Origin of the sequence: Dactylosporangium sp. NPDC000555, from assembly GCF_040300025.1 — a bacterium.
Taxonomy (GTDB): Bacteria; Actinomycetota; Actinomycetes; order Mycobacteriales; family Micromonosporaceae; genus Dactylosporangium.
Window position 1 is genome coordinate 106,537 of record NZ_JBEPDB010000006.1, and the last position, 51,613, is coordinate 158,149.

A 51,613-nucleotide genomic window follows, 5' to 3' on the forward strand; every position below is an offset into this window, starting at 1 on the left:
GTCGACGTCGCCGGGCCGCAGGCGCGGATCGTCGAGCGACATGGGAGTACACCCGGATATCTGCGTGGCGTGAACCTCGCCGCGGGGTCGTTCGGCAGCTCGGACGCCAACGGCGGCTTCGGCACCGGCAATCCGGGGCGCTACGGCCAGGACTACACGTACGAGACCCCGTCGAGCTACGCGTTCGTCGCCGGGCGCGGCGTGCGGCTCGTGCGCCTGGCGGTGAACTGGGAGCGGCTGCAGCCGCGGCCGTTCGGGCCGCTCGACGCGGCGGAGCTGGGCCGGGTGCGCCAGGCGCTCGAGCACGCGCGGCAGGCGGACCTGTCGGTGATCATCGATCTGCACAACTACGGCGACTACGCGCTCGGGGGCGGCGACGAGGGGCCGCCGCGCATGCTGCGACTGGGCGACGCCGAGCTGCCCACGACGGCGCTCGCGGACTTCTGGCGGCGGATGAGCCGCGCCACCGACGACCCGTCCGTCATCGGGCTCGGGCTGCTCAACGAGCCGACCCGGCTGGCCGCCGACGGGCGCGCGGGCGCGCTGATCTGGGAGCGGGCCGCGCAGGAGGCCGTCGACGCGATCCGGGCGAACGGGGACCGGCGGGCGATCCTGGTCAGCGGGTACATACCGATGGGACCGCCCTCGTGGGGGCAGATGCACCCGCACGCGTGGATCGACGACCCGGCGGGCCGGGTGGCGTACGAGTCGCACGCCTACTTCGACCACGACGGCAGCGGCCACTACTGGATGTCCTACGACGACGAGCTGCGCAGCGTGACCTGGCCGCCGCCGGCGCACTGCCAGCGGTTGACGCCGGTGGCCCGCCAGGTGCTGACGACGGGCTGACACAGTGTCGGCATGACGCTGGTGGTACGCCGGGCCGCCCAGGCCGACCTGGAGGCGGCGCTCGACGTGTGGCGGGCGGCGAACGAGGCCCGCGGCCGGGTACCCTCGCCGCGCTCCACGAGGGCTGGGCGCGGACCACGCTGTGGACGCGCACGGACAACGCGCGGGCGCGGCGGCTGTACGAGAAGGCGGGCTACCGGCCGACGGGGCGGACATCGACGCTGGCCGAGGGCGACGGGATCATGCAGCTGGCTTGGGTCCGCTAGCCTCTAGGCGACATGTTGAGGCGTTGGTCAATGCTCACGATCGGGCTCGGCGTCGGGCTGTTCGCCGGCTCGCAGCTCGCCTCTTCCAGGGCGCAGGAGACGGCGCTGTGGGCCGGCGTGGCCGCGACCGTCGTCGGCATGGTGATGTTCGCCGCCAGCCGGCCTGAGCCCGACGGCGACGCCGACCTCGAGCCCGACGAGCGCTCGCGGTCCACGCCGTCCGGGCTCGGCACGCGCGTCGAGGAGATCCTGCGCACGGCCGAGCAGCAGGCCGCCGACCATCTGCGGCAGGCCGGGAAGGACGCCCGCAAGGTCCGCGCACGGGCCGAGGCCGGGCTGTGGGTGGTGCTGCGGCAGGGCGACGACGGCGAGCGGTACGAGGTCGCGCGGCTCGAGTCCCGCTCCGACGCGGACTCGGTCGTGGCCGCGCTCGAGGCCCGAGGGCACCTGCAGCGCTACTCGGTGGCCCCGGCGGCCGAGGCGTAGTCCGCACCGCCGCACATGTGAGGAAGCCGGCGCACCGCGGGCGAACTCGTAGAGTGACGGTCAGGTCATGACCAGCGACTGCGTCACGGATCGGAGGGGCTCGGTGCCGGAGGGCGACACCGTCTGGAACACCGCCCGCGCGCTCGGCGAGGCGATCGCGGGCCGGGTCGTCGAGCGCAGCGACTTCCGCGTCCCGCGGCTGGCCACGGCCGACCTGTCCGGCTGGACCGCCGCCGAGTCCGCCTGCCGCGGCAAGCACCTGCTGCTGCGCCTGACCCGGGAGGGCCGCGAGCCGCTCACCCTGCACTCGCACCTGCGCATGGACGGCGTGTGGCGCACGTACGCGCCCGGAGAGCGCTGGTCGGGCCGCCCGGCGCACCTGATCCGCGTCGCGCTGCACACCGCGGACGCGGTCGCCGTCGGCTACCACCTGCACGAGCTCGAGATCGTGCCGACCCGCGACGAGGAGCGGCTGGTCGGGCACCTCGGGCCGGACCTCATGGGCCCGGACTGGGACGCCGCCGAGGCGGTCCGGCGGCTGCTCGCCCGGCCCGGGCGGTGGATCGCCGACGCCCTGATCGACCAGCGCAACCTGGCCGGCATCGGCAACTTGTACAAGGCCGAGACGCTGTTCCTGCGCGGCGTGTCACCCTGGACGCCCGTCGGGCAGGTCGCGGACCTGACCGCACTCGTGGAGAAGGCGCACGCGCTGCTCAACTCCAACCGCGGCCGGTGGACCCAGGCGACGACGGGCTCGCTGCGCCGCAGCGAGACCACCTGGGTCTTCGAGCGCGCCGGCCAGCCATGCCGCAGGTGCCGCACGACGCTGCGGCGATGGACGGGCGGCGACCATGAGCGCATCACGTACTGGTGCCCGCACTGCCAGCCCGGCGCGCTCCCGCCGCCGGGCTGACCGCAAATTTCAGGTCGTGTTATCCCGCCCGACCACGCGAGGACGGCTGGCGGGAACGCGATACTGTGCTGGGCGTAATGGGGCATGGTTGGCCACGTCTCATGGGGAGGGGCGATGCGCAGCACAGGGTCCGCGGCCGCGCGTGGGGTGGCGAGCCGGTGGACCTCCGGCTGACCCGTCGCGGCCTGCTCGCCGCCGTCCTGGCGACGGCCACGTTGTCGGCGTGCGACAGCCCGCCCGGTGCCACGTCGACGCCCACCCCGTCGTTCAACCCGCCTGGTGACGCCCCGGTCGCCGTCTGGGAGCTGACCGGCGGCCTGAGCGCGGCCGGCATCGCGGCCCTGCGCCCGCCCCGCCTGGCCATCTACGGCGACGGTGACGCGATCGCGGACGCGACATACCGGTCCCGCCTCGACCCCGACCAGCTGCGCGCCCTCACCGTCGCGCTGGCCGACGACCTGCGTTCGACCGGCGCGCAGAAGAAGCCGGCGGTCACGCCGACGATCGTCGACGCGCCGGTGACGAAGGTGTCGGTGTGGTCACCCTCCGGGCCGCTGACGTTCACCGCCGAGGGGCTCGACGAGGTCAAGGCCGATCACCTGTACGCCGACGTCCTCTACGTCGCCCGCGACCGCCTCGCCGCCGTGCACAAGACGGTGTCGGCGACCGCGCAGCCCTACCTGGCCACGCGCGTGCGGGTCGTCGCGGTGCCGGTGCTGGACGGCACGGCCGGCTCGCCGGGCATCGGCCCCATCGCCGCCGACCCGAGCGCCTCCGCCTTGATGACGGCGTGGCCGGCGGACGTGTCGCTGCCCACCACCGACCGCGAGGGCCTGCGCAAGGCCGACCTGGACGGCGACGCGGCGCGCGTGGCGGTCCGGATGCTGACCCGGGACCTCGACCAGCGGGGCGCCTGGCCGGCGTATCGCATGCCCGACGGCGCCGTCGTCCGCGCCAGTTGGCGCTACCTGCTCCCGAGCGAGTAAAACCGCATCGCCCCACCATCGAGCAGGGCAACGTTCCGGCTGGCGTCACCCACACCTCGACACGCGAACCGCCCGGAGCCGCGGTCCAGGCCGGGCCCCCGGCCGTCACCACCCGCTCCTGGACGCGCGAACCGCCCGGAGCCGCGCTCGAGAGCCGGGCCACGCCCCGCCGGCACCACCCGCCCCCGGACGCACAAATCGCCCGGAGCCGCGCTCGAGAGCCGGGCCACGCCCCGCCGGCACCACCCGCTCCTGGACGCGCGAACCGCCCGGAGCCGCGCTCGAGCGCTGGGCCACGTCCGGCCGGCACCACTCGCTCCCGGACACGCGAACCGCCCGGCTTCACCCTCGAACGGGCCAACTTCCGGACTTTTCCGATTTATGCCCGATTTCGGTTCAGTGCCAGATTGGGCCGAAACCGCGACGGTGACGGCGCGCTCACCACGGGGCACGCCGCCGGTTGGTCAGGCGGTCTGCGGCCGCGGTGTCGCCTGCGGGGTGCGCAGGTCGGCCAGACCCTCGGCGACGCCGCGCAGGAACGCGGTCGCGTCCGTGAGGCTGCCCACCGCGGTGCTGTCCTCGGCCACGCAGCCGGCCGCCGCGGTCACGAACTGCTCGTATGCGGTCACGCCCTGCTCCAGCTGCTCGCTGATCGCCCGGTGGGCCGGGCGCAGACCCTCGCCGGCCGGGCCGAGGCGCATCGCACGCTCGACGGACGCGCAGCGCTGGACGAGGTCGCGCAACTGGCGCTCGGCGACGGCGGCGTCGAGGACCGCGGACTCCGCGGCCGGGCCGAGCCGGCCGACCAGGCCGCTGAGCATCCCCGAGGCGCGGTCCAGGCGCCGCCACGGCTCGGCGACGGTCAGGCCGCGCAGCTTGAACGCCTCGCGCTGCCGGTCGAACTCGGCGACCGCGGTGCGTCCCGCGGGCAGCCGCTGCACCAGGCCAACGAGCTTGTCGCGGGCCATCGCGCCGGCCAGGGCGGGGTCGGGCTCGGGCGGCACCGGCAAAGCCCGGAAGGCCCGGTAGTCGATCCACCGCCAGACGGCGATGGCGATGGAACCGCCGGCCGCGGCCGCCCAGAACGCGTCGGCCAGGCCGAGGCCGCTGTACGGCACAAGGACGGCGGTGGCGCCGGTGAGCAGCCCGGCCCGCACCGACCAGCCCCGCGCGGAGCGGTGCAGCCTCCGCAGTCGCTTCAGGTGCTTGGTCCGATCGCTGGCCATGACCGCCCCCCGGGTCGTACCTCGTGTCGGCTCAGCCGGCGCTGGCCGAGTCCCCCGCCTGCTTGTCCTTCAAGCTCGCCCGGATCTCGTCCAGGCGCGCCACGCTGGCGTCCTTGGGCCCGGTCGAGGCCACGGCGGGCGTCTCGGGCGCCGCGGCGAGCTTGTCGCCGGCCATGCTCGCGCGGATCTGGTCGAGGCGGGAGCTGCCGGCCATGTCGAGGGTCGAGCGCTGCACCTCGAGCATCCGCCCCTCGACGGAGTTGGAGGCGAGCTCGGCGCGGCCCATGGCGTTGGCATACCGCCGCTCGATCTTCTCCCGGACCTCGTCCAGCGACGGGGTGTTGCCCGGGGCGGCGAGGCCGCTCATCGACTCCAGCGACTTGGCGACGGTCTCCTGCATCTTCGCCTGCTCCAGCTGGCTGAGCAGCTTGGTGCGCTCGGCGAGCTTCTGCTGGAGCATCATGGCGTTGTTCTCGACCGCCTTGCGCGCCTGGGCGGCCGCGTTGAGCGACTGGTCGTGGAGGGTCTTGAGGTCCTCCATGCCCTGCTCGGCGGCGACCAGCTGCGTGGCGAACACCTGCGCGGTCTGCTCGTACTGCGTGGCCTTGGCCTCATCGCCCTCGGCGCGGGCCTTGTCGGCGAGCACGAGCGCCTGCCGAGCCGACCCCTGCAGCTTCTCGACCTCGGACATCTGCCTGGACAGCCGCATCTCAAGCTGGCGCTGGTTGCCGATCACGGCCGCGGCCTGCTGCACCAGCGCCTGGTGTTGACGCTGCGCGTCCTCGATCGCCTGCTGGATCTGCACCTTCGGATCGGCGTACTCGTCGATCTTGGCACCAAACAGCGCCATGAGGTACTTCCAGCCCTTAGCGAACGGATTCGCCATCTCGCGGTCCTCTCTCGGCCAGCACACGGACGTGCAGGCTTCCATGGTGTCAGGCTCGCGCTACAGCGTCACGCCCGCCCCGAAGGCAGCGGCCGGGAAATTAGCGCTAAACCCGGTTAATACGGACACAACTCAGGGAGAAGTCAGGGCTGCGTGCCCGGCACTTCCCCGCCCGACAGCGCGGACCGCGACAGCCGCTCGGCCTCGGCCAGGCCGGCACGCAGTCCCTCAAGATCGTTGGTGAGCTCCGCCACCTTCGACGCCGTCAACGGCGTGCCGCCGACCGTGGTCGCGTGCAGGGCGACCAGCTCCGCCATCCGCGCCACCAATCCTTCCATGCCCAGTACGGCGGACTGCATGCGAGCAAGGAGCAATCCTCGGGCCTCCTGGAGCCGCTTGCCGACGTCGAGTTGGTCGGTCACCGCGCGCAGCGCCCGCTCGCGCTCGTCGCGCAGCGGCCCGGCCGGCAGGTCGGACAGGCCGCGCCGGATCTGGTTGTGGTCCTGGCGCAGCCGCTGCGTGTTGATGCCCGACGCGGTCTGTTCGATGAGCGTCACCTGCCCGGCGAAGCGGGCCAGGTCGGCCAGCGCGCCGGCGGCCTGGTCGTCGACCTCGCCGATCTGGCCGCGCAGCACCGGATCGGCGGTGCCCTCGGACTGCCGGCGCAGCGTGCGTACCGCCGCTTCGGCCCGGCGCAGCCAGCGCTCCGCGTCGCTGCCGCGGGGCGGGGCGGGCAGGCTCGGCGAGGGCGCCGCGGTCACCCCTCGGGGTGAGGAGCCGCGATCGGCGAGGGCGCCGAGGCCGACCCTGACGCCGTACACCGTCCCGGCGACCGCCAGCCCGACCGGCACGCCGACCACCAGGCCCGCCGGGGCGAGGGCGGCCGCGACCGCCCCGCCCATACCCCCCAGGACCCCGGCCGCGACGAGACCCCACGGCTCGGTCAGCTGCTCCTTGACGCCCACGCCCGTAAGTGTGCCTTCTCCGCTGCGGTATCAGAAGTTGCTCAGGACGTTGACGAGGACCTTGTCGATGGTCGTCGGGTCGCTCGCGTCGTAGGCCGCGGCCCGCGACGCCGCGGAAATCCGCTGCAGTACCCCGAGGTCGGCCTGCCCGCCGTACGCGATCGTGAACACGCGCACCGGGATCTCCTTGTCCGACGTGTCGATGTCGCGCACGAGGCTGTCGAGGTCGCTGTCCTTCGGGTACTCGTTCTTGCCGTCGGTGAGCACCACGACGGCGTTGATCCGGCTCGGGTCGGCGAGGTCGGCCATCTTGCGCTGCGCAGCCCGCGTGGTGGCGTACAGCGCCGTGCCGCCCTCCGCGCTCAGCGAGTTGATCATCTGCTCCAGCCGCGCCCGGTTGCTGCTCAGCGGTCCGACCGGGACCTGTTCGGTGTACGGCGCGCTGGCCCCCCCGATCTCGGTCGAGAACGTCCACAGCCCGACCTCGTCGTCCGCCGCGAACAGCGCCAGCGACTGCAACGCGGCCTTCTTCGCCAGCGCGATGCGCGACTGCCCGTTGCCGGCGTCGGTGTTCATCGACCCGGACACGTCGAGCACCAGCAGCACCTTGGCCCGCTTGCGCTGCTCGTCCCACGATGTCAGGGCCTTCTCCAGCACCTGCGGCGACGGCGGGTCGATCACCGTGTACTTCGCGTCCGGCAAGAGCCCGTTCTCCCGGGTCAGCCCGGCGCCCGCCTTGCCGTCGTACGTGCGGAACGCCACGTCGGTGAAGCGCTTCTGCTGCGGCGCGTCGCGCACGTAGGCGAGGAAGTCGGCGGCGGCCGCCTTCTGCTCGTCGCTGGCGTTGCTGAGCACCACGTACGGGTGGTCGCTCAGCAGGGTGCCCTCCTTGGGGTACACCGCGACCAGCGGTACACGCGGCTTGGGCCCCTTGCCCGCGAGCGCCGGGTCGCCGGTCGGGTTGCCGGTGTTGTAGTCGTACACCGACTTCTCTTCGATCGCGACCGCGCTGATGTAGTTGAGCCCCCGTCCGGCCTGGTCGGCGGCGGCCAGGTTGGACAGGAACGTCAGCGAGATGTCGCCGTAGTGCACGACGCTCGACTCGACGGACTTGACGTACTGCAGCACCTTGGGGTCGGCGAGATCCTTGTCCGTCAGGTCGGTCGAGCGCCCGGTGGCGGCGAAGTACGCGCCGACCGTCGCGTTGAGCCCCGACGTGGAGAAGTGCGGGTTGGTCTTGCCGAGCCGGAACCTCCCCCACTCCGGGTGACCCTTCGAGCCCCATCCGTTCGGGTCGGTCGTCAGCCCGAGCACGTCGCTCCAGCCGATCGGCTTGTCGGGCCAGCCCAGCGCCTCGGCCATCGGCTTGGGCATCGCGAGCACCAGCGGCGACTGCGCGATTATCGGCAGCTTGCCGTCGGGGACCAGCGCGCCCTTGTCGCCGCTGGCCAGCCGCTGCTTGAGCAGCGACACCCAGGACGCGGACGCCGGCGTCCACACTGCCGGCTGCGGCCCCTCGCGCCCGACGTCCCACCCGGCGGCCAGTGCGTCGAGCGCCGCGCCGGAGGCCTTGGTCTGCACGATCGGGTCGGCGCACTTGCCGTCGAAGCGACGGTCCGACTGGACGTAGCTCTTGGCGAGCTCCGTCATCAGCGCGGCCTTCTCGCTCGACGCCGAGACGTTCAGCGCGATGCACCCCTCGCGGCGCGGCGTTGCGGCCTTCTTGCCGCCGCCGTTGTCGTCGCCACGGTTGGCCAGGACGACATACACCCCGCAGATCGCGAGCACGCCGATGACCGCCGCGATGATGATCGGAAGGGGATTGCGCCGCCGGTTGGGTGCCGGGTAGCTCACGGGTCGCTCGCCTCCGCGCTGCTGCTTTCACTGGCGCCTCCGACGGGCGCGGCACCAGTGTCGCAGGTCGCGTCGAATCGACGATCAAGGCACGCCCGCCGCCGGCTCGCAGGGCTCGGCCGCGCTGCGTGCGTTCGGCTCGATGACCGGCTCTACACGGTCGGCTTTACGGCGTTTTGCGGCCTTTCACACCCTCTTCAGGCCAGCTCGCCGCACAGCACCGGATCGCAGCCGAATCGTTGCACGGCCTGGTCCAACTCGGCCGGCTACCGTGCGGCCGGCCGGCGCGGGACGTCAGGCGGCGTAGACGACGTCGCGCTCGCGGTCGACCGGGCCGCGGGTGGCGCGCAGGGTGGTCCGGAGCGGCCCGTCGTGGTGGACCGCCACCGACAGCTTCGCGTCGGCGGAGACCTTCGACTTCGCGGCGCCCCGCACCAGGCGGGCCTGCGGCGCCTCCGCCGATCCGCTCGCCGCCGCCGCTGGCACGGGCTCGCCCGACGTCGCGGGCGCCGCGGCCGGCACGGGCACGGCGGGCGCCGGCACTCCGGCCGTCTTCGCGCCGTTGCGGGCGTTGTCCGGCGCCCCGCCGGGGCCGCCGACCGGCACGAGCACCGGCGACAGATCCTCGGACAGGGCGAGCGAGTCGCTCACGTCACGCAGCACCTCGGACAGCGCGGCGCCGAGGGCCTCGCAGATCGCGGCCAGCAGCTCGCTGGACGCCTCCTTCTGACCGCGCTCGATCTCCGACAGGTATCCGAGGCTCACATTGGCCGCGGTGGAGACCTCACGCAGCGTCCGATGCTGGGCCTGCCGTCGCGCTCGCAGCGCATCACCGATCACCCGACGAAGCAGCACGGCGGCACCCCCTCTGACGCAGCTGGCAAGACCGCGAAAACTGGTACTCGTCACGGTACCTGGTGTGGCGCGGATCGACACCCTGCCCCGCCGTCATGAGACATCGAGTGTCTCCGCGAGCAGTCCGACGGCTGCCGCCACAGTCCCCGCCCGGATGTCCGTGCGATCGCCCGGAAGTGTGAATTCACGCACCTCGACGCGTTCCGGTTCGCCGTGGGCCGGCGCCGGCCCGACGACCGCGACGTACACCCGCCCGACCGGTTGACCTGCCTGTGGGTCCGGTCCGGCGACCCCGGTCGTGGCCGCGGCCCAGTCGGCGCCACACCGCTCGCGGGCCCCCGCGGCGAGCGCCGCGGCGACGGCCGCGTCGACGGGCCCGTGCGAGGCGAGCAACGGAGGGGGCACGCCGAGGAGCTTCGCCTTCAACTCTGTTGCGTACGCCACGATCCCGCCCCGGAACACCCGGCTCGCCCCCGGCACCTCTACGAAGGCCGCCGCGAGCAGCCCGCCCGTCAACGACTCGGCGACGGCCAGCGTCTCCCCGCGCCGCTGCAGGGCATCGAGGATCGCGCCCGCCCTTTCCTCACCCACCGAATCCCTCCTTCGCTACTCCCATAATCGGACATAACCGAAGTTTCCGATTCACCTGCCAGGGGCAGCGGAAAACCGGAGAAGGCGAGGTCGCCCCACCGAGTGCCAGGCGTCTACGTCCGGGACAGCCTGCCACCTCTCCCCGCACCGCACAGGCCGCGAGGCCGCCCAAACCCACACCGCCCACCCCACCCGCACCGCGGCCTCACACCCCGTGGACACGCCGCGTGACCGAGCCCGCCACGCCACTCCCCTCACACCCACCGGCCGTCACCGCGCGCCCAAAGCCCTCCACACCGCCCGCACCGCAGACCTCACCCGCACACACAGCACCTACACGCCCAGCCCCCCACACCCGCAGGCCTCACCCGCACACGCGGTACCCCGCCACACCTATCCCCTCACGCCCACGCTCCCCGCACCGCACGCGCCCCACATGCCCGCACCGCGGACCGCCACTCCCTCACCTTCAGCGCGCCAACGAGACCTTGCCCGCCTCACACACACGCCCGCGGGTTGCCCCCACGCGCACTGGCCGGGCGACCGCATCGAGGCCGGGCGCTCAAGCGACCGGCTCATCCGCCTGCGGGACCGCGGCCGAGGCCTCGGGGGACGCCGATCGCGAGGCGCCGCGAGGCCCCTCAGGCGTAGCACCGGGAGGCGCCGAGAGCGAGACGCCAGGAGGCACAAGAGGCATCGGAGACGAGGCGCCGGCCGCCGTCAGCGGTGCGCGGCGGAGGCGCACCGCGCGGGCGACGTAGTCCAGACCGGTGACGACCGTCACAACGACGGCAGCGAACATGATCCAGGGGCCGACTGCGGCGAGGCCGGGGGGCAGTGGCGTGAGATACCAGCCGATCGCGACGATCTGCAGGGCGGTCTTGACCTTGCCGCCGCGGCTGGCCGGGATGACGCCGTGGCGGATCACCCAGAAGCGCAGCGCGGTCACGCCCCACTCGCGGACCAGAATGAGTGCGGTCACCCACCAGGGCAGGCGGTCGTAGAACGACAGCAGCACGAGGGCGGCGCCGGTGAGGGCCTTATCCGCGATCGGGTCGGCGACCTTGCCGAACGACGTGACGAGGTTGTGCGCGCGGGCGATCCAGCCGTCGACGTAGTCGGTGGCGGAGGCCACGATGAAGGTCAGGCCGGCCGCCAGCTGCCAGGCGTCGTGGGTCATCCGGCTGGCGACCACGCACACCACGAAGACCGGCACGAGCACCATCCGCGCGACCGTGAGGATGTTGGCCGCGTTGAGCAGGGGAACGGGCTTCACCGCGCTCATGTCGACGCCGGACTGAGCATCTCGATCGGTGTCGCGACCAGGTCGACGCCGACGCTGTCGGTGACCTTGGCGCGCACGAGGTCGCCCGGGCGCAGCGTGGCCGGGTCGATCGCGCCGCCGGGCACGAGGGTGGTGGAGCCGTCGACCTCGGGGGCCTGGTGGGCACCCCGGCCCTCGACGTCGACGCCGTCGGCGTGGTGCTCGACGGTGTCGACTAGCACGTCGAGCATCGAGCCGACCCGGTCGCCGGCCCGCTGCGCGCAGAGCTCCTCGGCGAGGGCGCCCATCCAGTCATACCGCTTCTTGATCGTGCCGGCGTCGACCTTGCCCGGCAGGCTCGCGGCCTCGGTGCCGTCCTCGTCGCTGTAGTCGAAGACGCCGATCGCGTCGAGGCGAGCCTCGGTCAGGAACCTCGCGAGCTCGTCGACGTCCTCGGGGGTCTCGCCGGGGAAGCCGACGATGACGTTGCTGCGCACGCCGGCCTCGGGGTCGAGCTTGCGGACCGAGGCGAGCAGCTCCAGGAAGCGCTCGGTGGAGCCGAAGCGGCGCATCCGGCGCAGCACGGGCTCGCTGGAGTGCTGGAAGGACAGGTCGAAATACGGCGCGACGCCCGGCGTGGTGGCGATCGCCTCGACGAGGCCGGGGCGGGTCTCGGCGGGCTGCAGATAGGAGACCCGCACGCGCACGATGCCCGGCGTGGCGGCCAGCTGGGGCAGGAGCTTCTCCAGCAGGCGAGGGTCGCCGAGGTCCTTGCCGTAGGAGGTCGAGTTCTCACTGACGAGGACGAGCTCTCGCACACCGTTGGCGCCGAGCCACTCGGCCTCGGCGAGCACCTCGTCCGGGGTGCGGGAGACGAACGCGCCGCGGAAGGACGGGATCGCGCAGAAGGTGCATCGCCGGTCGCAGCCGCTGGCGAGCTTCAGGGGCGCGACCGGGCCGTTGTCCAGCCGCCGCCGCAGCACGCGTTGCAGGTGGGCGGGGAGGTGCCCGGGGGTGACCACCTCGACGGCGCGGCGCTCGACCGGGGTGATCGGCAGCAGGGTGCGCCGGTCGCGGGGCGCGTGCGACGGGATCGTCTCGCCGGCGAGGATCGCGTCGAGGCGGGCGGCCATGTCGGGGTAGTGATCGAAGCCGAGCACCGCGTGCGCCTCGGGCAGCTCGCCGGCCAGCTGTTCGCCGTAGCGCTCAGCGAGGCAGCCGGTGGCGACCACCTTCGCGCCGGTGTCGGCCGCGGCCAGCAGGGTGTCGATCGAGTCCTGCTTGGCCTTGGTCACGAAGCCGCAGGTGTTGACCAGCACGACGTCGGCGTCGGTGCCGTCCGTCGTCACCGACCAGCCGCCGTCGGCCAGGCGGGCGGCGAGCTCCTCGGAGTCCACCTCGTTACGGGCACAGCCCAGGGTGAGCAGGGCTACGCGGCGGTCAGTATTGGCGGACATGCTGTCGAGGGTACCGACCGGGGCCGACAATTTGCGGGGCGGATCCTGCCTCAGGAAGCCGGGAACGGATCCCGGAATGTGAAGGCCCGCGGCGTCGGACCCTCACGACGCAGCAGGTCAAGCCGCTCCTCCGCCTCCACCAGCGTCGGCACGTGCCCCTCCGGCACCCACCAGACGACCATGGAAGCGTCGCCGAACGGACGGAACCACTCCCGCCGCCGTCGCAGGATGTCGAGGTGCCCGCTGCGGAACGTGAACTCGCGCAATGCCTCCAGGCTCTGCCACACCGACATGTTCACCATGATGTCGCCGCCGAACGGCTGCAGCGAGGTCGCGTCCGCCCCGTCGTCGTCGACGAGCCGCCACACGAAGCCGGGCCAGCCGTCCGCGATCGCGTTGATCCGGTCGAGCTCGGCGTAGAACCCGGCCATCCTGGGGTCTTCCCTCGGGCCCACGGGCGCGGCGATGTTGAGCTGCGCGAGATGTGCGGTCATGCCGGCAGCCTAAAACAAATCTCCATTGATTTTTGTAACCCGCGTGCCTCGATCCACCACCACGCAGCACCCGCCAGGTCCCGGATCGATCCGCACCCCGCCGCCGAGGGCCCCCTCCAGCAACGCGAGGTTGGCGCCGCACACGGCCCCGGGATGCGTCCGAGCCACCCCGTCGAACGGGCAGTTGCGCAGCCGCCACACGTCCCCGTCCGCGTACGGCTCGTACCCGAGCCGCCGCAGCGTCTCCTCCGCGGGCCCGCCGGCGAGCCGCGCCCCGTGCCGCCGGGCGGCGGCGTACAAGGCCGGCTCCACGCCGGCTTCCTCGACCGCGTCGGCGAAGACCTCGGCCAGGGCCCGGTACCCGCGCGGCGGCAGGCTGACCGCGTGCTCGGCGGCGGAGCGCCGGTAGAGCTTGGAGGGCCGCCCGGCGCCCGGCCCGGCCCGGCCACTCAGCCGCGCGAACGACACGTCCAGCAGCCCGGCCTCGGCGAGGCGGTCGAGGTGGTGCGCGGCGAGGTTGCGCCCGATGCCGAGGGCCTCGGCCACCTGGTCGCGGCTCAGCGCGCCGGCGGCCGCGGCCACGTGCTCGTACACCGCCCGGCGCCGCGTGTCCGCCAGGGCCGCGAGTGCGTCGATCTCCTGGTCATCGGGAAGGTCCGGCACGCGTTCAACTATCGCAGCAGCGCGGCGGCGAGCGTCAGGGTCACCATCGACACCACGGTGATCGAGAGGCGCTCCGCGCGGCGCGCGACCAGGGCGACGGCCGCTGCTGCCGCCGACCCGGATCGAACCGGGCCGCCGCTCAGTCGTCTTCGGAGGACTTCAGCGCGTCGAGCACCTCGGGCAGCGCGTCGGGCTTGATCAGCACGTCGCGGGCCTTGGAGCCCTCGGACGGGCCGACGATGCCGCGGGTCTCCATGAGGTCCATGAGCCGCCCGGCCTTGGCGAAGCCGACCCGCAGCTTGCGCTGCAGCATGCTGGTGGAGCCGAACTGGCTGGTCACGACCAGCTCGATGGCCTGCAGCAGCAGTTCGAGGTCGTCGCCGATCTCCTCGTCGACCTTCTTCTTGCCCTCGTCGCGCTTGGCCGTCACCTCCGGCCGGAACTCGGGCTCGCGCTGGTCCTTGCAGAACTGGACGATCTCGTTGATCTCGGTCTCGCTGACCCAGGCGCCCTGGATGCGGATCGGCTTGGAGGCGCCCATCGGCAGGAACAACCCGTCGCCGCGGCCGATCAGCTTCTCCGCGCCGGGCTGGTCGAGGATGACCCGCGAGTCGGCGAGGCTGGAGGTGGCGAAGGCGAGCCGGGACGGCACGTTGGCCTTGATCAGGCCGGTGACGACGTCGACGCTGGGCCGCTGGGTGGCCAGCACCAGGTGGATGCCGGCGGCCCGGGCCAGCTGGGTGATGCGGACCACCGAGTCCTCGACGTCGCGCGGCGCGACCATCATCAGGTCGGCGAGCTCGTCGACGACGACCAGCAGATACGGATACGGCCGGATCACCCGCTCGCTGCCCGGCGGCGCGGTGATCTGCCCGGCCCGGACCTTGCGGTTGTAGTCGTCGATGTGCCGCACGCCGGCCGCGGCCAGGTCGTCGTAGCGCATGTCCATCTCGCTGACGACCCAGTCGAGGGCGTCCGCCGCCTTCTTGGGGTTGGTCACGATGGGCGTGACCAGGTGCGGGATGCCCTCGTAGCCGGTGAGCTCGACCCGCTTGGGGTCGACCAGCAGCAGCCGCACCTCGTCCGGCGTGGACCGGGTCAGCAGCGACACCAGCAGGCTGTTGAGGCAGGACGACTTGCCCGCACCGGTGGCGCCCGCGATCAGGATGTGCGGCATCTTCGCGAGGTTGGCCACCACGTAGCCGCCCTCGATGTCCTTGCCGAGCGCGACGAGCAGCGGGTGGTGGTCGCCGGTGGCCGCGCGCGAGCGCAACACGTCGCCGAGCGCCACGTTTTCCCGATCGGAGTTGGGGATCTCCACGCCGACCGCGCTCTTGCCCGGGATCGGGCTCTGGATGCGCACGTCGGCCGACTTCACCGCGTAGGCGATGTTCTTGGACAGCGCGGTGATCCGCTCGACCTTGACGCCGTGACCGATCTCCACCTCGTAGCGGGTGACCGTCGGCCCGCGGGTGAAGCCGGTGACCATCGCGTCGACGCCGAACTGCTCGAACACGCCCTGCAGCGCGCCCATCACCTCGTCGTTGGCGCGGGTGCGTCCGCGCGGGGCGTCGCCGGTGCCGAGCAGGGTGGGCGGGGGCAGCCTGTAGTCGGTGTCGGTGAGCGCGAGCTGCTCGGCCCGGGTGGGCAGCGGCGAGTGCTCCGGCGGATCCTTCTCCCCGGCCTGGGCGGGCTCCTTCTTCCGCTTGCGCCCGGCGGCCGGCATCCGCTGCAGGACCACGGTGTCGTGGACGAGATCCGGGTCGAGGTCGGGCGCGGCGGCGTCGAACTGGCCGGCATCAGAACCCGGCGGAACGTCCAGCGGGTGCGGCATCGGGTCGGGCCCGCCCGCGCGGGAGCCCTGCCGGCGCCGGGCCGGCGCGCGCCGCGCGGGCGCGGCCTCCGTCTCGTCGTAGAACTCGTCGAACTCCTCGTCGTCGGCGAGGGTGGGGTCCTCGACCCGGCCGAGGGCGAGGTCGCGCAGCTGACGCCAGCGGTGCGGGATGCGGCTGATCGGGGTGGAGGTGACGACGAGGAGGCCGAAGGCGGACAGGAGCAGCAGCAGCGGTGTCGCCACCCAGGCCGTGACCGCCGTCTCCAGCAGTCCGCCGCCGCCCCGGCCGAGCAGGCCGCCGGCCTGGTCCATCCGGGCCGGGAGGGTCGGGCCTCCCGCGGCCAGGTGCATGAGGCCGGTGCCGCCGATGAACAGCGCACCCCAGCCGACGATGGCGCGACCACGGCGGTCCTCGGCGTCCGGCCGGGCCCGCATGATCCGGATGCCGGCGACGAGCAGCAGCACGGGCAGCACCGCGGCGGCGGCGCCGATGAACGTGTGGCAGATGTCGGCCAGCCAGCGCCCGACCGGCCCGGCCGCCTGGAACCACAGCGCGGCGGTGAGCAGCACCGCGAGGCCAATCACGGCGAGGCCGGCGCCGTCTCGGCGGTGCTCCGGGTCGAGGCCGCGGGTCGTGGCGGCCTGCCGGCCGATGGCCCGGGCGCCCCAGCCGACGCTGTGCGCGAGCCCCATCCAGACGGCGATCATGCCGCGGCCGAACAGGCCCAGCGGCGTGGCGACCATCGCCCCGCGACGCCGGCGTGCCGGCGTCGCGGCGCGGCTCCCGGCCCGGCCGCGGCCCCGCGCGGCGGGCGATGCCTTCGCCGAGGTCGCCTTCGCCGAGGTCGCCTTCGCCGGGGTGGCCGAGGCGGCCCTGGCACGCGGCGTGGCCCGCTTCTGCGGGGTAGCACGCGTGTTCGAACCGCCGCGGGCGTTGGACGTGCCTCCGCCGCGGCCGGCCTGGGAGGTGCGACCCGCCATGGTCACACCGTAGCCGGGGGCTCCGACATTTTTCGCCCGGCACGCCGGTGCCGGTACCTCGCGAACGCCACCGCGTAGGAGCCGACGACGATCACACCCACCAGGACCTGCAGCAAGTGGGTGTAGCGCGCGGGGTAGAGGACATTCTGGATGTACGTATCGATGAAGCCCCGGTCGCTGACGCTCTGCCCGGCCTGCCGCCGGGCCCAGTGCTCGGCGGCGGTGAGCGGGCAGTTCAGGTGGAGCGTGACCACGGCGAGTCCCCACGCGGCGGCGGCCAGGTGCGGCCAGAAGGCCTTCGGCCACCGCCAGACGAGGAACCCGCCGAGCACGACGTACGCGAGGAAGCCGAAGTGCAGCAGCAGCACCGTCGTCGCCAGCGCCGCGTACACCTCAGACCTCCACCACCGTCGGCACGATCATCGGACGGCGCCGGTAGGCCTCGTTGACCCAGCGCCCCACGGTGCGCCGCACGATCTGCTGCAGCTGGTGCGGGTCGGTGATCCCCTCCGTGGCGGCCTTGTTGAGCGCCTCGGTGACCAGCGGCAGCACCGCGTTGAAGACCGCCGGGTCGTCGGAGAAGCCCTTCGCCGACACGGTCGGGCCGGCGACGACCTTGCCGGTGACCGAGTCGATGACGACGGTCGCGGCGATGAACCCGCCGTCGCCGAGGATGCGCCGCTCGGTCAGCAGCGACTCGCCGACGTCGCCGATGGCCAGGCCGTCGACGTAGACGTATCGCGAGCGGATGTGCCCGACCAGCCGGGCCTCGCCGCCGACGAGGTCGACGACGTCGCCGTCCTCGCACAGCACCACGCGCTCGTCCGGCACGCCGGCCTCCCGGGCCAGCTGGGCGTGGGCGCGCAGGTGCCGCCACTCGCCGTGCACCGGCATGAAGTTGCCCGGCTTGACGACGTTGAGCAGGTACAGCAGCTCGCCGGCGGGTGCGTGGCCGGACACGTGAACCTTCGCCACGTCCTTGTGCACGACGGTCGCGCCGGCCCGGGACAGCTGGTTGATCACCCGGTACACCGCGGTCTCGTTGCCGGGGACCAGCGACGAGGCGAGCACGACGGTGTCACCCTCGCCGATGACGATGTGCCGGTGATCGCCGTTGGCCATGCGGCCCAGCGCGCTCATCGGTTCGCCCTGCGAGCCGGTCGACATGAGCACGATCCGCTCCGGCGGGAGGCTCATCGCCTCGTCGATCGCGACGACCAGGCCGTGCGGGATCCGCAGCAGGCCCAGGTCGCGGGCGATGCCCATGTTGCGCACCATGGACCGGCCGATGAGTGCCACCTTGCGCCCGTGCGCGTGCGCGGCGTCGAAGACCTGCTGCACGCGGTGCACATGGGAGGCGAACGACGCGACGATGATCCGCCCGGTGGCCCGGCCGAAGATGCCCTCCAGCACGGGGCCGATCTCCCGCTCCGGGGTGACGAACCCGGGGATCTCGGCGTTGGTCGAGTCGGACAGCAGCAGGTCGACGCCCTCGCCGCCGAGCCGCGCGAACCCGGCCAGGTCGGTGATGCGCCCGTCGAGCGGCAGCTGGTCCATCTTGAAGTCGCCGGTGTGCAGCAGCGTGCCGGCCGCGGTACGCACGGCGACCGCGAGCGCGTCCGGGATCGAGTGGTTCACGGCGAAGAACTCGCACTCGAACGGGCCGAGGCGCTCCACCTGACCCTCGCGGACGGTGAGCGAGTAGGGCTCGATGCGCCGCTCGGCGAGCTTCGCCTCCACCAGCGCGAGCGTGAACTTCGACCCGACGAGCGGGATGTCCGGCTTGTGGGCGAGCAGATACGGCACCGCGCCGATGTGGTCCTCGTGGCCGTGGGTCAGCACGATCGCCTGAACCCGCTCCAGCCGGTCGAGGATCGAGGAGAAATCGGGCAAGATGAGATCGACGCCGGGCTGCTCCACGTCGGGGAACAGCACGCCGCAGTCGATGACGAGCAGCTTGCCGTCGAACTCCAGCAGCGTCATGTTGCGGCCGATCGCGCCGAGCCCGCCCAGCGGGGTGACCCGCAGGGTGTTGGGCCCCGGAGGGGGCGGCGGATCGAGCTCGACGTGCGCCACCGTCATAGGGCCACTCCGATTTGGTTGTGATGAGCCATCAGGTCGGCGGATCCGATCGTGCGGCCCGCCTCCGCACAATCCTCCCGCAGCCGGCCCAGTTCCGCCGCATTCGCCGAGACCAGCGGCGGGCGAACCGGACCGGCGGGCAGGCCGAGCAGGGTGAGGGCGGCCTTGGTCAGGATGACGCCCTGGGTGCGGAAGAACCCGCAGAACGCCGGCAGCAGCCGCAGATGCAGCTCACGGGCGAGCGCGACGTCGCCCGACTCGTGGGCGAGGATCATTCGCTTGGTCTGGGGACCGAACACGTGCGTGGGCACGCCGACGACGCCGACCGCCCCCACCGACAGCAGCGGCAGCGTCAGCTTGTCCTCGCCGGAGTAGTACGCCAGGTCGGTGCGCCTGATCACCCAGGCGCTCTCGCCCAGGTCGCCCTTGGCGTCCTTCACGGCGACGATGCGCTCGTGCTCGGCGAGCCGGCACATCGTCTCGGTCTCGATCGCCACGCCGGCGCGCCCGGGGATGTCGTAGAGCATCACGGGCAGCCCGGAGGAGTCGGCGACGGTCCGGAAGTGGTGCACGAGGCCGGCCTGCGGGGGCTTGTTGTAGTACGGCGTCACGACGAGCAGCCCGTCGGCGCCGGCCTTCTCGGCGGCCCGGGCCAGCTCGGCCGTGTGCGCGGTGTCGTTGGTGCCGACGCCGGCGATCACGGTCGCCCGGTCGCCGACGGCCTCCACGACCGCGCGGAGCACCTGGTCCTTCTCCGCGTCGCTCGTGGTGGCCGACTCGCCGGTGGTGCCGTTGACCACGAGGCCGTCGTGGTCCTCCTCGTCGACCAGATGGGTGGCGAGGCGGGCGGCGCCGTCGAGGTCGAGCGAACCGTCAGGCCCGAATGGCGTGACCATCGCGCTGAGCAACCGGCCGAACGGCCGGCTGGGGACGGAACCGGTGCGTGTCATACGCACAACCTAGCGGAAGCCTTCGCCGCGCATTTTTCAAGATTCCCAGGTGTACTGCGCGGACGCCACCTCGGTGCCGTCCGGGAGCGTCGCGATCGTGAAATCCCCGAAGACGCTGGGCGCGATACGCTGCAGTTCCCGCAGGCAGGCGATGGCCACCTCGCGGATCTCCACGTCGGCCGCCTCGGTCGCGCGCATCGTCACGAAGTGCCGCCAGGTCCGGTAGTTGCCGGTCACGACGATCCGGGTCTCCGCCGCGTTGGGCAGCACCGCCCGGGCCGCCTGCCGCGCCTGCTTGCGCCGCAGCGTGCCGCTCTCGACATCGGCGAACTTGGCCTCGAGCCCCTCGAGCAGCTCGTTGTACGCCCGCAGCGCCGCCTCGCCCGCCTCGACGAACGTCTTGTGCAGTGCCGGGTCCTCGGCGATCACGGCCGGCTCGACCATGGCCGCCTCCCGCCCCGGCACGTACCGCTGCGAGAGCTGCGAGTACGAGAAGTGCCGGTGCCGGATCAGCTCGTGGGTGAAGGAGCGCGATACGCCGGTCAGGTAGAAGGTGACCGTGCCGTGCTCGAGCACGGAGAGGTGCCCGACCTCGAGGATATGCCGCAGGTATCCCGCGTTGGTGGCCGTGGCCGGGTTGGGTTTGCTCCACGACTGGTAGCAGGCGCGCCCCGCGAACTCGGCGAGCGCCTCCCCGCCTTCCACGTCGGTCTCCCACGGAACGTCGCCCGGAGGCTCGAAGTGGGTCCAGGCGATGGCTTTGACGGAGAGCATTCGCTGAGCGTACAGCCGCTACACGTAGAAGTACGTGAAGGGTGCCCAGGGCAGGTTGCGCAGGACCGAGAACGCGAGCCAGGCCACCAGGAACCCGATGAGCGCCCAGTTGGAAATGCGCAGCATGGGAAGCTTGAACGGCAGGTTGAGCCGGTTGACGGTCCAGGCGACGTACAGATACGCCAGGAACGGCGCCGCGAACACCAGCGGCGCGTGGTGCTGGGCCGCAGCCGGGATGTCCCCGTGCAGCAGATACCAGGCCGCCCGCGTCCCCCCGCATCCCGGGCAGTCGAACCCGGTGAGCAGCTTGACCAGGCAGGTCGGCGCGTCGGTGGCCCCGGCGGAGGTCGGCTTCATCAGCAACGTGTAGGCGACGCCCCCGGAGATGAGCGCCCCGACCCCGGCGGGCGCTGCCCAGCCGGGCAGCCGGTCGATGAACCGGGCGAACCGCCCCTTATGCGGCTGGTATGCGTACTCATACACCGGCGGCACAACCCCGGGGGCCGGGTCCGCCTGCACGTCAGAAACCACCGGGGCGACAGGGACCGACAGCGGCGAGCTCACCCCCAACACGCTACACCGCCCACGCACGGGACCACGCTGTACAAAATCGGCTTCGTCAGCCGCACGACGATCTTCAGACGAGCTCCTTTCCCAGCCGTTCGGCGAAGTCCCCGCGCTGCGGCAGCTCGACGACGTCGAGACCGAGCCACCCGGCGAACCGCCGCAGCTCCGCCGCCAGCGCCGCAGCCACCTCACCGGGCGCCTTCACCCCCGGCTCCACCCAGGCCGCCGGGATCTGCAGCGCCCCCGCCTTCCGGTCCGCCTTCAGATCCACCCGCGCCACGAGCCGGTCGCCCAGCAGGAACGGCAGCACGTAATACCCGTGGAGCCGCTGCAACGGCGGCACGTAGATCTCGATCCGGTAGCTGAACCCGAACAGCCGCTCCACTCGCCCCCGCTCCCACATCAGCGGGTCGAACGGGCTGACCAGCGTCGCCGCGCCGATGCGCCGCGGTATGCGCGCCTGCGCGTGCAGATACGCCCGCGGTGCCCACCCCTGCACCTCGACCGGCACCAGCTCCCCGGCCTCGACCAGCTCCGCGATCGCGGTGCGGGCCCCGGCCAGTGGCAGCCGGAAGTAGTCGCGCAGCTCCGCCTCGGCGGCCACGCCCAGCCCGCGGGCGGCGACCCGGACCAGCTCACGGAACGCGTCGGCGGGCTCGGGCGTGGGCGCGTTGATCACCTCGGGCGGCAGGATGCGCTCGGGCACGTCGTAGACCCGGGCGAACGAGGAGTTGCGCCGGGCGACGCTGACCTCGCCGGAGTAGAACAGCCACTCGATCGCCGTCTTGGTGTCCGACCAGTTCCACCCCCAGTGGTCCTTGCGCCGCGGCTGGACGAGGTCGCCCTCCACCTGGGCGGCGCTGACCGGCCCCTTGGCGCGAATCTCCTCGAGCACCCAGCGAACCAGGTCGGGCTGCTCGCGGGCGATGCGGACCATCCGGCCCCACGCGTCACCGGAGCGCATCCGCCAGCGCAGCATCGGATGCAGCCGGACGGGGACCAGGGAGGCCTCGTGCCCCCAGTACTCGAACAGCTCCCGCGGCCGGCGATAGGCGAGCCGGTCGAGCAAGGCCGGATCGTAGGGACCGAGGCGGCTGTAGGCGGGTAGGTAGTGGGCGCGCTGGACGATGTTCACGGAGTCGATCTGCAGCAGGCCGGTGCGCTCCAGCACGCGGCGCACGTGGCGGCGCTCCGGCACGCCCGCCGGGGCGCGGTCGGCGAAGCCCTGTGCGGCGAGGGCGACCCGCCGGGCCTGGGTGAGCGTCAGGTACTCGGTCATCGCCATGGAGGCTATCCCGGGGGTACGACAGAAATTCGGTGATGACGACCGGACCCGGGCCCCGCCGGCCACCGCACGCCATGCGGAGGCATCGCGGCACGGTCGTTCGGCGGCCGCTCATGACGGCGGCCCCGCGCGGATTCGCCGCGCAGGGCCGCTTTGCGGTGCGTGTGTGCGGGCTAAGCCCCAACGAGCGGGCGCGCCCGTTCGACACCCGGCTTGCTGGCCTCACTCCGGACGGAGCCGCCGGGGTCCTTCGCGTCGAACGCGGCGGTGACCTGCCGGTCGATGTCGACGAGGTCCGGCACGTCCTCGACGGCGGGGTCGCTGGAGCGGCCGGGGTCGCTCGCGGGGCGCTGCGCGGTGCCGGTGCTGGCGGGCTCGCGGATCGGCAGGCCGAACAGCAGCCCGATCATGAGCAGGACGTACGCGTTGCTGCCGAACAGGCCGAGCCCGTCGAACTTCGCGTGGAACGCCCACGGGGTGCGGCTGCACAGCAGCGCGAACGAGAAGCCGAACGCGATCGCGAGGTTGCGCCTGCGGCGCGGGTCGAGCGAGCGGTCGGTGGCGTGGTCGAACAGCACCACGATCGCGGGCAGCACCCACACCAGGTGGTGGATCCAGATGATCGGGCTGACCATGCAGCCGACGATGCCGGTGAGGGCCAGGCCGGCGACCTCGTCGCGAGACTTGACCGCGCGGCGGGCCCGCCAGTACCACACGGCGAGGGTGATCAGCACGAGGAGCAACCACAGCGGCTTCATCGGGTCGGGGTTGAACATCCGCCCGACGAGGCCGGTGAGCGCCTGGTTGGACACGAACGTCGGGGAGCCGACCCGGTCGGTGTTCCACATCGCGTCGGTCCAGAAGACCCGCGAGGCGTCCGGGGCGAAGGTGGCCGCGGCCCAGGTCGCGGCCGTGGCGGTCGCGGCGGCCACGGCCGCGGCCCGCCAGCGCCGGGTGATGAGCAGATAGATGATGAACACGCCGGGGGTGAGCTTGATCGCGGTGGCGAGCCCGATGCCGATGCCGCCGAGGCGTCGCCCGCCGCGCACCAGCAGCAGCACGTCGCCCGCGACGAGGAACAGCAGCAGAATGTTGACCTGGCCGAAGTTCACCGTCTCGCGGACCGGCTCGAACGCCGCCGCGAGGGCCATCGCGATGCCCATCGCGAACCAGAACGACCAGCCCTGCCGCTTGATGACCGGCCCGAGCAGCCAGGTGAGGATCGCGAGCATGGCCAGCACGCTCATGGTCACGCTGATGAAGATCGCGGTGTGCCAGCCGATGAGCGACATCGGCATCATCAACGCGGCCGCGAACGGCGGATACGTGAAGCCGTACGGCGTGCCGGGCGTCAGGTAGTCGTAGATGTCTCCGCCGCGGTGGACCCAGTAGTCCATCGCGCCGTAGTAGACCTTGAGATCGAAAAACCCATTGCGCGCCGCGGCCACCGACAGGAAACCCCACACGACGGCCCAGACGGCCACCACGATGAGTGTCTTCCTGACTCCGGGCCGCAGCTTGGGCCGGACGGCCGTCGAAACGGCGACCCGTCCTCGCTCCGCCACCTGTTCTGCCCTCCTGCTCGCTCGCTGCCGCCTGAATTCCATCAGGCTCAACGGTTCCGCCGGTCCAACTGTGACGTGCTTCGTCCAGTCTGGCTCGATAAGGCTTCACGCCGATCAACCCAAACCAGACGCCGCTACCCCGCCGCGTTGCGCTTCACACAAAATCCGTAGGCTGGTGCTTCATGACCCTCGGGTTCGTCCGTCCGGCGCGACTCGACGACATCGTCGAGATCACGCGCATCCAACTCACGACCTGGCGGGTCGCCTATCGGCGCCTGTTGCCTGAACATATCCTCGACCGGCTGGACGAGGATTGGATTACCCGCAGGTGGCGGGAGGCAATCGCGGAGCCACCGAGTCCTGCGCACCGGGTCCTGGTGGCGGTCGAACAGGTCGATTCGCCCGCCTCGGAGCCGGACGCAAAACCCGAGTCAGCATACGTCGTGGGTTTTGCCGCGTCAGGTCCGGCAGACGACACCGCCCTCGCACCGGACGAAGATCACACCGCCCTTGACAAGGCACTCGAGGCCACCGTGGCGATCACGGACCTGCTGGTGGAGCCCCGTTGGGGCCGGCGCGGTCACGGCAGCCGGTTGCTGGCGGCAAGTGTGGATTTATGGCGAACTGACGGATTCACGACAGCGCTTGCGTGGACGTTCGCCGACGACCGCGTCACGCGTCGATTTCTGCAGAGCGCGGGCTGGGCCCCGGACGGGGCCAGCCGGTCGCTCGACGTCGATGACCTGCTGATCCCGCAGATCCGCTGGCACGTGTCGCTTGAAGAGGATTCCGAGGATCCTGTTATCGGCGCGTAACGCCGTTGCGGCCCAATTGGAGCCACCGGTCCCACGATGTGGGCGCCGCGGTCCGGGCCGATCGGGGAAGCCGCGTCGGGCCGGACCGGGTAAGGCTCAACCGAGCAGGGGACCCAGCCCGACGGTGAGGCCCGGGCGCCGCACGACGGAGCGCACGGCCAGCAGTACACCCGGCATGAACGACTTCCGGTCGAAGGAGTCGTGCCGGATGGTGAGGGTCTCGCCCGCGGCGCCGAACAGCACCTCCTGGTGGGCGACGAGCCCCGTGGCGCGCAGCGCGTGCACCCGGATGCCCTCGACGTCGGTGCCGCGGGCGCCGGCCATCTCGTCCTTGGTCGCGTCCGGGACCGCGCCCAGCCCCGCGGCCGCCCGGGCCTCGGCGATCACCTGCGCGGTGCGCAGCGCCGTGCCGCTCGGGGCGTCGATCTTGTTGGGGTGGTGCATCTCGACGATCTCGACCGACTCGAAGAACCGGGCGGCCCGGGCGGCGAACTCCATCATCAGCACCGCGCCGATCGCGAAGTTCGGGGCGATGATGACGCCGACGTCCGGCTTTTGGGCCAGCCAGCCGCGCACCTGGTCGAGCCGGGCCGTCGTGAAGCCCGAGGTGCCGACGACAACGTTGATGTTCTGGTCGATGCACCAGTGCACGTGGTCCATCACCACGTCGGGTGTGGTGAAGTCCACGACGACATCGGCGCCCGCGTCGGACACGTTGAACAGCCGGTCGCCGTCATCGAGCGTGGCGACGAGCTCCAGGTCGTCGCTCGCGTTGACGGCACCGCACACCTCGTTGCCCATGCGGCCTCGCGCGCCCAGCACGCCGACCCGGATCGGCTCCACCTCTGCACTCACGTCGCCCAACCTATCGGGTCGGGCGACGCGGTCAGCAGGGTGGTCAGCCCAGGGCGTCGGTGAACGCCCCGTCCTCGACGTCGCCGATCACCGCGAGCGACATCGGGCGGGTGAGCAGATCCTTCGCCGCCCACCGGACCTGCTCCGGGGTGACCTCGTCGACCCGGCGCAGTATCTCGTCGACGGAGAGCAGCTCGTCGTACAGCAACTCGCCCTTGCCCAGGCGGCTCATCCGCGACCCGGTGTCCTCCAGGCCGAGCACGACGGCGCCCTTGAGCATGCCCTTGCCGCGCTCGACCTCGGCGTCGGTGACGCCCTCGTCGGCCACCCGGGCGAGCTCGTCGCGGGTGATCGCGAGGACCTCCTCGACCTTGCCCGGGGCGCAGCCGGCGTAGACGCCGAAGAGGCCGGTGTCGCTGTACTGCGAGGTGAAGGAGTACACCGAGTACGCCAGCCCGCGCTGCTCGCGGATCTGCTGGAACAGCCGGCTGGACATGCCCCCGCCGAGCACGTTGTTGAGCGCGCCGACGGCGAAGCGGTCGTCGTGCTGGCGCGGGTAGCCGGTGCAGCCGAGCATCAGGTGCGCCTGCTCGGTGTCCTTGTTGCGCACCACGATCTGCCCGGAGCGGGTCGGCACCCGGGTGGTGCGGGAGCGTCGCGGTGCGGGCACGGCCGGCGTGTCGCCCCAGCCGGCCCCGGCGAACGCGGCGCGCACGGCCCGCACGACCTTGGCGTGGTCGAGGTTGCCGGCCGCGGAGACGACCATGGTCTCCGGCCGGTACCGCCGGCGGTAGAACCCGTCGATCTGCTTGCGGCTCAGCGCCGAGATGCTCGACACGGTGCCGGAGATCTGCCGGCCGAGCGGGTGGTGTCCGTACACCGCCTCGGTAAAGACGTCGTGGACCTCGTCGCCGGGCTCGTCGTCGTGCATGGCGATCTCCTCGAGGATCACGCCACGCTCGGTTTCCACGTCCGCCTCGGCCAGCACCGAGTCGGTGACGAGGTCGCAGACGACGTCGATGGCCAGCGGCAGGTCCGCGTCGAGCACCCGCGCGTAGTAGCACGTGTACTCCTTGGCGGTGAACGCGTTGGTCTCCCCGCCGACCGCTTCGATCTGCGAGGAGATGTCCAGCGCGGTGCGCCGCTTGGTGCCCTTGAACAGCAGGTGCTCAAGGAAGTGCGAGGCGCCCGACAGCGTGGGCGTCTCGTCCCGCGAACCGATGCCGACCCAGACGCCGAACGACACGCTGCGTGTCGCCGGGATGGACTCGGTCAGGATCCGCAGCCCGTTGGGCAGGACGGTGCGTCGCACCGTTCCGCCCAACGGGTCGTCGGACAGCGTCTGGGTCAGCGCTCGGCTTGCCATGGATCAGCTGTGCCGACTGCGCCGGCGACGGAACTCCCCGCCCTCGCCGCCCTCTTCCCCGGCGGGGGCGTCGGGGGCGGCCTCGTCTCCGGAGGACTGGCGCGGGGCGCGCTCGCCCCGGTCGCTACGCTCCCGGCGCGGGCCACGGTCGCCACGGTCGCCCCGGTCACGCGCGGGCGGGCGCTCGCCGCCCTCGGCCGGCGCCGCCGGCGCCTCGCCCTCGGCCAGCACCTTGTCGAGGTAGATCTTGCCGCGGTTGTCGATGTCCGCGATCTGTACCTCGACCTTGTCGCCGACGTTGAGGAAGTCCTCGACCTTCTCGACCCGCTTGCCGTTGCCCACCTTGGAGATGTGCAGCAGGCCGTCGCGGCCCGGCAGCAGCGAGATGAACGCGCCGAACGCGGCCGTCTTCACCACGGTGCCGAGGAACTTGTCGCCGACCTTCGGCATGGTCGGGTTGGCGATCGCGTTGATCCGCTCGACCGCGGCCTCGGCCGACGGGCCGTCGGTCGCGCCGACGTAGATCGTGCCGTCGTCCTCGATGCTGATCTCGGCGCCGGTCTCGTCCTGGATCGCGTTGATGGTCTGGCCCTTGGGGCCGATCACCATGCCGATCTTGTCGACCGGGATGCGGACCGTGGTGACCCGCGGCGCGTACTGGCTCATGCCGGCCGGCGACTCGATCGCCTCGGCCATCACGTCGAGGATGACGTACCGCGCGTCGTGGGCCTGCTGCAGGGCGCCGGCCAGCACGTCCGACGGGATGCCGTCGAGCTTGGTGTCCAGCTGCAGCGCGGTCACGAAGTCGCGGGTGCCGGCGACCTTGAAGTCCATGTCGCCGAACGCGTCCTCGGCGCCGAGGATGTCGGTCAGCGTCACGTACTGCGTCTTGCCGTCGACCTCGTCGGAGATCAGGCCCATCGCGATGCCCGCGACGGGCGCCTTCAGCGGCACGCCGGCCGACAGCAGGGCCATGGTCGAGGCGCAGACCGAACCCATGCTCGTCGAGCCGTTGGAGCCCAGCGCCTCCGACACCTGCCGGATCGCGTAGGGGAACTCCTCACGCGCCGGCAGCACCGGGATCAGGGCCCGCTCGGCGAGCGCGCCGTGGCCGATCTCGCGCCGCTTCGGCGCGCCGACCCGGCCGGTCTCGCCGGTGGAGTACGGCGGGAAGTTGTAGTTGTGCATGTAGCGCTTGGACTTCTCCGGCGCCAGCGTGTCGAGCGTCTGCTCCATGCGCAGCATGTTCAGCGTGGTGACGCCCAGGATCTGGGTCTCGCCGCGCTCGAACAGCGCCGAGCCGTGCACCCGGGGCAGGACCTGCACCTCGGCGGTCAGCGGCCGGATGTCGCGCGGGCCACGGCCGTCGATGCGGACCTGCTCGCGCAGCACACGGGCGCGAACCTCGTTCTTGGTCAGCGACCGCAGCGCGGCACCGATCTCCTTCTCGCGCCCATCGAACTGCCCGGCGAGCCGCTGGAACGCGGCCTCCTTGATCCGGTCGAGGGCCTCCTCGCGCTCCGCCTTCGAGGCGATGCGCAGGGCCTCGGCGACCTCGTCCTTGAGTGCTGTGGAGACGGCCTCGTAGGCGTCGGGCTGGTAGTCGAGGAAGACCGGGAACTCCTGCACCGGCTTCGCGGCCACCTGCGCCAGCTCGGCCTGCGCCCGGCACAGCTCGCGGATCGCTGGCTTGGACGCCTCCAGGCCGCCGGCGACGACCTCCTCGGTCGGCGCGGGCGCGCCACCGGCGACCAGGCCGACCGTGTGCTCGGTCGCCTCGGCCTCCACCATCATGATCGCCACATCGCCGTCGGGCAGGACCCGGCCGGCCACGACCATGTCGAAGGTGGCCCGGCCGAGCTCCTCGACGGTCGGGAACGCCACCCACTGGCCGTCGACGTGCGCCATGCGGGTCGCGCCGATCGGGCCGGAGAAGGGCAGGCCCGACAGCTTGGTCGACAACGACGCCGCGTTGATCGCCACGACGTCGTACGGGTGGGCCGGGTCCAGCGCGAGCACGGTCTCGACGACCTGGACCTCGTTGCGCAGGCCCTTGACGAAGCTCGGGCGCAGCGGACGGTCGATGAGCCGGCAGGTGAGGATCGCGTCCTCGCTGGGCCGGCCCTCGCGGCGGAAGAACGATCCGGGGATGCGCCCGGCCGCGTACATGCGCTCCTCGACGTCGACCGTCAGCGGGAAGAAGTCGAACTGGTCCTTGGGCTGTTTCCCGGCGGTGGTCGCGGACAGGACCACGGTCTCACCGAGCTGGGCGAGGGCGGAGCCCGCCGCCTGGCGCGCCAGGCGCCCGGTGGAGAACGTGATCTCCCGGGTGCCGAACGAGCCGTTGTCGATGACCGCGGTGCTGCTGTGAGTACCGAGAGTGTTCTGCTCGGTCATGTCGGTCTGTTGCTCCCTTTGGGTCGTGGGTCGCCCTCGGCGGAGCTGTCTGCGGCCGGTCTTCGATCGAAGCTCACGGGGCGTGGGCCCGGAAGCCACTACCGAGGACCGGTGCGCCGACCCGCTCGGCGGGGCGCTGCCATTTCAGTGTGTCACTACTCAACGGGGGAGCGGCGAATCCTCGCCACTCCCCCGCCGGTGCGTCGTTATCGCCGCAGGCCGAGCCGCTCGATCAGTGAGCGGTAGCGGGCGATGTCGCTGCGCTGCAGGTAGTTGAGCAAGCGGCGGCGACGGCCGACCAGCAGCAGCAGGCCGCGCCGGCTGTGGTGGTCGTGCTTGTGCTGCTTGAGGTGTTCGGTGAGGTCCGCGATCCGCTTCGTCAGCATCGCGACCTGGACCTCCGGCGAGCCGGTGTCACCCTCGACGGTCGCGTACTTCGAGATGATCTCGGTCTTCTGCGCAGAATCGAGCGCCATGTTCTCCCTTTACCGTGGATTCAATCGGTCGGCTCCCGCGGCGTCGTGCAGGCAGCCTGACCCTCGCCAGTCACCCGGCGTCAATCCCAGGCTAACAGACAGAGCTGTTCAGTCACGCATCGGACCGCCGGCCAGCGCCTCCCGCGCCTGCGCGACATCCTCCGTCATCTGCGCGATCAATGGCTCGACGTCCTGGTAGGTGCGCTGTTCGCGCAGCCGGTCGGCAAAGTCCAGCCTCACCCGTTCGCCGTACAGATCACCCTTGAAGTCCAGCACGAACGCCTCCACCCGCCGCTCCTTGCCGGAAAAGGTGGGGTTCGTCCCGATCGACACCGCCGCCGGGTGCCGCGCGCCGTCGCGGTCGCGGTTGAGCCACGCCGCGTAGATGCCGTCGGCGGGCACCGCCGCGTTGGCCGGGACCAGCAGGTTTGCCGTCGGAAAGCCCAGCTCGCGGCCGCGCTGGTCGCCGCGCACCACCACGCCCTCGAGGCGGTGCGGCCGCCCGAGCGCGCGGGCCGCCGCCACGACGTCCCCCGCGTCGACGCAGCTTCGGATGTACGTCGAGGAGAACACCGTCCCCTCGTCCGCCACCAGCGGCGCTCCCTCGACGGCGAAGCCGAAGGTCCGCCCGAGCCTGCGCAGCAGCTCGACGTCGCCGGCCTGCCGGTGGCCGAACCGGAAGTTCTCTCCCACCACGACCAGCGCGGTGTGCAGGTGCTCGACGAGCGCGTCGTGCACGAACTCCTCGGGCGTCAGCCGGGAGAACTCGGCAGTGAACGGAATGACGCACAGCACGTCGACGCCCAGCGCCTCGATCAGCTCCGCCTTGCGTCCCGGCTCGGTCAGCACCGCGGGGTGCGATCCGGGCCGCACCACCTCGGACGGGTGCGGGTCGAACGTGATGACGACCGACTGCACGCCGAGCTCCCCGGCCCGCTTCACCGCGTGGCCGATGATCTGCTGGTGTCCCCGGTGGACGCCGTCGAACACGCCGATCGTCGCGACCGCGCGCCCCCAACCGCCGGGCACCGACTCCGTTCCCCGCCACCGTTGCATGCCACCGAGCGTACTGCCTCGGCCCTGCCCGCCCGTTCGCCGGAGGCGGGTTTCGTCACGCGTCGTCACGGAACGAGGACGATCTCCGGACGGGCCTTGCCCTCTCGCTCGCGCACGATCGCCAGGACGGTGCCGTCGGGGGCGAAGACCGCGTACGGGTCCGGGATGCCGATCGGGGACAGGGGGCCGCCGTGCGATAGCGTCTTCGCCTCGTCGGCGGTGGCGTCACGGCGCGGGAAGCAGCGGTCCGCGGCGGCCGGCAGCGGGAGGGTCACCGGGTCCGGGCGCTGCGCGAGGTCTTCCAGCGTGGCCGCCTCGGCCAGGGTGAACGCGCCCACCGCGGTGCGGCGCAGCGCCGTCAGGTGGCCGCCGACGCCGAGCGCGGCGCCCAGGTCGCGGGCCAGGGCGCGGATGTACGTGCCGGACGAGCAGGCCACGTCCACGTCCAGGTCGATATACGCGCCCGCGCGGCGGGTCGCCAGGACGTCCAGGCGCGAGACGGTGACCGGGCGGGCGGCGAGCTGGACCTCCTCGCCGGAGCGGACACGGTGGTACGAGCGCACGCCGTTGACCTTGATGGCCGAGACGGCGCTCGGGACCTGCAGAATGTCGCCGCGCAGCGGGGCCACCGCCGCGGCGATCGACGCGTCGGTGACGGCGGACGCGTCCGCGCGCGCGACGACCTCGCCCTCGGCGTCGTCGGTGACGGTCGACTCGCCCAAGCGGATCGTGGCCGTGTACTGCTTGGTGCTGCCGATCACGTACGTCAGCAGCCGCGTCGCCTTCTCCACGCCGATGATGAGCACGCCGGTGGCCATCGGGTCGAGGGTGCCACCGTGCCCGACCCGGCGCGTCCGCGCGATGCGGCGCATGCGCGACACCACGTCGTGCGACGTCATGCCGCCGGGCTTGTCGACGACGACGAGGCCGCCCTGGATCGCCGCCTTCTGTGCCATGCGCGACACCTTAGCGTCCGGGCCGGACCGCCTTCACGCTCCCAGGCGGGCCGGGTTGCGAGGGCGGGCCGGGTTGCGAGGGCGGGCCGGGTTGAAGCACGGGTGCTCATCGCACGGCGCCGGTGACCGCCCAGCCGTCTCCGGTGAGGCGATACAGCAGGCCGGCCAGGCGCAGTGCGATGAAGAGCGTCAGGGCGGCCCAGACGCCGCTCAGGCCGAAGTCGAGCAGGTACGCCAGCCAAATGCCGGGCAGGAAGCCGCCGAGGGCGGCGACCAGCGTGAGGTTGCGCAGGTAGCGCACGTCCCCGGCGCCGAGGAACACCCCGTCGAGGGCGAAGACGACGCCGGCCGCGGGCATCATCGCGACGAAGAACCACCAGACGTGGCGGGCCTGGGTGTACACCTCCGCGTCCGCGCCGAACCACGGGCGGACGCTGAACAGGGCCGCGGCCACGAGCGCCGCGAACGCCACACCGGCGACGAGGCCCGCGACCGTGATGCGGCGGGCGAGGTGGCGGGCCTCCGCCACGCGTTCACCCCCGAGCGCCGCACCGACGAGCGACTGCGCGGCGATGGCGATCGCATCGAGCGCCATGGAGGTGAAGAAGAACAACTGGATCGCGATCTGGTGTGCGGCGAGGGAGGCCTCGCCGAAACGCGCGACGACCGCGGAGGCGGACAGGAAGCAGGCCTGGAGGGCCGCGCCGCGCAGCAGCAGGTCGCGCCCGAGCGCGAGCTGACGGCCGATGACCGCGGGCTGGGGCCGCAGCGACACCCCCTCGGTGGCCAGCGCGCGGACGAACAGCACGCCGACGACGGTCTGCGCGGTCACGTTCGCCACCGCGGAACCGGCCAGGCCGAGACCCGCCGGGTACACCAGCAGCGGGCACAGCATGGCCGAGAGCACATTTGCGGCGAGCACGTAGTACAGCGGGCGACGGGTGTCCTGCACGCCGCGCATCCAGCCGTGGCCGGCGGTGGCGAGCATGAGCCCGGGCGCGCCGAGCGCGGCGATACGCAGCCAGCCCTCGGCGTTGTCGGCGACGTCGCCCGCACCGCCCGCGAGGAGGCGGGTGAGCGGCCCGGCGACGACCTCGATCACAAGCAGGATGACCAGCCCACCGCCCAGGGCGAGCCAGGACGCCTGGACGCCCTCCTCGACGGCGGCGGCGCGCTGTCCGGCGCCGAAGCGGCGGGCGGCGCGCCCCGTGGTCCCGTATGCCAGGACGGTCCCCAGCCACACCGCGAACGTCATGACGGTGCCGCCGAGGGCCAGGCCGGCAAGCTGGGTGCGCCCGAGATGGCCGACTACAGCGGTGTCCACGAGCACGTATAAGGGCTCGGCCGCGAGCACCACGAGCGCCGGGATCGCCAGCGTGGCGACGCGGCGCATCGTGGAGTTCTGATCTACCGTCATCCGGTCATCGTAAGGCGCGCTTCCCCGATGATCACTTACCGGCACAACCTCCGGGAAGCCGTGACGTCAACGCGGGGCGTCCCGGCTTCCCGAAGCTTGTGTCGATGCAGCGGATCAGCCGCGGCGGTCCATCGACATCTGCAGGGCGGCGCGGGCGCGCTCACGGGTGTCGGTGGCCGGCTCCTGCGGCTTGGGCTGGGGCTTCTGCTGGTCAGCCATGACACTGGTCTCCTCTGTCGCATGGCGCTGATGGTCGTTGCGTGTCGGGTCGCGCCGGGATCACCGGTGGACGCGCGCAACGCACGGCAAGGAGACCGACATGGGTGGTGTCGGCCTGTTCACACAGGTTGCCGCGCACGTGGTTCCTCACTTCCGGCGGCGAGTCGGATCGGCCGTTCACCCGCCACCGGCGTCCGCTGTCAGAAGCGGGCACCCCGGGGCGGGCAGCGAAGAATTCGTACTGTGCGCATGCCGACTAAGTTATCGTTAAGTTCCAGCATGTGCGAAGATATCCCAAAATCTGGAACGACTGTCGCGCACCCGTCACGATCAATTTCCCTGCTCAGCCGGGTGCCAGCGCGTCATCAGGCCGCCGCACGGACGCGTCATCGGGCCGCCACGCGGATGCGGCGCGGGCAGCGGCATCCGAGGATCGTCGCAGGGGCCGAGGCGGCCGCAGGCGCGAAGACCTCAGGAGCACCTCGTTCGCGCGGGGGCGCGGACGGGGCGGCTGCGGGGTGGGCCTGCGCCCGCAAGGGGCTGGCGCGGACGCGTCCGCCACGGCGTGGGATCCAGGCGTGCGGAGCGCGGCCCGGACGCGAAGCGGATTTCAGCGCGCCAGGAAGTGCCAGCCGAGCCACCACCAGAAGCCGAACATCGCGATGCGGCCGACGGGCAGCGGCCCGATGCGGTACCGCATGACGACGCCGCACACGTCGCCGATGCTCGGTACGCGCGACCCCTCACGGTGGGCCGCGATCTCGACCGCGGCGAAGAGCCCCAGCGCGACGCTGAACAGCGCGGCGACGAGCAGTTGACCGCCGCTCATCGGCGCACCAGCGCCCAGAAGGACCACAACCAGCCGAAGTACGCGGCCGCGCGGGCCCAGTAGTGCTCCAGCAACGGGTCCGCGATGCGGGACAGCGTCGGGTACGCGTCCGAGCCGTTGAGGAACGTCGCACCCTCGACGACGCCGAATAGCAGCAGTGGCAGCAGCCACCACGCGGCCTGGCGCGGGAGCCGCGCGGGCACGGGGCGGCGCGGGAGCGCGGCCGACATGCCGAGACAGAACAGTGCGCCGCCGGCGCCGAGCACCAGCAGGTTGGCGCGGAGGGTGAACGACGGGAGGGCTCCGCCAAACAGTGAGATCAGGGCGAACACGGGAGTGAGGACAACCGGCCGGGCCCAGACCCGGTCGACCTCCGCGGCGAGCTCGGGTCGGTCCATTTGTCGATTGTCACCGCACTGGATACCGGCTGGCCAGCCGTTATAGCCCGGAGATTCCCCCGGGGTTGCCCCTGACACGAGCCGGGGTCCGCGCGGGAGCAGGCGACAGCACGCGGATGCCGCCAACACGGAGCGCACCCCAGCGCAAGCCCGGCAGCGCCCGGTAGCGCGTCAATGCCCGGCAACGCACGGCAGCGCGGCAACCTCCGACAGCGCGCGGGAGCGCGATGCGGACCTCAACGTCGCGCCGAGGTTCGTGAGAACACGGGTGGCGGGGCGCGGACGCCGCCGAGTCAGTCCTGCCCGGCGCCGGAGGCCCGCGCGGGAGCCGGCAGCAGGGCCCGGATGGCGGCGATGACGTCCGCCACGGTACCGCCGGCGCTGAAGCCGGCCGCGAACCGATGCCCGCCGCCGCCCAGCGCGACCGCGACCGCGCTGACGTCGACCGCGCCCTTGCTGCGCAGCGACACCGACCACTCCCCCGCGCGGACGGGCTTGACGACGCAGGCGACGTCCGCCTCGGCGACACTGCGCACGGTGTCGATGAGCGCCTCGACCGCGGACGGCGGCTGGTCGTGCGCAGCGAGGTCGGCGAGCGTCAGGTACGTCCAGGCGAACCCGAGCCCGCCCGCGCCCTCGCGCTCGAGCACGGTGCGCGCGAGAGCCACGCCGAACAGTCGCAGGGCGCCGATCGGCCGCGTGTCGAACAGTCGCCGCGAGATCTCGCCTACCGGTATCCCGGTCGCGATCAACCGCGCGGCGAGTTCGTGCACCGCCGGCGTCGTCGAGGCGAACTTGAACGAGCCGGTGTCCGTGGCCAGCGCCACATAGAGGCACTCGGCGATTTCCGGATCCAGCGGTACGTCAAGGCGCCGCAACAGCCCGTCCGACAGCACGGATGTCGCGGCCGCCGAGGGATCGACGAGGTTGATGCGGCCGAAGCCGGGGTTGGACGCGTGGTGGTCAAGGACGATGCCGACCGGCGCCGCGCGGAGACGATCGGCGAGCCCGCCGAGCCGCTCGATGCTCGCCACGTCGAAGACCAGCATCGCGTCCGGCGCGGGGTCGGCGTCCTCCTCCGCGACGAGCAGCCCGGCGCCCGGCAGCGTGTCGAACGGTGCGGGCAGCCGCATCGGGCTGGGGAACGTCGCCGCGAGGTGCCCGATGCCGAGCTTCCCCGCGACGCGCCGCAGCCCGAGCGCGAAGCCGAGCATGCTGCCGAGGGCGTCGCCGTCGGGGTTCACGTGGCAGGCGAGAAGCACCCGCGCTCCGCTCGGTAGCCCGCGCAGGGCCGCGACGGCCGCGTCCCACTCGGCCTCGGCGGGCCGCTGCCCGCCCGCGCCCGCGCGGACGCTTGGGTCTCCCTGTAGCGCGTCCGCGTGGGCGTGTTTCGGGGCAGCCGCGCGGACGGGGTCCGGGGCGGGCGCTTCCCCTGCCGGGCGGCCGGGGAAGGTGTCGAGTTCGGGGCCCGCGCCCGGCACGTTTCCGGGCGCGAGCCCGGTCACCGCCGGTCCTGGCCGACGACCACCTCGTCGTCGGCGCCGTCGGCTCCCAGGTCGTCGACGACGCCGTGCGCCTCGTCATCCAGCTTGTACGGCTGTGAATCGCCCGCGTAGTGCGCGCCGGCCGCGAGGCGCTGGACCTCCGCGTCGGCGTTGCGCGCGCTGGCGAGCAGCTCGTCGATGTGCTTGGCGTGCTCGGACACGTCGTCGTGCACGAACGCGAGGCTCGGAGAGTGACGCAGGCCGAGAGCCTTACCGACGGTCGAGCGCAGAAGGCCCTTGGCGCTCTCCAGGGCAGCCGCGGTGCCGGCCTGCGCCGCCGCGTCGCCGAGCACGGTGTAGAACACGGTCGCCTCGCGCAGGTCGGCCGTGATCCGCGCGTCGGTGATCGTGATCATGCCCAGCCGGGGGTCCTTGATCTGCGTCCGTACCACCGATGCGACCAGTTCGCGCACACGCTCGGCGTGCCGCCGCACCTTCGCCGGATCCGTCATCTCGAACACCTCCGCAGCCAAACGGCCAACCGGTGACCTCGCGGCCAGCCGGGACCTGAAGATCTGACCAACGCCTTGACAGTACCCGCGCCCCGCCGGTGGGACCGCGTTGAGAAGTCAGGTTTACTCGTCGTCGTCGCCATGCAACCGGCGGCGCACGGAGAGCAGTTCAATCTCGGGACGCCCGGCGACCGCGCGTTCGCAGGTGTCGAGCACCTCGCGCACGTGTCCCGGCTCGGCGGCGACGACGGCGACGCCCACCTCGGCCCGCCCGGTCAGATCCAGGGCCCCGACCTCGGCGACGGAGACCTCGAACTTTCGCAGGTGCGCGATGAGCGGCCGCACGTACGAGCGCTTGGCCTTGAGCGATCGCGAGTCATCGGGCAGGAGTAGGTCGAAGACCGCGGTTCCGGTGTACACGGCGCAAGATCTTATCCCGCTCGCCCCGCTTTCCGCGTCGGATTTACCCCGCCGCTTCGAGCCGCTCATGGTGTGGGAGATATCCGAAATATCACAACGAAGCCCGGGAGGGGGCGCAACGCAGAGGAAACGACACCCCAACGGCCGGAGCGGGCCGAGGACCGTACGAGCGAATCAGGCGACCGGGAGCGGGCCCTGCCGGCGGGGCTCGGCGGCGCCCGCGCTGCCGCCACGACCGCGGTACACGTACAGCGAGTGGGAGGCCACCGCGTCCAGGGCGGCCACGACCGCCGGAAGCCGCCGGAAGCGCTGCAGGTCGTCCGCGTCGACGAAACCGATCTCGAAGACGACGCCGAGGTCCTCGGAGCGCCAGGACCAGTCGCGGGCTCCGTGCGTCACCGTGGACTCGATGAGGGCGGCGCTGTGGGCGTCGCGCCACTGCCGCGCCGGGTATTCACCGTCGCGAACCTCGATCGACCACCAGGACAGCTCCACGATGTGAGCGACGTTACGCCCGCCGGACCATCCCGTGGAGCGGATCGGCATGCCAAAAGGGGCCGTGGATCGGTGATCCACGGCCCCTTCTCAAGGCGTCAGGCGCGCGGCTTCTCCCGCAACTCCCACGTCTCGATGACATCGCCAACCTGGATGTCGTTGTACGAACCGAGCGTGATACCGCACTCGAAGCCCTCGCGGACCTCGGTCGCGTCGTCCTTGAAGCGGCGCAAACCGGCGATCGTGAGGTTTTCGGACACGACCGCGCCGTCGCGGATCAGGCGCGCCTTGCTGTTGCGCCGGATCAGGCCGGTGCGGACGATGCTGCCCGCGATGTTGCCGAAGCGCGACGAGCGGAAGACCTCGCGGATCTCCGCCTGGCCGAGCTCGACCTCCTCGTAGACCGGCTTGAGCAGGCCCTTGAGCGACGACTCGATGTCCTCGATGGCCTGGTAGATGACGGTGTAGTACCGAATCTCCACGCCTTCGCGGTCGGCCATGTCGCGCGTGCGGCCCTCGGCCCGCACGTTGAACCCGATGATGATCGCGTCCGAAGCGCTGGCCAGGTTGACGTCGTCCTGCGTGACCGCACCGACACCACGGTGGATGATCCGCAGCTGGACCTCGTCGGAGACGACGATCTTGACCAGCGCGTCCTCGAGCGCCTCGACCGAGCCCGAGCCGTCACCCTTGAGGATGAGGTTGAGCGTGGTCTTCTCGCCCTGCTTGAGCTGGTCGAACAGCGTCTCCAGGGTGACCCGGCCGGTGCGCGCCGCCATCTCGGCCGCGCGACGGCGGGCCTGCCGCTGCTCGGCGATCTGGCGCGCGGTGCGGTCGTCGTCGGCGGCGAGGAACGTGTCGCCGGCGCCGGGCACCGAGGTCAGGCCGAGCACGAGGACCGGACGGGCCGGACCCGCGTGCGGCACGGGCTTGCCGTTCTCGTCGAGCATCGCGCGGACGCGGCCGTAGGCACGACCGGCGACGATCGAGTCACCGATGTTGAGCGTGCCCTTCTCCACCAGGACGGTGGCGACCGGGCCGCGGCCGCGGTCGAGGTGCGACTCGATCGCGATGCCCTGGGCCGGTCCGTCGACGGGCGCGCGCAGGTCGAGCGCGGCGTCGGCGGTAAGCAGCACGGCCTCGAGGAGTCCGTCGATGTTGATCCGGCTCTTCGCCGAGATGTCGACGAACATCGTCTCGCCGCCGTACTCCTCGGCGACCAGCCCGTACTGCGTGAGCTCCTGCCGCACCTTGGCCGGGTTGGCCTCGGGCTTGTCGATCTTGTTCACCGCGACCACGATCGGCACCTCGGCCGCCTGGGCGTGGTTGAGCGCCTCGATCGTCTGGGGCATCACGCCGTCGTCGGCCGCGACCACCAGCACCACGATGTCCGTGGCCTGCGCACCACGGGCACGCATGGCGGTGAACGCCTCGTGACCCGGGGTGTCGATGAAGGTGATCGCGCGGTCCTCGTCCTCGTGCTCGACGCGGACCTGGTAGGCGCCGATGTGCTGGGTGATGCCGCCGGCCTCGCCCGCCGCGACGTTCGTCTGGCGGATCGCGTCGAGCAGCTTCGTCTTACCGTGGTCGACGTGACCCATGACGGTCACCACCGGCGGCCGGATGACCAGGCGCTCCTCATCGACCTCGGCGTCGAGGTCGATGTCGAAGCGGGCCAGCAGCTCGCGGTCCTCGTCCTCGGGGCTGACGATCTGCACGTCGAAGCCGAGGTGCTCACCGAGCAGCTGCAGCGTCTCGTTGGTGCACGACTGGGTGGCCGTCACCATCTCGCCCAGGTTGAACATCTCCTGGACGAGCGAGCCCGGGTTGGCGTTGATCCGGTCGGCGAAGTCCGACAGCGACGCACCCTGCGGCAGGCGGATCGCCTGACCCTGCCCGCGCGGGGCGCCCGAGCCCATGGTGGGCGCGGAGAGGTTGTCGAACTCCTGTCTGCGCTGCTTCTTGGACTTGCGCCCGCGCGTCGGCCGGCCACCCGGACGCCCGAAGGCACCCGCGGCGCCGCCGCCACGACCGCGACCGCCCGCGCCACCGCCCGGGCGACCGGCGCCGCCGGCACCCGCGCCGGGCGCGCCGCCGCCACCACCGGGACCGCCACGGAAGCCGCCGCCACCGCCACCGCCACCAGGGCCGCCACGGAAGCCGCCACCGCCACCGCCGCCACCACCGGGGCCGCCACGGAAGCCGCCGCCACCGCCACCGCCGGGGCCGCCGGGACGGCCTGCGCCGCCACCGGGGCCGCCGCGGAAGCCGCCGCCGGCACCGCCCGGACGACCGGGACGGTCACCGCCGGGGCCGGCGGGACGACCGGGCCGCTGGCTCGGCATCTGCGACGGGTTGGGCCGGGGGCCGCCCATCGAGGCCGGGTTGGGCCGCGGGGGCATCGAGGACGGGTTGGGCCGCGGAATGTTGCCCGGCGACGGCGGGCGCGGAGTCGCGCCGCCGGAGACGCCGAACGGGTTGTTGCCCGGGGACCGGGCCGGCGGCCGGGCGCCGCCGGGACGCGGGCCCTGGCCGGGTCGCGGCGCGGACGGGGTCGCCGCACCGCCCCCGGACGGGCCGGGGGTCGGGCCCGGGCGTGGCCCGGGCGTGGGTGTGGGGGCGCCACCGCCGGGCGGCTGCGGCGCGTCGCGCCGGGTGTTCTCACGCTGACGGGCCTGCTGGGCGGCCTTCATGGTCGCTTCCTGCTCAGCCTTCAGCGCGGCGGCGCGCTGCTCGGCGGCCGCCACCTCGATGTCGTGCGCGCTCGTCGGCCGTACCGCGGGCGGCGGGGTCGGACGCGGCGGGCCGGGCACGGGGCCACGGCCGCCCCCGCCTCCGGAACCACCTGGTCCGCCGCTCGTCGGCGGCTGAGGCCGCTTCGGGGGCGCGAAGGGCTTGACTGCCGGGGACGGCGTCGGGCGCGGAGCCGTCGGAACGGGCGCCGATGGTGCCGACGCGGCCGGCGCAGGAGGCGCGGAGGGCGCTGGGGCGGAGCCTCCACCGTTTTCGAAGCTCGCACGCAGCCGGCGCGCCACCGGCGCTTCGACCGTGCTGGATGCGGACTTCACGTACTCGCCGAGCTCCTGCAGCTTCGCGAGTACGGTCTTGCTTTCGACCCCGAGCTCTTTCGCCAGCTCGTGTACGCGGGCCTTGCCTGCCACTACACTCCTCACCTCGAGGCCGGGCGGCAAGTTCCGCTCCGACCTCACTCGTGCACTTGAAGCCTGGTCATCTCAGGGACTTCATCGTGTGCTCATGTCCGTCGTCCTACCTTGCGTGATCCGGGTGGGGCGTCGCGCTCCCACCACCGGCGGTTCCGGTCACTGCGTATGCTCCGGCTCCGTCACCGTCGCCGAGGCGACGGCTTCGGCCAGCGGACCGGTGTCGAAGACCCCGGTGAGACGTAGAGCCCGCCCGAAGGCGCGCCTGCGCTCCGCTAGCGCGAGGCAAGCCGGATCAGGATGCAAGTGTGCTCCCCGACCCGGCCGTCTGCGAGCCGGATCGGGGACAGCCCTGAACTGGCCAGGGCCGCACTCGATCGCGACAAATCGCAGCAACTCGGAGGATGACGCACGCTTCCGGCATCCAATACAGGTGCGAACCGGCGCAGCCGGAGTCGCGGGCATGCCAGCCGGGGGCGTGCGACGTACCGTCAAGAAGTCTACCCTGCACTTTCGGCGCGCGCCGCGCCCGGTCCGGTGACGTGATCGACGTTGCCGTCCGCGGCGTTGTCCGGTCTGATATCGATCCGCCATCCGGTGAGCCTCGCGGCGAGGCGCGCGTTCTGGCCCTCTCTGCCGATGGCCAGGGAAAGCTGGAAGTCCGGGACGGTCACCCGGGCGGCCCGGTTGGCCGCGTCGACGACCTCCACGTTGAGCGCTTTCGCGGGAGAAAGGGCATTTCCCACAAATTGCGCGGGGTCCTCCGACCAGTCGATGATGTCGATCTTTTCGCCGTGCAGTTCGCTCATGACGGCGCGGACCCGCTGGCCCATCGGGCCGATGCAGGCCCCCTTCGCGTTCACCCCCGAGACGGTCGAACGCACCGCGATCTTGGTGCGGTGGCCTGCCTCCCGGGCGATGGCCGCGATTTCCACGGTACCGTCGGCGATCTCCGGCACCTCGAGCGCGAACAGCCGCTTCACCAGGTTGGGGTGCGAGCGCGACAGCGTGACCTGCGGCCCGCGGAAGCCCTTGGCCACGTGGACGACGATGGCCTTGATCCGCTGGCCGTGCTCGTAGCGCTCGCCGGGCACCTGCTCGGCCGCGGGCAGCATGCCCTCGATCTTGCCGAGGTCGATGGTGACGATGCCCTTCTCGGAGCGCGCCTCGTGCGCCTGGATCACGCCGGTGACCAGGTCACCGTCGCGGCCGACGTATTCGCCGAAATGCGCCTCGTCGGTCGCCTCGCGCAGCCGCTGCAGGATGACCTGCTTGGCCGTCATCGCCGCGATCCGGCCGAAGTCGTGCGGGGTGTCGTCGTATTCGCGCACGATGGCGCCGTCCTCGTTGAGATCCTGGGCGAGCACGGACGCCGCGCCCGTACGCCGGTCGATCTCGACCCGCGCGTGCGGGTTGGCCCCCTCGGTGTGCCGATACGCCGTGAGCAGCGCCGTCTCGATCGCCGCGAGGATGGTCTCGAACGGGATCTCGCGCTCGCGCTCCAGTGCGCGGAGGGCCGCAAGGTCGATGTTCACTCCCCGTCCTCCCCTTCCTCGTCATCTTCGTCATCGATTTCTTCATCATCCGGGTCAGGCAGTTCGGCGAGGCGCTTGAGCTCGATCTGGACCCGGCCCGGGCCGAGCTCGCCGTACGCGTGGGTCTGCCGGTCGCCGTCGACGTCGACGTCGAGGGTCACCCCGGCGTCGTCGGTCGAGACCACCCGCCCGGTCACCTCGCGCCCGGCGATCCTCACCTTGACCAGCCGGGTGCGGTTGCGCCGCCAGTGCCGCGGCAGCGTCAGCGGCCGGCTGACACCAGGCGAGCCGACCTCCAGCTCGTACTCGCCTGCGATCAGCTCCTCGCCGCCGGCTTCGGCCGTATCGAGTGCGGTGGAGATGCCACGGGAGAGCTCGGCCGCGGCGTCGAGGTCGACACCGTGATCGCTGTCGACCGCGATGCGCACCAGATGCCGCCGCCCGACGCGGGTGACGGTGAGGTCCTCGAGGTCGTAGCCACCCTGCGTGACGACCGGTTCAACCACCGCGAGGAGGCGTTGTCGATGCTGTTGCGCCATAGATCGACACCCCTCCGTCGGGCACCCGCACGGGCGCACGGTTCAGCGCCGCCTGCGTCACAACGCGCGGGCGGCTCGTGCAGAGCGTAACGCGACGTGACTCGGGACGTCTTGTCGGCGCTCCGAAGGCCACCCGGCCGCGCCCGCGCGCAGCCTCTGGCGGCGCGTTCGCCGGAGACCGCGGCCGCACGGCGGGCGGGTGAGGGAGCACCTCACCGAGGGCGGGTGCACCAAGAATCGCCCGGATGGTGTTCACTAAGCGCGTGCTGATCCGCCGACGCGCTCTGCTCGCCGCCGCCGTGGTGACAACGACCGGCTCGGTGGCGGGCTGTGACCCGTTCGGCCGCAAGCAGGAACCGCAGTGGAGCCCGGCACCAGACGTACTGCTGCCGTTGCTGACCCGGACCGTCGCGCTGCGCGACCGTTACGCGGAGGTCCTCAGGTCGTTTCCGGCTCTCCAGGACCGCATCGGCCCGCTCAAGGACGACCACAGTCAGCACGTGATCGCGCTCGCCCGGGAGATCGGCCTGCCGGAGGCCGGGCCGTTCCCGGCCCCGAGCGACTCCGCCGGGGCCGGCGCGGCACCGTCCGCGACGTCCACGGCGGTGCCGACCGAGCAGAACGCGGCCCTGTCGGACCTGGCCGCACTGGAGAAGGCGGCCCGCCAGGAGGCGGAGGCAGCGTGCCTGGCCGCGCCGTCCTACCGCGCGGCCCTGCTCGGCTCGATCGCCGCGTGCCGCGCGGGACATCAGGAGGTGCTGACGTGACCCCGGCCGACGAGCGGCTCGTGGCGGCGCTGCAGGCCGAGCACGCGGCCATCTACGGCTACGGCGTGCTGGGGCCGAAGCTCGACAGCACGGCCCTCACCCAGGCGCACAACGCCGACAACGCCCATCGGGCGCGCCGCGACGCGCTGATCGTGCGGCTCCACTCGGCTGGAGTGACGCCGCCGCCGACCGCCGCGAGCTACCAGTTGCCCTTTGCGGTCGCCGACCGCGCCTCCGCGCTGAAGCTGGCGGCACTGCTTGAGGACCGCACGGCGGCGCAGTGGCGTCTCGCGCTGCCGGACACCGACGGCGACGTCCGCAAGATCGTGCTGGACGCGCTCGTCGACTGCACGACGCGCGCCGTGGGGTTCCGCAAGGCGGGCGGTCTGACCCCGCTTGTGCCGACATTTCCCGGCAAAACGACATAAGTTGGGGCAAACCTGTCATGCCCGGGGCAAAGCGGGTGTGGCGGCGATACTCCCGAAAGCGTGCCACAGCAAGGCGGCGTCACCCCATCGAGCTGTCCGCTCCGCGACGATCGTTGCATCACGCCACGAGCGTCTAGACGAGAGGAGGACCCGACATGCGCCGCACCGCGTGGGCCGGTCCGACGATGCACCCGCGTCGTTAACGAATATGCCGTCTCGTGAGCCTGCCGTCTCGGGGAACACCACCCCCGAGACGGGTCAGGCCACGCGGGACCCAGGCCACCACACCGTTGGCCTCCGGCGATCAGCGCGCCGCCGGATGGCTCACGGCAGGGTCAGGATCTCGTAACCGTCCTCGGTCACCAGGATCGTGTGCTCGAACTGAGCCGTCCACTTGCGGTCCTTGGTGACGACGGTCCAGCCGTCCTTCCAGATGTCGTACTCGTGGGTGCCCAGCGTGATCATCGGCTCGATGGTGAACGTCATCCCCGGCTCCATGATCGTGGTCAGCCGCGGGTTGTCGTAGTGGGGCACGTAGAGCCCGGTGTGGAACACCTCGTTGATGCCGTGCCCGGTGAAGTCGCGTACGACGCCGTACTGGAAGCGCTTGGCATACGCCTCGATGACCCGGCCGATCGCGTTGAGCGGGCGCCCGGGCGCGACCGCGCGGATGCCCCGCATCATCGCCTCACGGGTGCGCTCGACGAGCAGCCGGTCCTCCTCCGCGACGTTGCCGACGCAGAACGTCTGGTTGGTGTCGCCGTGCACGCCGCCGATGAACGCGGTCACGTCGACGTTGAGGATGTCGCCGTCCTCGATCACGGTGGAGTCCGGGATGCCGTGGCAGATCACCTCGTTGAGCGAGGTGCAGCACGACTTCGGGAAGCCCTTGTACCCGAGCGTCGACGGGTAGGCGCCGTGATCGCACAGGAATTCGTGCACGACGCGGTCGACCTCGTCGGTCGTCACGCCCGGCTGCGCGTGCTCGCCGGCGAGCGCGGTCGCCTGCGCCGCCAGCTTGCCCGCGACCCGCATCCGCTCGATGATCTCGGGCGGCTGCACGTCGGACCCGCGGTGCTTGGCCGGCGCCCGCTTGCCGACATACTCGGGGCGCACGATGTCGGCGGGGACGTGACGCCAGGGACTCTGCGTGCCGGGGGCGAGCGGTGCGCGAACCTTCATGGCCAGAAGCCTAACGCGCATCAACTCCGGCCCGTCCGGGTAGCCACCCAGGCATGATCGACGACGACCGTGACCGCGCTGCTCCCTGAGCCGACAACCCGCGCGGGCCGAGGCCTGTCCTGCGGACCCGTGAGCCGCGTCCGGGGCGCTGCGAGGACCACCCCCGGACGATCGCCAAGCCGGTTCGGACACCAAACCGGACAGCGCCGTGTGTCGGTCAGGCCTCCTCGGCGAGCAGCTCCTCGACCGCGACCACCCGGGTTTCGACGTAGCGGACGCCTTCCAGCCGGTACATATAGACGACGTAGCCGGCCTGCACGGCAACCTTTCCCATTGCGCGAGGTTACCATGGATTATGGCCGTGTGGCCATATTCTCCCGGCGGGCGCGCGCTACCTTCACGAACGCGGCGAACAGGCGGAAGTCGGTGGTGTCCTCCGGGTGCCACTGGACACCCACGGCGAAGGTCTTCGACGGGTCCTCGACGACCTCGATGAGGTTGTCCTCCGGGCACCAGCCGGTCGGGACGAGCCGGCCGGGGTCGGCGCAGCCCTGGTGGTGGAACGAGTTGACGATCACCGCGTCGCCGAGGATCGCGGCCGCGCGGGAGCCGCGCGAGAGGCGTACCGGGTGCTCGCCGAACTTCGGGCCGCTCACCGGGCGGTGGTTGTGGTGGCCGAGGACGTCGGGCAGGTGCTGATGCAGGCGGCCGCCGTACGCGACACACATGAGCTGCATGCCGCGGCAGATGCCGAACAGGGGCAGGTCGGCGTCGAGCGCGGCCCGCATGAGCAGCAGCTCGGCGGCGTCCCGCTCCGGCTTGACCTTGGTGGTGGCGTGCGGGGGCTCTCCGTACAGGTCCGGATTCACGTCCGAGCCGCCGGTGAACATGATGCCGTCGAGGCCCTCGAGCACGTCGACGTCGGGATCGTCGGGGGTGATGAGGACCGCCCGGCCGCCCGAGCTGTGCACCGCGTGCACGTAGGACAGCGGCAGCACCGCGGAGAAGGTGTCGTTGAGGCCGAAGCGGGTTTCCTCGGCGTACGTGGTCAGGCCGATGACCGGTCGCGACATGACCTCAACTTAGCCCTCTCGGGGTGAGGTTGTGCAGGACGTCCAGGGCGCGTTCCTCCGCGGCGGCCGGGTCGGCGTCCGGCCCGGCGATCCGGGGTCCCGGTTGCGGTCGTGCCTGCGGTCGGGCTCGAACTTCAGATCGCGGCGACGAGCGCGGCGAAGGGCCGCACGTCGCCCGCCTCCTCCGGGTGCCACTGCACGCCGAGCACGAACCGGCGCCCGGGATCCTCGAGGGCCTCGACGACGTCGTCATCGGCCCAGCCGGTGACGGTGAGCGTGCCCGGCTTGTCGACGGCCTGATGGTGGTACGAGTTCACCTCGGCGGTGGGGCCGAACAGGGCGGCGGCGCGGGAGCCGGGCGCGAACCGCGCCCTGTGCACCCCGTAGACGCCGGGCGCCGGCTGGTGGCGCTCGTCACCGAGCAGGTCGGGCAGGTGCTGCACGAGCGTGCCGCCGCCAGCGACCGCGAGCAGCTGCATGCCGCGGCACACGCCGAGGACCGGCAGGTCGGCGTCGAGGGCCGCGGCGAGGACCGTCAGCTCACCGGCGTCGCGGTCGGGGCGCATCTTCGTGGTGGGGTGCGCGACCGCGCCGTAGCGGGCCGGCCCGATGTCGGCGCCGCCCGCCAGGACGAGCCCGTCGAGCCGGCCGACGAGCGCGGCCGCGTCCGCGGGGCCGCCGAGGTCGTCCGGTGGGAGCACGACGGGGCGCGCGCCGGCCTCGCGCACCATCCGCACGTACGCCTCGGGAATCAGCACGGCTCGGGTGTCCCACACGCCCCACCGCGCCGGCTCGGCGTAGGCGGTGATCCCGACCAGGGGCCTCGTCACGAGATCCGGCCTGGCTACAGCGGCGTGACGTAGGCGCCGGTGATGCCGCCGTCCACCAGGAAGGTCGAGGCGGTGATGAACGACGCGTCGTCGCTGGCCAGGAACGCCACCGCGCCCGCGATCTCCTCCGGGGTGCCGAAGCGGCCCATCGGCACGTGGACCAGGCGGCGCTGGGCGCGTTCCGGGTCCTTGGCGAAGAGCTCCATGAGCAGCGGGGTGGCGATCGGGCCGGGGCACAGCGCGTTGACCCGCACGCCCTGCCGCGCGAACTGCACGCCGAGCTCGCGGGTCATCGACAGCACCGCACCCTTGGACGCGGTGTAGGCGATCTGCGAGGTGGCGGCGCCCATCAGGGCCACGAAGCTGGCGGTGTTGATGATCGAGCCCTTGCCCTGGGCGAGCATGTGCGGGATGGCGTACTTGCAGCAGAAGTAGACGCTGGTGCTGTTGACCTTGAGCACGCGCTCCCACGCCTCGAGGCCCGTGTCGAGGATCGAGTCGTCCTCCGGCGGGGAGATGCCGGCGTTGTTGAAGGCGATGTCGAGCCGGCCGTAGCGCTGCGCCACGCCGTCGAACAGCGCCTTGACGGCGGCCTCGTCGGCCACGTCGGCGGCGACGAACTCGCCGCCCACCTCGTCGGCGACGGCCTTGCCCGCGTCCTCGTTCAGGTCGACCGCCACCACCTTCGCACCCTCGGACGCGAAGCGGCGCGCGGTGGCCAGGCCGATGCCGCTGCCGGCTCCGGTGATGACCGCGACGCGGTCCTGCAGACGTGCCTGCACTTAAGCCTCCGTGCTGAAGTAGACGTTCTTGACTTCGCAGAACGCGGCGACCGCGTCCGGGCCGAGCTCGCGGCCGAGGCCGCTCTGCTTGACCCCGCCGAACGGGGTCCAGTACCGCACCGAAGAGTGCGAGTTGACGCTGAGGTTGCCGGCCTCCACGCCGCGGGCGACGCGGATGCCGCGGCCGAGGTCGCGGGTCCAGATCGAGCCGGACAGGCCGTACTCCGTGTCGTTGGCGAGCCGGATCGCCTCGTCCTCGTCCTCGAAGCGCAGCACGGACAGCACCGGGCCGAAGATCTCCTCGCGCCAGTGGCGGTCCTGTGTGGACCGTGCGGTGAGGACGGTCGGCGCCATCCAGTAGCCGGGGCCGTCGGGTGCGCTGCCGCGGAAGGCGACCGCGCCGTCGTCCACATAGGACCTCACGGAATCGAGCTGCCCCGCCGAGATGAGCGGGCCCATCTGCGCGGACTCGAGCGCCGGGTCCTCGCAGCGAAACGCCCGCACCGACTGCTCCAGCAGGCCCATGAACTCGTCGTAGACGCTCGCCTGCACGAGCAGGCGCGACCGGGCGCAGCAGTCCTGGCCGGCGTTGTCGAACACCGAGCCGGGCGCGGACGCGGCGGCCTTGGCGAGGTCGGCGTCGGCGAAGACGATGTTGGCGCTCTTGCCGCCGAGCTCGAGCGTCACCCGCTTTACCCGGTCGGCGCAGCCGGCCATGATGCGCTTGCCGACCTCGGTGGACCCGGTGAAGCAGACCTTGCGGACCAGCGGGTGGGTGACGAAGCGCTGGCCGACGACCGAGCCCTTGCCCGGCAGTACCGTGAAGACACCCTCGGGCAGGCCCGCCTCCAGGGCCAGCTCGCCGAGCCGGATCGCGGTGAGCGGGGTGAGCTCGGCCGGCTTGAGCACGACGGTGTTGCCCGCGGCCAGGGCGGGCGCGAAGCCCCAGCCGGCGATCGGCATCGGGAAGTTCCAGGGGACGATGACGCCGACGACGCCGAGCGGCTCGTAGAAGGTGACGTCCAGGCCCCCGGGGACCGGGATCTGGCGGCCGCTGAGCCGCTCGGGGGCGCCGGCGTAGTAGTCGAGGACGTCGCGGACGTTGCCGGCCTCCCAGCGGGCGTTGCCGATGGTGTGCCCGGCGTTGCGCACCTCGAGCCGCGCCAGCTCCTCGATGTGCGCGTCGACGACGGCGGCGAAGCGGCGCAGCAGCCGCGCCCGGTCGCCCGGCGCGATCGCGCGCCAGGCGGGGAACGCGGCGTGGGCGCGCTCGATCGCCGCGTCGGTCTCCGCCGGGCCGAGCGACGGTACGGTCGCCACGACCTCCTCGGTGACCGGAGAGATTACGTCGTGCATGGTTTACCTTTCAGAGCCGTTCGAAGCCGCGCATGAGCTCCCAGTCCGTGACCGCCGCGTCGAACGCTGCCAGCTCGATGCGCGCCATGTTGGCGTAATGCGCGACGACGTCGTCGCCGAAGGCCTCGCGGGCGGCGTCGCTGGCCTCCCACAGCTCCAGCGCCTCGCGCAGCGTGGCGGGCACGCGCGGGGCGTCCGCGTCCTCGTAGGCGTTGCCGTGGTAGACGTCCTCCAGCTGGAGCCCGTGCCGGATGCCGTGCAGCGCACCGGCGGTCATGGCGGCGATGGCGAGGTACGGGTTGACGTCGGCGCCGGGCACCCGGTTCTCGACGCGCATGGAGGCGCTGTGTCCGACGAGGCGCAGCGCGCACGTGCGGTTGTCCAGGCCCCAGCGCACCGCGGTCGGGGCGAAGGAGCCGGCCTGGAAGCGCTTGTAGGAGTTGATGTTCGGCGCGTAGAAGAGCGTGAAGTCGCGCAGCGTGGCGAGGATGCCGGCCATCGCGCTGCGGAACACCGGTGAGATCCCGTGCTCGCCGTCGCCGGCCACGGCGGGGCGGTCGCCGGCGGCCGAACGCAGCGAGAAGTGGATGTGGCAGGAGTTGCCCTCGCGTGCGTTGGGCTTGGCCATGAACGTGATGGAGACGCCCTCCTGCGCGGCGATCTCCTTCGCGCCGTTCTTGTACAGCACGTGCCCGTCGGCGTTGGACACGGCGGCGTCGTAGCGGAACGCGATCTCCAGCTGCCCGAGATTGCACTCGCCCTTGGCGCTCTCCGGGGTCAGCCCGGCGCCGGCCATCTCGTTGCGGATACGGCGCAGCAGCGGCTCGACGCGCGAGGTCTGCAGCAGCGAGTAGTCGGAGTTGAACAGGGTTACGGGCGTCAGCTCGCGGTACCCCTGCCGGAAAGCGTCCTCATAGGACTGCCGGAACGCGATGAACTCGAGCTCGGTGCCGGTCCAGGCGGTATACCCCGCGCCGCCGAGCGCGGCGACCTGGGCCTGCAGGAGCTGCCGGGGCGACGCGGTCACCGGGGCGCCGCCCTCCAGCAGCCGCAGGTCGGCCAGGACCAGCGCGGTGCCGGGGTGCCACGGGATTCGGCGCAGGGTGGCAAGGTCGGGGATCATCGCGAAGTCGCCGTAGCCGCCGGCCCAGGAGGACATCGCGTAGCCGTCGACGGTGTTCATGTCGACGTCGACGGCGAGCAGGTAGTTGCAGCCGTCGGTGCCGTGCGCGACGACGTCGGCGAGGAAGTGCCGGGCGTGGAACCGCTTGCCCTGCAGCCGGCCCTGCATGTCCGTGACGGCCACGATGACGGTGTCGATCTCGCCCTCGTTCACGGCGATGCGCAGCTGCTCGACAGTCAACATCGACCACCCCTAAGGTCTAGAATAGAACCTTAAACTCAACCCAGCAGACCGCGCAACAGCGCCGCGGTGGCGTCGCAGTGCTCCTCCATCTCGCTGCGGGCGACGACGGGGTCGCCCGCCAGGATCGCCTCGACCACGCGCTCGTGCTGGGCGTCGGAGTGGTCGAGGTTGCGCCGCAGCACCGGGATCGAGGCGAGGAGCCGGTCCAGCCGCAGCTGCACGTCGGCGATGGACGCCGCCACCGAGGTGGAGCCGCCGGCCGCGGCGATCGCCAGGTGTAGCCGGGAGTCGTTGACCCGGCGGGTCAACGGATCGCGGGTGCGCGCGGCGGCCAGGCACGCGACCAGATGCGCGCGGTCGGCCGCGGACAGCGTCCGGGTCGCGGCGAGCGCGGCCGCGCCCGGCTCCAGCACGCGGCGGAAGTCCAGCGCGTCGTGCAGCGCGTCGCCCATCTGCCGGGCGAGCGCCACGGCGTCCGGCGCGTGGGCGCCGTCGACCGCCTCGCCGCTGGCGCGGACCACGAACGTGCCCCCGGATCGGCCGCGGCGCGACTCCAGGAACCCGGCCTCGCGCAGGGCGGCGATCGCATCCCGCAGCGTGACGCGGCTGACCTGGAGCCGCTCGGCGAGCTCGCGCTCGGGCGGGAGCCGCTCCCCCACCGGCACCAGCCCGAGCCGGATCGCCTGAGCCAACCGGGCGACGGTGATCTCGAAGGCGTTGCCGCCCCGCACCGGCCGCCACATCGGCACACCTGACAGGGGCTCCGTCGCCACCGGCATCCGACCTCCCCGAAGCTGTCTGCGGGCCGGCGCGCCCCGGCCCGGAGACCATCATCCCCTACTCCGCCGTGGCCGACGTGTCCTCGGCGATGGCCTCGTCGATGGTCCGGACAGGACCGTGGAACCACTTTTCTGGCCGACAGCGCCCACCACGGCGCGGCGCTACCGATGACGATGAGCGGCGCGATCGGCGCGTAGTTCCGCGGCGCCGACGAGACCGGCCTGCTGGTCGGGCGCGCGGAGGCGGGCCTGGCGCGCGGAGGCGGGCCTGGCGCGCGGAGGCGGGCCTGGCGCGCGGAGGCGGGCCTGGCGCGCGGAGGCGGGCCT

The 51,613-nt window shown here is 72.2% G+C and carries 49 protein-coding genes and 1 pseudogene (1 of these 50 cut by a window edge); 8 read left to right on the forward strand and 42 right to left on the reverse strand.

Annotation, left to right across the window (positions count from 1 at the left end; genetic code table 11):
- The 5 genes from ABT297_RS06665 to ABT297_RS06685 form a co-directional block, all read left to right on the forward strand.
- Positions 1-849, forward strand: the 3' portion of a protein-coding gene (locus tag ABT297_RS06665) for a glycoside hydrolase family 5 protein (protein ID WP_350545461.1). 366 nt of this gene lie to the left of the window's left edge; the window shows 849 of its 1,215 coding nt (coding positions 367-1,215); the start codon falls outside the window, past its left edge; it ends in the stop codon at positions 847-849.
- A gap of 68 nt (positions 850-917) precedes the next feature.
- Positions 918-1,115, forward strand: a complete 198-nt coding sequence (locus ABT297_RS06670; RefSeq protein WP_350545463.1) for an N-acetyltransferase — start codon at positions 918-920, stop codon at positions 1,113-1,115.
- A gap of 30 nt (positions 1,116-1,145) precedes the next feature.
- Entirely contained in the window at positions 1,146-1,601 is a 456-nt protein-coding gene (locus tag ABT297_RS06675) for a hypothetical protein (RefSeq protein ID WP_350545466.1), read from the forward strand.
- Positions 1,602-1,704: 103 nt separating this feature from the next.
- Positions 1,705-2,514 (forward strand): DNA-formamidopyrimidine glycosylase family protein, encoded by an 810-nt coding sequence (locus ABT297_RS06680; protein ID WP_350545572.1) that lies wholly within the window; start codon positions 1,705-1,707, stop codon positions 2,512-2,514.
- Positions 2,515-2,672: 158 nt separating this feature from the next.
- Positions 2,673-3,500: a hypothetical protein gene (locus tag ABT297_RS06685; RefSeq protein ID WP_350545467.1), complete on the forward strand. Its 828-nt coding sequence runs from the start codon at positions 2,673-2,675 to the stop codon at positions 3,498-3,500.
- 464 nt (positions 3,501-3,964) lie between these two features.
- Here ABT297_RS06685 and pspM read toward each other — a convergent pair whose 3' ends face one another.
- The 18 genes and pseudogenes from pspM to ABT297_RS06775 all read right to left on the reverse strand — a co-directional run bounded on the left by pspM (position 3,965) and on the right by ABT297_RS06775 (position 23,712).
- The gene (gene pspM / locus ABT297_RS06690) at positions 3,965-4,726 is read right to left on the reverse strand and encodes a phage shock envelope stress response protein PspM (protein ID WP_350545469.1); all 762 of its coding nucleotides are present in this window, start codon (positions 4,724-4,726) and stop codon (positions 3,965-3,967) included.
- Between the two features lie 31 nt (positions 4,727-4,757).
- The gene (locus ABT297_RS06695; protein WP_350545472.1) at positions 4,758-5,612 is read right to left on the reverse strand and encodes a PspA/IM30 family protein; all 855 of its coding nucleotides are present in this window, start codon (positions 5,610-5,612) and stop codon (positions 4,758-4,760) included.
- 143 nt (positions 5,613-5,755) lie between these two features.
- Complete coding sequence (locus ABT297_RS06700; RefSeq protein ID WP_350545474.1) at positions 5,756-6,577, reverse strand: hypothetical protein; 822 nt, start codon at positions 6,575-6,577, stop codon at positions 5,756-5,758.
- 30 nt (positions 6,578-6,607) lie between these two features.
- The gene (locus ABT297_RS06705; protein ID WP_350545475.1) at positions 6,608-8,431 is read right to left on the reverse strand and encodes an extracellular solute-binding protein; all 1,824 of its coding nucleotides are present in this window, start codon (positions 8,429-8,431) and stop codon (positions 6,608-6,610) included.
- A 294-nt stretch (positions 8,432-8,725) separates the two neighbouring features.
- Positions 8,726-9,286, reverse strand: coding sequence for a helix-turn-helix domain-containing protein (locus ABT297_RS06710; RefSeq protein ID WP_350545477.1), 561 nt, complete (start codon positions 9,284-9,286; stop codon positions 8,726-8,728).
- Positions 9,287-9,379: 93 nt separating this feature from the next.
- Complete coding sequence (locus ABT297_RS06715) at positions 9,380-9,877, reverse strand: CinA family protein (RefSeq protein WP_350545478.1); 498 nt, start codon at positions 9,875-9,877, stop codon at positions 9,380-9,382.
- 730 nt (positions 9,878-10,607) lie between these two features.
- Positions 10,608-11,162: pseudogene (gene pgsA, locus ABT297_RS06720) on the reverse strand (CDP-diacylglycerol--glycerol-3-phosphate 3-phosphatidyltransferase); the annotation flags it as partial.
- On the reverse strand, positions 11,159-12,598 hold the full coding sequence (rimO, locus tag ABT297_RS06725) for a 30S ribosomal protein S12 methylthiotransferase RimO (protein ID WP_350545479.1): 1,440 nt from the start codon (positions 12,596-12,598) through the stop codon (positions 11,159-11,161). The pseudogene pgsA and the gene rimO, both read right to left, overlap by 4 nt.
- A 50-nt stretch (positions 12,599-12,648) precedes the next feature.
- Positions 12,649-13,092, reverse strand: a complete 444-nt coding sequence (locus ABT297_RS06730) for a DUF3291 domain-containing protein (protein WP_350545482.1) — start codon at positions 13,090-13,092, stop codon at positions 12,649-12,651.
- Between the two features lie 9 nt (positions 13,093-13,101).
- Positions 13,102-13,755: a helix-turn-helix transcriptional regulator gene (locus tag ABT297_RS06735; RefSeq protein ID WP_350545484.1), complete on the reverse strand. Its 654-nt coding sequence runs from the start codon at positions 13,753-13,755 to the stop codon at positions 13,102-13,104.
- Positions 13,756-13,894: 139 nt separating this feature from the next.
- The gene (locus ABT297_RS06740; protein ID WP_502885510.1) at positions 13,895-16,570 is read right to left on the reverse strand and encodes an FtsK/SpoIIIE family DNA translocase; all 2,676 of its coding nucleotides are present in this window, start codon (positions 16,568-16,570) and stop codon (positions 13,895-13,897) included.
- Positions 16,571-16,572: 2 nt separating this feature from the next.
- The gene (locus ABT297_RS06745; RefSeq protein WP_350545486.1) at positions 16,573-16,962 is read right to left on the reverse strand and encodes a DUF2784 domain-containing protein; all 390 of its coding nucleotides are present in this window, start codon (positions 16,960-16,962) and stop codon (positions 16,573-16,575) included.
- Position 16,963: 1 nt separating this feature from the next.
- Positions 16,964-18,652 carry a ribonuclease J gene (locus ABT297_RS06750; protein ID WP_350545488.1) on the reverse strand — a complete coding sequence of 563 codons (1,689 nt, stop codon included), beginning with the start codon at positions 18,650-18,652 and terminating at the stop codon, positions 16,964-16,966.
- Entirely contained in the window at positions 18,649-19,602 is a 954-nt protein-coding gene (gene dapA / locus ABT297_RS06755) for a 4-hydroxy-tetrahydrodipicolinate synthase (RefSeq protein ID WP_350545491.1), read from the reverse strand. Before dapA ends, ABT297_RS06750 begins: the two co-directional genes overlap by 4 nt.
- 36 nt (positions 19,603-19,638) lie before the next feature.
- Positions 19,639-20,376, reverse strand: a complete 738-nt coding sequence (gene thyX / locus ABT297_RS06760; protein ID WP_350545493.1) for an FAD-dependent thymidylate synthase — start codon at positions 20,374-20,376, stop codon at positions 19,639-19,641.
- A gap of 18 nt (positions 20,377-20,394) precedes the next feature.
- A complete protein-coding gene (locus ABT297_RS06765) occupies positions 20,395-20,949 on the reverse strand; it encodes a DUF2752 domain-containing protein (RefSeq protein ID WP_502885511.1) in 555 nt (184 codons plus the stop codon).
- Positions 20,950-21,013: 64 nt separating this feature from the next.
- Positions 21,014-22,228: a winged helix-turn-helix domain-containing protein gene (locus ABT297_RS06770; protein ID WP_350545499.1), complete on the reverse strand. Its 1,215-nt coding sequence runs from the start codon at positions 22,226-22,228 to the stop codon at positions 21,014-21,016.
- A gap of 173 nt (positions 22,229-22,401) precedes the next feature.
- The gene (locus ABT297_RS06775; protein ID WP_350545501.1) at positions 22,402-23,712 is read right to left on the reverse strand and encodes a glycosyltransferase 87 family protein; all 1,311 of its coding nucleotides are present in this window, start codon (positions 23,710-23,712) and stop codon (positions 22,402-22,404) included.
- Between the two features lie 263 nt (positions 23,713-23,975).
- Between ABT297_RS06775 and ABT297_RS06780 the strand changes: the two genes are divergently transcribed.
- Positions 23,976-24,608, forward strand: coding sequence for a GNAT family N-acetyltransferase (locus ABT297_RS06780; RefSeq protein ID WP_350545503.1), 633 nt, complete (start codon positions 23,976-23,978; stop codon positions 24,606-24,608).
- A 96-nt stretch (positions 24,609-24,704) separates the two neighbouring features.
- On the opposite strand, the gene dapB is transcribed toward ABT297_RS06780, so the two are convergent.
- From dapB to rimP, 17 genes are all read right to left on the reverse strand, one after another.
- Positions 24,705-25,472: a 4-hydroxy-tetrahydrodipicolinate reductase gene (gene dapB, locus ABT297_RS06785; RefSeq protein WP_350545506.1), complete on the reverse strand. Its 768-nt coding sequence runs from the start codon at positions 25,470-25,472 to the stop codon at positions 24,705-24,707.
- 34 nt (positions 25,473-25,506) lie between these two features.
- Positions 25,507-26,829 carry a M16 family metallopeptidase gene (locus ABT297_RS06790; RefSeq protein ID WP_350545508.1) on the reverse strand — a complete coding sequence of 441 codons (1,323 nt, stop codon included), beginning with the start codon at positions 26,827-26,829 and terminating at the stop codon, positions 25,507-25,509.
- 3 nt (positions 26,830-26,832) lie between these two features.
- Positions 26,833-29,226, reverse strand: a complete 2,394-nt coding sequence (locus tag ABT297_RS06795) for a polyribonucleotide nucleotidyltransferase (protein WP_350545511.1) — start codon at positions 29,224-29,226, stop codon at positions 26,833-26,835.
- A gap of 206 nt (positions 29,227-29,432) precedes the next feature.
- Positions 29,433-29,702, reverse strand: a complete 270-nt coding sequence (gene rpsO, locus ABT297_RS06800; RefSeq protein ID WP_350545513.1) for a 30S ribosomal protein S15 — start codon at positions 29,700-29,702, stop codon at positions 29,433-29,435.
- 108 nt (positions 29,703-29,810) lie between these two features.
- Positions 29,811-30,758: a bifunctional riboflavin kinase/FAD synthetase gene (locus ABT297_RS06805; protein ID WP_350545515.1), complete on the reverse strand. Its 948-nt coding sequence runs from the start codon at positions 30,756-30,758 to the stop codon at positions 29,811-29,813.
- 65 nt (positions 30,759-30,823) lie between these two features.
- Positions 30,824-31,714, reverse strand: a complete 891-nt coding sequence (truB, locus tag ABT297_RS06810; protein WP_350545517.1) for a tRNA pseudouridine(55) synthase TruB — start codon at positions 31,712-31,714, stop codon at positions 30,824-30,826.
- A 106-nt stretch (positions 31,715-31,820) separates the two neighbouring features.
- A complete protein-coding gene (locus tag ABT297_RS06815; RefSeq protein ID WP_350545518.1) occupies positions 31,821-33,131 on the reverse strand; it encodes an MATE family efflux transporter in 1,311 nt (436 codons plus the stop codon).
- Between the two features lie 829 nt (positions 33,132-33,960).
- On the reverse strand, positions 33,961-34,179 hold the full coding sequence (locus tag ABT297_RS06820; RefSeq protein WP_350545520.1) for a DUF6186 family protein: 219 nt from the start codon (positions 34,177-34,179) through the stop codon (positions 33,961-33,963).
- A complete protein-coding gene (locus ABT297_RS06825; RefSeq protein ID WP_350545522.1) occupies positions 34,176-34,577 on the reverse strand; it encodes a hypothetical protein in 402 nt (133 codons plus the stop codon). The genes ABT297_RS06820 and ABT297_RS06825 overlap by 4 nt, the downstream gene beginning before the upstream one ends.
- Positions 34,578-34,870: 293 nt before the next feature.
- Complete coding sequence (locus ABT297_RS06830; protein ID WP_350545577.1) at positions 34,871-35,866, reverse strand: DHH family phosphoesterase; 996 nt, start codon at positions 35,864-35,866, stop codon at positions 34,871-34,873.
- Positions 35,867-36,078: 212 nt separating this feature from the next.
- Positions 36,079-36,573, reverse strand: coding sequence for a 30S ribosome-binding factor RbfA (gene rbfA, locus ABT297_RS06835; RefSeq protein WP_350545523.1), 495 nt, complete (start codon positions 36,571-36,573; stop codon positions 36,079-36,081).
- A 123-nt stretch (positions 36,574-36,696) separates the two neighbouring features.
- Positions 36,697-36,993 (reverse strand): DUF503 domain-containing protein, encoded by a 297-nt coding sequence (locus tag ABT297_RS06840; protein ID WP_350545525.1) that lies wholly within the window; start codon positions 36,991-36,993, stop codon positions 36,697-36,699.
- 174 nt (positions 36,994-37,167) lie between these two features.
- Complete coding sequence (locus tag ABT297_RS06845; RefSeq protein ID WP_350545526.1) at positions 37,168-37,488, reverse strand: hypothetical protein; 321 nt, start codon at positions 37,486-37,488, stop codon at positions 37,168-37,170.
- 98 nt (positions 37,489-37,586) lie between these two features.
- Positions 37,587-40,649: a translation initiation factor IF-2 gene (infB, locus tag ABT297_RS06850; RefSeq protein ID WP_350545528.1), complete on the reverse strand. Its 3,063-nt coding sequence runs from the start codon at positions 40,647-40,649 to the stop codon at positions 37,587-37,589.
- Between the two features lie 159 nt (positions 40,650-40,808).
- A complete protein-coding gene (locus ABT297_RS06855; RefSeq protein ID WP_502885512.1) occupies positions 40,809-41,243 on the reverse strand; it encodes a YlxR family protein in 435 nt (144 codons plus the stop codon).
- Positions 41,150-42,184, reverse strand: coding sequence for a transcription termination factor NusA (nusA, locus tag ABT297_RS06860; RefSeq protein ID WP_350545530.1), 1,035 nt, complete (start codon positions 42,182-42,184; stop codon positions 41,150-41,152). The genes ABT297_RS06855 and nusA overlap by 94 nt, the downstream gene beginning before the upstream one ends.
- On the reverse strand, positions 42,181-42,723 hold the full coding sequence (gene rimP / locus ABT297_RS06865) for a ribosome maturation factor RimP (RefSeq protein ID WP_350545531.1): 543 nt from the start codon (positions 42,721-42,723) through the stop codon (positions 42,181-42,183). The genes nusA and rimP overlap by 4 nt, the downstream gene beginning before the upstream one ends.
- Positions 42,724-42,968: 245 nt before the next feature.
- On the opposite strand from rimP, the gene ABT297_RS06870 reads away from it, so the two are divergent.
- Both ABT297_RS06870 and ABT297_RS06875 read left to right on the forward strand, forming a co-directional pair.
- Positions 42,969-43,490: a hypothetical protein gene (locus ABT297_RS06870; RefSeq protein ID WP_350545533.1), complete on the forward strand. Its 522-nt coding sequence runs from the start codon at positions 42,969-42,971 to the stop codon at positions 43,488-43,490.
- Entirely contained in the window at positions 43,487-43,918 is a 432-nt protein-coding gene (locus tag ABT297_RS06875; RefSeq protein WP_350545534.1) for a ferritin-like domain-containing protein, read from the forward strand. Before ABT297_RS06870 ends, ABT297_RS06875 begins: the two co-directional genes overlap by 4 nt.
- A 324-nt stretch (positions 43,919-44,242) precedes the next feature.
- Here the strand turns inward: ABT297_RS06875 and map are convergent, their stop codons facing one another.
- From map to ABT297_RS06910, 7 genes are all read right to left on the reverse strand, one after another.
- Positions 44,243-45,100 (reverse strand): type I methionyl aminopeptidase, encoded by an 858-nt coding sequence (gene map, locus ABT297_RS06880; protein WP_350545536.1) that lies wholly within the window; start codon positions 45,098-45,100, stop codon positions 44,243-44,245.
- A gap of 353 nt (positions 45,101-45,453) precedes the next feature.
- Positions 45,454-46,173, reverse strand: coding sequence for a gamma-glutamyl-gamma-aminobutyrate hydrolase family protein (locus ABT297_RS06885; RefSeq protein ID WP_350545537.1), 720 nt, complete (start codon positions 46,171-46,173; stop codon positions 45,454-45,456).
- 134 nt (positions 46,174-46,307) lie between these two features.
- Positions 46,308-47,003 (reverse strand): gamma-glutamyl-gamma-aminobutyrate hydrolase family protein, encoded by a 696-nt coding sequence (locus tag ABT297_RS06890; protein ID WP_350545539.1) that lies wholly within the window; start codon positions 47,001-47,003, stop codon positions 46,308-46,310.
- Between the two features lie 14 nt (positions 47,004-47,017).
- On the reverse strand, positions 47,018-47,785 hold the full coding sequence (locus ABT297_RS06895) for a 3-oxoacyl-ACP reductase (RefSeq protein WP_350545540.1): 768 nt from the start codon (positions 47,783-47,785) through the stop codon (positions 47,018-47,020).
- Positions 47,786-49,141 (reverse strand): aldehyde dehydrogenase family protein, encoded by a 1,356-nt coding sequence (locus ABT297_RS06900; protein ID WP_350545542.1) that lies wholly within the window; start codon positions 49,139-49,141, stop codon positions 47,786-47,788.
- 10 nt (positions 49,142-49,151) lie between these two features.
- Positions 49,152-50,507: a glutamine synthetase family protein gene (locus tag ABT297_RS06905; RefSeq protein WP_350545543.1), complete on the reverse strand. Its 1,356-nt coding sequence runs from the start codon at positions 50,505-50,507 to the stop codon at positions 49,152-49,154.
- A 35-nt stretch (positions 50,508-50,542) separates the two neighbouring features.
- Positions 50,543-51,286 (reverse strand): FadR/GntR family transcriptional regulator, encoded by a 744-nt coding sequence (locus tag ABT297_RS06910; protein ID WP_350545545.1) that lies wholly within the window; start codon positions 51,284-51,286, stop codon positions 50,543-50,545.
- Positions 51,287-51,613: the final 327 nt, after the last annotated feature.

Bases quoted from the DNA above. Each gene is read 5' to 3' on its own strand.
- ABT297_RS06675 (WP_350545466.1), top strand. From the start codon at position 1,146: ATGCTCACGATCGGGCTCGGCGTCGGGCTGTTCGCCGGCTCGCAGCTC.
- pspM (WP_350545469.1), bottom strand. From the start codon at position 4,726: ATGGCCAGCGATCGGACCAAGCACCTGAAGCGACTGCGGAGGCTGCAC.
- ABT297_RS06695 (WP_350545472.1), bottom strand. From the start codon at position 5,612: ATGGCGAATCCGTTCGCTAAGGGCTGGAAGTACCTCATGGCGCTGTTT.
- rimO (WP_350545479.1), bottom strand. From the start codon at position 12,598: ATGTCCGCCAATACTGACCGCCGCGTAGCCCTGCTCACCCTGGGCTGT.
- ABT297_RS06730 (WP_350545482.1), bottom strand. From the start codon at position 13,092: ATGACCGCACATCTCGCGCAGCTCAACATCGCCGCGCCCGTGGGCCCG.
- ABT297_RS06740 (WP_502885510.1), bottom strand. From the start codon at position 16,570: ATGGCGGGTCGCACCTCCCAGGCCGGCCGCGGCGGAGGCACGTCCAAC.
- ABT297_RS06750 (WP_350545488.1), bottom strand. From the start codon at position 18,652: ATGACGGTGGCGCACGTCGAGCTCGATCCGCCGCCCCCTCCGGGGCCC.
- dapA (WP_350545491.1), bottom strand. From the start codon at position 19,602: ATGACACGCACCGGTTCCGTCCCCAGCCGGCCGTTCGGCCGGTTGCTC.
- thyX (WP_350545493.1), bottom strand. From the start codon at position 20,376: ATGCTCTCCGTCAAAGCCATCGCCTGGACCCACTTCGAGCCTCCGGGC.
- ABT297_RS06770 (WP_350545499.1), bottom strand. From the start codon at position 22,228: ATGGCGATGACCGAGTACCTGACGCTCACCCAGGCCCGGCGGGTCGCC.
- ABT297_RS06780 (WP_350545503.1), top strand. From the start codon at position 23,976: ATGACCCTCGGGTTCGTCCGTCCGGCGCGACTCGACGACATCGTCGAG.
- ABT297_RS06790 (WP_350545508.1), bottom strand. From the start codon at position 26,829: ATGGCAAGCCGAGCGCTGACCCAGACGCTGTCCGACGACCCGTTGGGC.
- ABT297_RS06795 (WP_350545511.1), bottom strand. From the start codon at position 29,226: ATGACCGAGCAGAACACTCTCGGTACTCACAGCAGCACCGCGGTCATC.
- rpsO (WP_350545513.1), bottom strand. From the start codon at position 29,702: ATGGCGCTCGATTCTGCGCAGAAGACCGAGATCATCTCGAAGTACGCG.
- ABT297_RS06805 (WP_350545515.1), bottom strand. From the start codon at position 30,758: ATGCAACGGTGGCGGGGAACGGAGTCGGTGCCCGGCGGTTGGGGGCGC.
- truB (WP_350545517.1), bottom strand. From the start codon at position 31,714: ATGGCACAGAAGGCGGCGATCCAGGGCGGCCTCGTCGTCGTCGACAAG.
- ABT297_RS06815 (WP_350545518.1), bottom strand. From the start codon at position 33,131: ATGACGGTAGATCAGAACTCCACGATGCGCCGCGTCGCCACGCTGGCG.
- ABT297_RS06820 (WP_350545520.1), bottom strand. From the start codon at position 34,179: ATGAGCGGCGGTCAACTGCTCGTCGCCGCGCTGTTCAGCGTCGCGCTG.
- ABT297_RS06825 (WP_350545522.1), bottom strand. From the start codon at position 34,577: ATGGACCGACCCGAGCTCGCCGCGGAGGTCGACCGGGTCTGGGCCCGG.
- rbfA (WP_350545523.1), bottom strand. From the start codon at position 36,573: ATGACGGATCCGGCGAAGGTGCGGCGGCACGCCGAGCGTGTGCGCGAA.
- ABT297_RS06855 (WP_502885512.1), bottom strand. From the start codon at position 41,243: ATGGCGGATCGATATCAGACCGGACAACGCCGCGGACGGCAACGTCGA.
- rimP (WP_350545531.1), bottom strand. From the start codon at position 42,723: ATGGCGCAACAGCATCGACAACGCCTCCTCGCGGTGGTTGAACCGGTC.
- ABT297_RS06870 (WP_350545533.1), top strand. From the start codon at position 42,969: ATGGTGTTCACTAAGCGCGTGCTGATCCGCCGACGCGCTCTGCTCGCC.
- map (WP_350545536.1), bottom strand. From the start codon at position 45,100: ATGAAGGTTCGCGCACCGCTCGCCCCCGGCACGCAGAGTCCCTGGCGT.
- ABT297_RS06885 (WP_350545537.1), bottom strand. From the start codon at position 46,173: ATGTCGCGACCGGTCATCGGCCTGACCACGTACGCCGAGGAAACCCGC.
- ABT297_RS06900 (WP_350545542.1), bottom strand. From the start codon at position 49,141: ATGCACGACGTAATCTCTCCGGTCACCGAGGAGGTCGTGGCGACCGTA.
- ABT297_RS06905 (WP_350545543.1), bottom strand. From the start codon at position 50,507: ATGTTGACTGTCGAGCAGCTGCGCATCGCCGTGAACGAGGGCGAGATC.
- ABT297_RS06910 (WP_350545545.1), bottom strand. From the start codon at position 51,286: ATGCCGGTGGCGACGGAGCCCCTGTCAGGTGTGCCGATGTGGCGGCCG.